Below are 56,563 nucleotides of genomic sequence, written 5' to 3' on the forward strand. Positions count from 1 at the left end.
CGGTCACGCTTCCCATCGGAGAGGGGTCGGCTTCGTTCACCGTCGGCTCTGTCGTCCAAGCATCCCTGCGGACCAAGGACCTACGCGAAGCAAAGCTCCGTCATGCGATTGCCGACGGTGTGCTCAAGCGGTTCTGGCACGCGCATCAAGGCGGGAGGGTCACACAAAGCTCGGATGACCCGTTTGGCGCGGTTGGGAGAACAGACCAAGTTCCAGTCGTTGAGACCGCTAAATCCGAACCTAGGCACCTGCTCCCTCTCGGCCATTCGCCAACGGGGACAGGGTGGCGTCTCTTGACGGTAGGCGACCTGTTTGACCGTTGGGCGACTTACAACGCGGACAAACGATCTCGGAATACGATCAAGCGTTACCGTGGCAGTTTCCGCTCTCTCATACGATTCTTCGATGGGCGCGACGTTCGGACCCTGACAACCGACGATCTATTTTCGTGGGCGGAGTTCCGGCGCGACCGCGAAGGCATCTCGGTCCGAGCGATCAACCGGAATGATTTAGCGACCGTCTGTTCGGTGTTTCGGTGGGCCACAGGGCGCTCGGGTGGCTCAATGATGTCGGGCAACCCTGCCTCGGGCATTTCGCTCGATAGGCCCAAGATCGCCGCGGGACGTGAACGAACGTTCCGAGACAACGAAGCTCGGGCCATCCTTGCAGCAGCTTCCGCGGTTTGTCTCGATCCAACAAACCTATCCCGTAGCGTTTCCCGAAGATGGTGTCCGTGGCTTGCTGCCTACTCGGGAGCGCGGATCGGGGAACTGACAAGTTTGGAGCGTCGGGACATACGCGATGAGGGTGGCATACCAGTGATGGACCTTCGGATCACCAAGACAGGTCAACCACGAACTGTTCCCCTCCATTCGCATCTCATCGAGCAGGGCTTCTTGGCCTTTGTCGCTTCACGTCCAGAGGGTCCGCTGTTCTATGATCCCGACCGACACAGCGTGGGGACCGCGACTACCCCAAGCGAGCTTCAAAGTCATAAGCTAGGAAGATGGATCCGAGAGAAGGTCAGGCTTGATAAGGGCGTCCATCCCAATCACGGTTGGCGCCACACTTGGAAGACGCGGGCTCTTGAGGCCGGGATTGAGGAACGGTTGAGGGACGCCGTCACGGGCCATAGCGTGGCATCAGTCGGTCGGCGATACGAGACCCCGACCCTTAGGATGCTTGCGGACGCTATGGGCCGGTTCCCCCGCTACCGTATCGAGCCCATGACAGCGAACGAATCATTGAGGGAGCCTGATCCACCGCTCCCGAGACGATAGGACGGGAAGCGAACGAACCAAAGCCGCCAGCATCATCCAGCAATCAACGGCCGGGCCGAAGCTGTGGCGGATCGTACCTGAATGCCTCGAAGGATTGTCACAGGCTAATCAGGTCGCGCGCTTCCCTGTCCTGACGCTTCCGCCTTCTCCCCGTCAGTCCCGTGCTTCCTTGACCACCGCGCGTCAATGATCCGGTCAATGCGGCCACCGACCCCGATTAGGAGCAGCAGTAGGATCAGCCCGATTGCGACAGGAAGATAGGCGCCAAGCCCACACGATATCCCAAGCGCGGCCGTGACCCAGATGGCAGCGGCCGTGGTCATACCGTGCACGTGCGATTTGCCCGCGCCCTTAACGATTACACCCGCGCCCAAGAAGCCGATGCCAGTGATGACGCCCTGAATGGCCCGGCTGGCGTTCGCGTCGGTATCGGCAGCCGAGAATCCAGAACCTGCCATCGTCACAAGGGCAGCGCCGAGACAGACCAACCCCAAAGTGCGAACTCCAACAAGCTTGCCGTGCATCTCCCGATTGAGGCCGACAACCATGCCGGCGACCACAGACGCCCCGAGGCGGAGGCACAGATCAGTCGCGGTCATCATCATCGTCGGCGAACCGCAGTTTCAGCCCTCAAGCTCCGAGAACGGCGCATCGCTGTCACCGCTCATCAGACGTGGGGATAGTTGGCGGAACGACCAGGGAGCGTCAGGGACCGCCCTATCGAACCGGAGAACCACGTCGAAGCGGTCCCCGTCCCATTTGGTCGGAACGCCGGGGATGGTCTGGGAGCCCTTGAGAGCCGGGATCAGGTCCGTGACGATGGCCTTATGCTCCCAGAAGACGATCACCACCCCGGTTAGGCTCCGTATCTCATCCGCGAGTTCGTGCTCTTGCGAGACCCCATAGTCCGCCCTGAGGGGTAGTTGCAGGCGTTCGGCTAGGGGCGTCGCGGTCTCAAACGGTCGGTGGCTGAACTTGGCTTTCTTGAACACAGGCTCGGGCTTGGCCGCGTAGATGACGTTTGGCTTAGTGTAGTCGGAACTGCACAGGTCGGATCCGAACAATGCCGCCCATGCTCCGGCCCTTTGCCATCCCCGTATCACGAGGGACTTATCGTCAATGGTGCCGTCTGCCGTGGTGCCATCCCCTGGGAAGCTACCACCCGGCTTCTCGGCATGACGGATGAACATGACAGTCAGTGCGGACATAAGGGCTCAGTGGCTCGGGTGCGGCTTGTTGGTGTGTCGGCTCCCGGTAGCAACTAGTGCCCATTGCCAAGCCTAACAGGGTGACCGCCGAGGCCGAACTGAGAGGGCACAAGGTCGGCAAGTGGGTTCGTGAGACCGTCAAGCTCGACCCAGGAGTCGATCCCAATCACGGCTGGCGACACACTTGGAAGACACGCGCACTCGGAGCCGGGATCGAGGAACGCCTACGCGACGCAATCACCGGCCATCGTGTCGCGTCGGCGGGGAGACGATACGAGACCCCGACCCTGGCGATGTTGGCTGATGCGATGGAGCGGTTTCTACGCTACCCCATGGCATAGCAACTTCGACCGAACCGCTCGCGCATACGTATCAGCAGAGAGGGATACGAGATGCCTACTGTCAGAATATTGGCCGCAGCTACTCGCCTTTATCCTCGGTACGGATGGCGCTACTATCTTCCAGCTCGATCTTATCGGCGGTATATTGAAACGGCCGAGCAGACGCATACGCTTTGAACAAACTATCGCTAAATCTATAATGTCGCTCCCGAGTCTTCTGCAACACTGCACCAAACTTTTCTGATACTAAATGTCCAACGTAAACTGAGATTGCTCCCGTGTCCATGCCGCGAGCCATAGCAATACGCGGATATACGACGCTAGTATTTATTTCATCTCCATCTGAATCGGCAAACGATTTAAGGACAAACTCTCTTACGTATGAATGACCGATCGCTTTAAGGTACGAGCCTTCTTGTACCTTAGCTGTGCCCTTGTTGGCAATCTCAGCTAGCACTTCCCGCGCCATACTCTCGGTGATTACTTTAAGACCGTTCGAGACTGCATTTATTAAAGAGTGCTTACCAAGTAGATGAACATAGTATGGATGCCCCTTAGCAATCTGTATTATCCAGTCCCGTGCCTCTGATGAGAATGAAATGCCTACTTTCTCTAGCACTACGTGAGCGTTCTCGAATATAACACCCAATTCTTCATTGCTCATCGGCGGCATTTCTACACAGCCGTCGGATATCTGTCTTACGATGGATTCATGTCCCGCAATAAGTTCTTGGGGCGTCGTCCCAACACCGACCAGAGCGAACTTAACTCGAGGATCAGCGCCTCTGGCACGAATGATTGACGGCAAATCGTCCCGATTCTTTATACGGTCAACCTCGTCAATAATGAACAGTATTCCAGATACCACGCCGCTACTAAGTATGTGGTTGATAGCATTGCCGAATGTGGCATACAGGTCCTGCTCCACAGACTCTCTTGACAGAGTATCACTGTTGTTTAGCTTCCCACTCAGGCTAAATATTTTGACGTTGAGGCCGCCCCCTACTTCGCTTCCCGCAGTCGTCTTCTCGACCTTGTAAGGTATCCAGGGCGCAAGGGCCGTATCGTCTGTCAAAAGTCGAAGGATCAAGGCGCGAACATCGGTGACACTATCATCACATTCGATGCTTACCACCAAGAAATCAGGCGCAACATCGGGCTTCAATGTAAGTTTATCTATGACGCCTGTATCGCCCTGCGCTAAACTGGCAAGCTGTGCCGCAAGTGACGATTTCCCTACCCCACGGTTGCCGTAGATTACTATTTGAGTTCCTTGCGACAGAAGGGCGATAGATACGGCATCCAGTTGTGATTGCCTACCAGCGAACCGCGATGGATCGCCGATTGCCAAGGCTGGCGTGAAGACATTGAGTATATCCACTCTGTTCTTACCTCGATGACGGCTTGAAATGCTTCGTAAACTGCGGCTGACCTCAAACGCAAATCAGAGCTTTCGTCGCACCTCTGTAATGACGTCACACTATGTGCCTCGGCAGCCGCTTACAGCCCCCGCCAGAAGCGCTTCTCGGCTGATGCTGTCCAAACTGAGTAAACCCGAGCGAGACAACGGCGCGAGACAGCCCGCACCATCGAATGATGTCTCGTATGGGTTTCCGTCGAGATTGCGAGACGCTAAGGTGGGCGGGTCTAGAACCATCCGAGACAGATGCTCCACCTATGGCTATCTACGGTTACGCTCGCGTGAGTTCATCATCTCAGAGTTTGGCGATTCAGCAAGAGGCGTTGGAAGCCTCAGGTTGCGACGTGATCCGATCCGAGAAGGTGACCGGCACGAAGCTGGAAGGTCGAAGCGAACTGGAAACAATCATACAGTTCGCGCGCGCAGGAGATTCTATAACTGTTACACGGATTGACCGACTGGCGAGATCGGTGGCGGACCTTGCTGCTATCCTTGCCCGGCTTGAGGCAAAGGGCGTGTCCCTAAGGGTCCTTGAGCAGCCGGTCGACACGTCCACGGCAGCCGGGCGGTGCTTCCTACAAATGCTCAGTGTCTTCGCCGAGTTTGAGACAGCGATCCGCCGAGAACGCCAGCTTGAGGGCATCGCGAAGGCCAAGGTCGAGGGCGTCTACAAAGGCAGGAAGGCCACCATCGACGCCGAACGGATCAAGGCACTGGCCGCACAGGGAATGGGTGCCACGGCCATCGCTAAGGAGCTGAAAGTCGGTAGGGCATCGGTCTACCGGCTGCTGCAAGGGTCGGATCAGTCCCCTCGCGCAGAAGGTTCGGGGATCGGAAGGGCTGTTTGAAGGGCCGTTTATCCGTAGAACGCCGATCCGAGCACAAGGCCCTTCTGAATGTCCGAAACGATCCGCAACCGTGCCCTTGGGGCATTCATCGGCCTTGCTGTCGGTGATGCCCTAGGGACGACGCTTGAGTTTGAGGCCAGGGACGCGAAGGCACCGGTCTATGACATGGTCGGAGGCGGCCCGTTCGATCTGCTCCCGGGACAGTGGACTGACGACACGTCCATGGCTCTCTGTCTCGCCGACTCACTGATAGCCTGCGATGGCCTCAACGAACGCGATCTGATGGAACGGTTCTGCCGGTGGTATCGGGTCGGCGAGAACTCCTGCACAGGCGGTTGCTTCGATATCGGCGTGACGACCCGCGAAGCCTTGGAACTGTTTCGACGCACCGATGATCCCCTGGCCGGTCCTACGGATGCCAGGACAGCCGGAAATGGATCCATCATGCGCCTCGCTCCCGTGGTCCTACGCCACTGGAACGATACCGAACGCCTGAGGGATGTGAGCCGGCGTCAGAGCTACACGACACACGGTGCTGATGAGGCCGTGGACGCCTGTGATGCCCTGGCGACGGTCCTGGCCTCGCTGATTGCCGGAAAGCCTCTCAGGGTCGTGCTCGCCGGATCGCATGGCGCCTACTGTTCTGGGGTTCAGACGGTCATGAATGGTTCGTATCGAGGCAAGGCACGATCCGCGATCCGATCCTCGGGCTATGTGGTTCATACCCTTGAAGCGGCCCTTTGGTGCGTATCCGAGACGACGACGTTCAGGGATGCCGTGCTTCTGGCCGTGAACCTGGGCGACGATGCCGATACGGTAGGAGCAGTCACCGGACAGATTGCGGGAGCGACTTACGGTGTCTCATCCATCCCCGAGGAATGGTTTAACCGCCTCGCCTGGAATGATCGTATGGTTGAGACCGCACAACAGTTATACGAAGCAAGCATCAGGGCGTGACGATTTCGAAATCTATGCCCGCGTGATCGTACGTCGCATCCCACTCACCACCATCCTGTAAGCGGAAGCCGAAGCATAGGGCATGATCCAGCCAATCGGTCGCTTCCATCCAGTCATAGAACGAAACCGAGTCGGCAAAGGCCCGGTCGAAGCTCATCTGAAACTCAGCACAGGCCGATATGACGGGAAGCGGGCCATTCTCGAAGCTGCACGATAACAGTTGTACGGAACGCGCCTGGATAGCGCTCTCAGGATGCAGCAGGCCCTTATCGCGATGCTCAGACTCAGGTTCAATCCGCGCGTAGAGTAACGGTTCAACGGTGCGCCTGACGACCGCCCATTGATCCCTGGGCCACGATCTATGCCACCCTCGATCATTCCATAGCTGTTCGCACTGAAAGATAGCGGGCGGTAGGATCGGCTTGGGATCCTCCGTAAGGTCGGGCGTACCGTTCTTAAGGCAGGCTAGGACGGCATGACTGTGCATCAGCGATTATAGCACATTGCCCCCAATGGGATAATGTAAAATCTCATCGGGTGGGCTGTATCTATTAGGTGGCATCGCAACCTCTTGATGTCGCCTTAGGTCGTTCGACTAATCTGTTAATCCTTCTGGAAGTCCGGCCATTCGCAAGCCCTCTATGATGAGTTGATACTCTTTCAAAAAGGTCGGATTCCGGGACCAATCCGCTTTGGCCCATTTCTGCACGGTGTAACCCGGCATAAGAGTCAACACTTTCTGGACCGATTCTCTCGCTCTTTCTTTCTCACCAAGCCAAGCATTAGCTGCGGCGAGGTCGATATAAGCTTGCCAATACGGAACGTCGGATACTGAACGCTCACACCAAGATATAGCTTTGTCCCATTCCCCTTGATGGACATATGAATGGCACATCCAATATTTCCATATGTTTGCAAGCGGGTCTCTTGGGCTAAGCCGCAACGCTGTAGTGATGAGTGGTCGCGATTCAACTGATTTACCCATCAATATTTTAGTTAGCCCCGCCGTAGCGTAGGCAACGGCCAGATTTCGATCACTTTCTATTGCCGATCTATATTCGATTTCCGCGCCTTCCAGTTCGCGCTTAGCTCTAAGAACATCGCCTTTTACCATCCTCCCGACAGCATTTAAGGGATCTGCATTCAACACGATCGATATACTATGTTCCGCCAGCTCAATGTCTTTTGTCAGATCGTCACTCCATCGAGTAACAGCTATTGCAGCAAGTGTACGTGCGAGGCCAAGATGCGCCTGAAACAATGTGGGATCAATGTCCAGAGCTTTTTCAAATATCTTTCGCGCCTCAATCATGCTCTGTTTAGTTCTAGGTTTATTATAAATGGAAAACCCGATCATCGCCAGATCGGCCGCGGAAGGGCTACCTGATCTGTCTCGAATAACTCGAAGGCTTTCCGCTTGAGTAAGCTGAACATCAAGTGATCTAGCAAGTCTAGCCACGAAATCAGCTTGTATTTCCCCAAGTCGGCTACGCTCGCCTTCGAATCGATCGGCCCACACATGACTCCCTGTTTCTGTTGAAATGAGCTGTGCGTTTAGAACAACATGGTCTCCGGTCCTTCTGACGCTTCCTTCTAGAGCGTAACGGACACCAAGATCCCGTCCTATTTGCTTGATGTCTACAGCCTTTCCTTTGTAACTGAAGGCCGTGTTGCGGGCTATCACGAAGCTGCCGGCAAGGTGCGAAAGATCAGTGGTCAGGTCTTCTGTGAGGCCATCGGCGAAGAACTCCTGCTCTGGGTCGTTGCTCAGATTGGCAAAGGGCAGCACAACGATTGAGAGGGGCGGCAGAGGCTTCGGCGGGAGACCGTTCTGGACGGCAAGCGTGCTCTGAGCTTTGGGTGGTTGGGTCGGCCACAAGGACCATGACAAGCCGCCTACGACCGCGACTGCGACAACCCCAACCATGGAGGCGAGCCCGACAAGGCCGAATCGCCGAGGGCTTTCAGTAGCAATCTGAGGGCCGGGCTGTCTCACTGCTCCGTTCAGCTCAGGTGCATTCTCGGTGTCGTCGTCCTCGTCGTCGATAGGTACAGCGAGGGCCTGAACAGCGTGAGCGGATAGGGCAAACACGCCGACAGGCCGAGCGATGTTTTTGAGTTCGAGCTTACCCATGTCCTCGAACTGGTAGGGCAACCTATCCCGGACTTGTTCATGGACCGAACGTGAGACGCACAGGCCGCCCGGTTCGGCCAGGGGCTCAAGGCGCGCGGCAACGTTGACCCCGTCCCCAAACAGATCCCCGTCCGGTTGAGCGATCACGTCGCCCACGTTGATCCCAAAGCGCAGCCGGAAGCGTTTGTCCTCTGGCAGGGTTGGTTCCAGATCCGTCGTCGCACGTTGGATGCGGACGGCGCAGGCTACGGCTTTGAGCGGGCTTGGGAACTCAACCAACAGACCATCGCCCATGGTTTTGACGATCCGGCCTTGGGCCGATTTGATGGCTGGATCCGTGATGTCGCGACGTAGGGCTTTAAGGCGCCGGATCGTGCCCGCTTCGTCCAGGCCCATCAGTCGGCTGTAACCGACGATATCGGCCACCATGATGGCAGCGAGACGCCTACTCATCGCCCTCCCATCCTCCGGCTGTCGACCGAAACCGAGCCGCTTCCTTGGAACTATCGTAACATGGAATCGCACTTTGAATGCAAGAGCGGCATGGCTGTTATCTCTTTCCGACATAGGAGTGCGGAGTGGCACCGAACCGGAATCAGCATTGCGGCATCCTTACCTCATAGCCAAACCGGGAGGCGACCGATGTTAAGGCATGTAGCCGGTCTCGTAACCGCTATGTTGAGTAAATCGAAGGACATTCGCGACCTTAGTCGCTTCGATTGTAGATGTCTCGAGGATATAGGTCTGGATCCCAAGGATATGGAGCGCGCTAGCGATTGGCATTGTTGCCGACATGCGCATCATCCGTCTTGGGATGATGATGTAAGATACTGCGGACGGCATGATTTTCGGCAGCATACCTAACCGGGCAACTACTAGAAATCATTTCAGTGAGCGGGCAAAACTTGCCGTGGCCCCATCAGATCACCGAGGCCATCCTGATGCCTTCATCCGCTATGAGCCATGAAGCGTAGCGGAACTTCGACCGGGATCACTAGGTCTGACCAGTACCTCTGGCGCAAAGATGCATCCGGGCGTATCGAAGCTACAAGGGAGCGTCCTGAGCGATATCAAGCGCATGGCAGACGATGGCGCCGCTTACGATCTGACGGTCATCCCCGACGAATGGCTCGGGAGGCGTAACAGGACGGCACGGCTTCTCGCCTCGTTACGATATCATAGGGGCGAAAACACAATCACGCGCGCATCCGGATTGCTCCTATGTTAGCTTCTCCGCGAGTGTCCCATGCGATGCGGCAGGCCAGCGATGAAGCGCCGACAGTTTCTCGTTTCAGGTCTCATCTGTCTTGCTTATCAAGACCGAGCCAAAGCCGTCCAAGGTGAAACGGTTCATAGGCTGGCCGTCCTACACCCATCAGAACCAACTGGAAATCTTACAGTAAACAGTAGCAACCTTGTCGGCAACGCTTTGAAACATCTTGAGAAACTCGGCTATGTCGAGGGGAAGAACCTCGAAGTTGGGCGCTATTCGGCGTTAGGTTCAACAGAGAAGTTGCGGGAACTAGCCGCCGAGGTTGTCCTAACCAAACCGACTGTGATACTTGCAATAAGCGGTAAGACGGTCTCGCATCTGAGCAAGCTGACGCGCACTATCCCGATAGTCGGAGTGATGAGTGATCCAGTTGCTTATGGTCTAGTTACTTCTGTTTCACACCCAGGAGGCAACATCACCGGCGCATCCGTGGACCCGGGAATCGATATTTGGGCGAAACGAATCACGCTGCTCAAAGAAGCTGTACCGGGCATGTCCAAGGTCTTCTTTGTTGCTCCGGATTCAACATGGACAACAGCAGTAGGATTAGGGGTGAAGGCCGCGGCTGAGAAAACAGGCGTTGAACTGATTGGACCACCTGTTGAAAATCCTCACGGCGGAACTGAGTATACCAAGGCGTTCTCGGAAGTATCAAAGCGGTCGGATGCCATATTAGTGAGTAGCGCCGCCGAGAACCGGACTCAGGGAAAACTCATAATCAAGTTGGCACAGGATAATCGATTGCCCGCTCTGTACCCATACCGGACCTATGTTACCGACGGTGGTCTGATGGCACACGATCTTGACATTGCGGATATCTGGACCAAGGCAGCAGATCAGATTGCGATGATATTCAAAGGCGAAAATCCCGGCGACATTCCTATCTATCAACCCAGGCAATATCACTTGGTCATCAACATGGAGGCTGCGAAGAACATAGGTTTTCAGTTCCAGCAGAATATAATAGCCATGGCTGATGAAGTGATCGACTGAGATGGCGCCTCATCATACTACTGGTATCGAAGAAAACCCATTGCTCTACAGGACCTCACAGGCACCAAGGACTATCCGGAAAGCATATTGGATAGTCCTTGGTGCTAAAGATGTCGTTAAATCATGCAGCTAGGTCGACTGGCCAACCATTCTTCCGAGGGTAAACTAGGTTCATCATTAGATTTTCGTAGAGGATGTCCGTCTCCCATTGATCTAACAGGATCAGATAGCGCGCAAGAATGAGGGCTTCGAACATCAACGTCAGGTGCTGAGGTTTGATCTGCCCTGTCTCATCCAGATAGTGTTCGATGTCGTGAGCTAACTCATCCAGCTCATATGACAGGCGCCTGTATTCCTTTGCTTTCTCCCCAGCGTTCAAGTAGTAGCGACGATCCGCTTCACTAGCTGCCCTGAACACCATCATGCGTAGAATGTACGTAGAATCGCTAGTCCTGTCGCACGGTCGGATGTGGAAGTTTTTTGAAATGAGGTCGTAATCAGGGTTTATCACTGATTTAATGTCCTTAATGATCGATATTTTTGTGTAATGATGAAGGGCGCCAACTAAAGCGTCGATACTTTTTCCAGCGCCCTCCGAATGGTTGGTCAATATGAGTTGGAAAACTAAGCCGCGTCGCCTGTGAAGTACTTGAGCCTGTAGTTTTTCAGATTATCCATTAGGCGATCAACCTGTTTAAGTCTTTCAGCAGGCGATCTGGCCGTCCTTGCAGCATACCTCAAGTGCTCCCACATATGTTCCAGAGGAAGATTTAGGTCTCTCAGTCGCCCATACAGTACGAATATGCCATCATGGCCTTCACCGGGCAACGTTCCAGTTCTGAGCCATTCATTCAATGCTTCTTCGATGCCGATTCTTTGGTGTTCTGTGAGGCCGTGAAGATCTTCGATATAACTGTTATTGAATGCGACGCTCTGTGGTTCCGGTTCCTCGATAGGTGGAAGTGACAGGAGCCATTGATTCACGTCGAGCGGTGTTCTCCCGGGCCCTGAGTGATGATTGAAGAAACTTTGCCCGGACGGTGAGCGGCATGGGAGATGAAAGAGGGAATAGGGCCCCCTTTTACTCATATCGATGCCGTGTCTCTTGCGGTTGCCTCCTATGCTGAAACGGTCGTTCTCGCTGGCGCTTCCACTCCCGTTCGGCTTCGCCGTTCCCTTGATTTTCCCTTGATAACCCGCATCCTCAATGGTCTGGATAAGAGCCTGGATGATCGCGGTGTATTCGGGTATGAACATCGGCCGAGTCGTTGGAATGTAAAGCCGATAACGAAGATCGGTTGGAGAGTTGCTGTATGTCGAGTATGTTACCATTTGTAAGTCACTGAATATGTCTGCTAGCTGTGTCGGTTCTAGTTCACTGTTATCGAAGTCTAACATGAAACCGGAGGCGAACACGACATTGAGCTTGCTTCGCTTTCCCTTGCTTCCGACCCATAGTGGATTGTAAAACGCCGGGGACACAAGAAGCACGTCGTCTTTTCTTGGATATGACTTGTTGCTCTGTCTCTTGAGCCAACTGATGTAGGAGTTTTCCTTCTTAGCTATGACCTTACCATCGCTTCTTTTAAGTGTCTCAAACCAAGTGGATCTATAATGTGCGACGAAATGATCTATATTATTTAAGGTATTATCGTCGCCATCTGATTCATGAAAGAAAGCGACGTTCTCCATCATGTCCACGCCGATTCGGTCAATAAACTCATTGATCTGCCTCACCTTGTTCTTCTTGACAATGCGGGATTGGTTCTTTCGGTCATTATCATTATTGAACAAACTGGGCCTTCCACGATTACCGGCCAAAGGCTGATTGAGCGACAGCGAAATACATGTTGATCCCTCAAAGATGCGTGACAACCATTCCGCATGACTCTGAGACGGAACCACCCATATCCGTTCACGACTCATATCACCGTCACGCATCGAAGTTCGGCTGATTGCTTGATAGATATTGTGACAAGCGAATGAGATTGCCTGTTTATCACGCGAGAACTTATACTCTTTAGCAAGAAATCTGCCAGCCACCGGTGAGTAGTTCGTTGCTGGAACGATGATGGCGTGGTCAATATGGCGGTACTTGTTCAGTCCGTGCGAGCGACCCGATATCATACAACTTTTATTCGCTTTAGATAGAACGCTTGTGTGTTTGATGTCATTGTTTTCCAGGCTGATGTGCTCTCGTTGGCCCATGACCTCTTTCGCTGCCGATATGAATCCGCCGTACCACTCTGTGTTCTTATTGCGGGTTGCTTTAGAGTAGTTTCTCTCAAGCCCCCAATAGATCTTGGTCTGCCCATAGCCATCATGCTTGTTGAACCTAAGGCGTGCAGTTAGAGTGGTATCTTCCTCCCATTTCACGCCTTCTTGTTCCCATAGATGATAATGTAGACTCTCTTGGAACCGTGCAGAGAAGACAGTAGTACCACCGAAAGCGGAGATCAGCCGAGGGTGCAAGACTGAGATGCAATACAGCTTTCCATTCTTGCCTTTGCGCTGAATGAGTTTGTCGTAATCCGACTTAAGCGTGAAGCAATCGAAATGGGGATTGATAATCTTCTCTGCCGTGCCCCTAACAAGCTCCCGGTAGGCGTCTTTATTTCGGTTCTCTACAATCGCTGTCAGTGCTGTATTGTTGGTCGACACCAGACGTGCGTAAGGGGATCCGTCCGATATTGACCTGAGATTGTTGGTGAACAACTGATGACTATCGTGAAGATTAAGTTCGGCGGGATGAAAAACATCAAGTGTTTCGTCAATGTAGCAATGCCAATCACTCAAGTCCAAAGCAGGCGACAGGTTACAAAGGGTGGCATGGCAGATTGCTACCACCCGGCCAGAGCCTAGAGATACATCCAACAGAGCCCTTTCAACGTCGACGCGGATAGAGCCCTTGCTTTCAGGCCGCTCTCGTTTCGAATGGTAGACTTCCAGAGGTATTGCGGGGAACAGGGCATTGAAGCGGCTCTGATATTCGTCACAGGTATCCGTTGACGGACCAACTATCAGTGACTTAAGCCCATTCAGGTATCGTCTTCCAGATTCCTCTAGTATCACACCAGTCTTGTTGCTGGATGTTGGGCCGGACACAAATCGTAATAACATACTTCACTCGGTAAATAGGCGCGCAAAATGATGGCCCCGCCTTAATCGGAGCATGATGATTGAGCGTCAGTTCGGGAATGGGCCCCAATGGAGTTTGAGGCCGTGATTGCAACCGCCGGACATCGCTGCGGTATGCCCATCTTATAACTCAATATTATAAGTGTGTAAACCCCACTCGAGGTAATATCTTCGCAACGCTAGATTTTTGTTTTGAATAACTGTTATTTCTAAGTCAGTCAGAATCCGGGGCAAGCGGTCGATATAACTATTATACGATCCTGCCTCACTGATCCTTGCTATTGTGGTCATGATACGATCGTGGCCTGTTCAGCCGCCCTTGGATCCGAGAAGCCCAGATCGGACGATAGCCCTGGATTGCCCTTGACGATCACACCAAACTCTCACACATACGGTCTGTAGGATTGTCTCTCTCAAGTCGTCTGCCCTGAGACTACTGGTAATATGACGGTGAAATAGCCGTTCATCGGGGGTTCGATCCCCTCCGCCGGCACCACGACATTCGATCGCCGAGGCCGGGCCTCGCGCCCGTGGGGCGTGACCGTCGTCCGGCACAGCGCGTCGGCTGAGGCCGCGCCACCGCGCCGATCCCGATGTCGCGACGGGCCGGTCTCGGGTGGGAGTTCCGGCCCGATTCCGTCGGCACCGCCGCCGCGACACATCTGGCGCCGGCCTGTCTCACCGCTCCCGGATCCGGTCGCGGACCGCTGCTTGACGCTGGGATGCCAGCGTGCCCTCCTGGCCGAAAGACAGAAACTGCCGCGGAGGACGGTCTGCCATGGCGTCGATCCGGAGTTGCGTGCTCTCGGTCGCGATCGGCTTCGCCGCGCTCGCCGGGCCGGCCGTTGCCGAGCCGATCCGCGTCAAGGTCGGCGTCCTCAACGACATGTCCGGCGTCTACGCCGATACCGGCGGCAAGGGCTCCGTCGTCGCCGCGCAGATGGCGGTCGAGGATTTCGCCAAGACCGAGCCGGGCGTGCAGGTCGAGATCGTCTCGGCCGACCACCAGAACAAACCCGATATCGGCGCCGCCGTCGCCCGCCAGTGGTACGACCGCGACGGCGTGGACGCGATCCTCGACGTGCCGACCTCCTCGGTTGCGCTGGCGGTGAGTCAGGTCACCCGCGAGAAGAACAAGGTCTTCATCGACTCGGGGGCCGGCACCACGGAGCTGACCGGCAAGCAGTGCTCGCCGAACACGATCCAGTGGACCTACGACACCTACGCCCTGGCGCACGGCACGGCCGGCGCCATGCTCAAGCGCGGCGGCGACACGTGGTATTTCCTCACCGCCGACTACGCCTTCGGGCTCTCCCTTCAGAACGAGGCGAAGGCCGTGATCGATACGGGCGGCGGGCGCGTATTGGGCGCCGCGCGGGTCCCGTTCCCCGCCACGGACTTCTCCTCGTTCCTGCTGCAGGCGCAGGCCTCGGGCGCGAAGGTGGTGGGTCTGGCCAACGCGGGCGGCGACACGGTCAACGCGGTCAAGCAGGCGCACGAGTTCGGGCTGACCGACGGCGGCCAGAAACTCGCCGCCCTGCTGATCTACGCCGTCGACGTCCACGCGATCGGCCTGCAGACCGCGCAGGGCCTCGTGCTGACGGAGTCGTTCTACTGGGATCTCAACCCGGAGACCCGGGCCTTCTCGGAGCGCTTCTACCCGCGCAACGGCAACAGCATGCCGACGATGAACCACGCGGGCGTCTATGCCGGGCTCCTGCACTACCTGAAGGCCGTAGCGGCGACGAAGTCGACGGACCCGCAGAAGACCATGGCCTGGATGAAGGCCAACCCGACCGACGACCCGCTGTTCGGCAAGGGTGTGGTCCGGGCGGACGGGCGCAAGATCCACCCGATGTACCTGTTCGAGGTGAAGGCGCCGTCCGAGTCGAAGGGCCCGTGGGACCTCTACAAGGTGCTGGAGACGATCCCCGCCGAGCAGGCCTTCCGCCCCCTCGCCGAGGGCGGCTGCCCGCTCGTCGCCAAGCCGTAGGGAGGGAGCCGAACGCCATGATGCGCGCGCTCGAAGGGCAGGTCGCCTGGGTGACGGGGGCTGGATCCGGGATCGGGCAGGCGGCCTCCGTCGCTCTGGCGCGGGCCGGCATGCGGCTCGCGCTCACCGGACGGGGACAGGAGGCCCTCGCGCGCACCGCGGAGATGGTCCGCGCTGCGGGCGGCGAGGCGCTGGTCGCCCCGGCCGACATGGGCGTGGCCGACGACGTGCAGCGCGCCTGGGAGGCGGTTCACGCCGCGTGGCGGCGCTGCGACCTGCTGGTGAACTCGGCGGGCCTCAACGTGCCGCAGCGCGGCTGGAGCGAGATCACGCCGGCCGGCATCGACGCCGTGGTCGGCGTCAATCTCAACGGCCCCTTCTACGCGGCGCGGGCGGTGCTGCCGACCATGCGGGCGCAGCGGAGCGGCCTGATCATCCACGTCTCCTCCTGGGCCGGCCGCTACGTCTCCAAGCTGACGGGACCGGCCTATTCCGCTGCCAAGCACGGGCTCGTGGCGCTCTCGGAGAGCCTGAACCAAGAGGAGTGCGGGCACGGCATCCGGTCCTGCTGCATCTGCCCCGGCGAGGTCGCGACGCCCCTCCTCGACAAGCGGCCAGTCCCGGTCACCGCGGAGGATCGCGGGCGCATGCTCCAGCCGGAGGATCTCGCCGAGACGATCCTGTTCGTCGCCCGCCTGCCGGCCTCCGTCTGCGTCAACGAGATCCTGATCAGCCCGACCTGGAACCGCGGCTATCTCGAGGGCGTGAAGCTCTGAGCGGGGCCGTCGCGGCGCGCTTGGCCGGGGGCGCGGTGCGCTCATCCCGCGTTCAGGCACGGAGGACGAGTGTCGCCACGGCCAAGCTGAACACAAGTATTTCTGAATTGTATCTGAGACTTTATGGATTAAATTCGGCGCAAGCTGGGCTATTTCAAGATTAAAATTGGATGAATGCAGGGTTCAGAACCGATTAAATCCGTCGCGCCTACCAGCGCTGCCGGAAGGCGATGAGACGCGTCTTCGCCGAACCGATGGGGACAACGGTCCGGCGGACCGCCGGGCCCCTCGGGGCCCCATCGCGCACGACCGGGGGGCGCGACCATGTCAGGGACCGAGGACGATCCAGGGATTCCGGGCTCCGCCGGCGCGGCGGACCCGGCCGGACCGGGCGCCGCGGCCGCATCACGCCCGGTGCCGGTCGGCGGACCCGGCCGGCCGATCGACGACGGCGCGCGGGACCGGATCGGGCGCGGCCTGCGCCTGCACTACGCGGGCGTCCTGGCCCTGCCGATCCCGGACCGGCTCCGGACGCTGCTCGACGAGCTCGCCGCACACTCCGACACGGAGGCCTCGCGATGACCCTGATGCTGCAAGCCGCCCCCGCGGGGAGCGGATCCGGTCCGGCCCCCCGGGGCGCCGACGCGGAGATGCGCGACCTCCTGCTGGGGGCGATCCCGGCGCTGCGGGCCTTCGCGTTCTCGCTGACCTACGACCTCGACCGCTCGGACGACCTCGTGCAGGACACGCTCGTGCGCGCCTGGGTCAACGCCGCCAGCTTCCGCCGCGGGACCAACCTGACTGCGTGGCTGTTCACGATCCTGCGGAACCTGTTCTACTCGGAGCAGCGCAAGCGCAAGCGCGAGGTGGAGGACGCCGACGGCCTCCATGCCGGGCGCCTGACCGCCCTCCCCGAGCAGGAGATCCGGATGGAGATGGCGCAGTTCCAGAGCGCGCTGAACCGGCTGCCGCCGGCCCAGCGTGAGGCGCTGGTCCTGGTCGGCGCCCAGAGCTTCACCTACGAGGAGGCCGCGGCCATCTGCGGCGTCGCGGTGGGCACGATCAAGAGCCGGGTCAGCCGCGCCCGGACCCGCCTGATCGAGGTGCTGGGCATGACCGGCACCGACGACATCGGACCCGATCCGCAGACCCGCGCGGCCCTCGACGGCTCCTGAGGCGCGCGCCGCGGCGAGGACCGCCGCGGCGCCTACTTGATGAGCCTGACGACGTCGCGGAACCGCCTGTGCCGCGCCGTGCCGAGCCACTCGAACGCCACCATCTCGGTCGTTACGATCTCGGCGCCGTGGGCCGCCATCCGGGCGAGCGCGGCCTCCCGGTTCTCGATCCGCCGCGAGCCCACGGCGTCGGCCACCACGGCGACGCGGCGGCCGGACTCGCGCAGCCCGAGAACCGTCTGCAGCACGCAGACATGCGCCTCGCAGCCGCTGACCACGAGGTCGCGATCCGTGGGCAGGCGCTCGAGGAAGCCGGGCGTCCGGGTCGCGCCGAAGCTCATCTTCGCGAAGGCCGTCCCGGGCTCGGGCGCCAGGGCCGGCACGGTCGGCCCGAGGCCGCCGGCATTCTGCTCGGTGACCAGGACCGGGACGTCGAGCAGCTGCGCGGCGGCGAGGAGGCGGCCCGCATTGGCGACGACCCCGTCCCCTTCCGCGATCGTCGGCATCAGCCGGGCCTGAACGTCGATGACGAGGAGGAGCGAGCGGGCGGGGTCGATCAGCGGCATCGATGTCTGGTCCCTGCGGATGGGTCGCGTCGGAGACGGAGGGGGCCCATCCTGGCCCCATCCGAGCCGTATCCTCGCCCCATCCGGTCCGGTGGGGACCGCGCCCGCCGGCATGACACGTGCGCGCCCCGACCGCGACCCCGCCCTAGAGCCGCTCTCGATCGTTTTGCAACGGTTGGGAAGGGCGGCAACTCCGGTCCCGGCAGCCGCGCCAGGCCCCCTCTCCCTCGCGGAAGAGGGCACCGGTGCCTCGTTCGGCACGGGCCCGGCGATCACCTCCGTCCCGAACCGACAGGGAACGGCTCTAGCGGAGCGCGATGTCGCCGGGGACGTTCGCGGCCGCGGCGCCGCCGGCGGCCTTCTCGAACCACCGCCGGGCGGCCTCGAAATCCTGCTTCACGCCGCGACCGTTGACGTAGAGGAAACCGAGATTGTTCATCGCCTCCGCGTGGCCGGCGGCGGCCGCCTTCTCGAACCAGCGGCGGGCCGCGGCGGCGTCCGTCTTCACGCCCTGGCCGTTCAGGTAGAGGCTGCCGAGGTTGTTCATCGCGTCCACGTTGCCGCCGGCGACCGCCCGCTCGAACCAGTGGCGGGCCGCGGCGGCGTCCCGCTTCACGCCCTGACCGTTGAGGTGCAGGCTGCCGAGGGCGTTCATCGCGTCAACGTTGCCGGCGGCGGCGGCCTTCCCGAACCAGGACGCGGCCGCGCCGTAATCCTGCCCGACGCCCTGACCGTTGGCGTAGAGTAGGCCGAGATTGTACAGGGCCGACGCGGCGCCGGCGGCCGCCGCCTTCTCGTACCAACTGCGCGCGGTGGCGTAGTCCTGCGTCACGCCCTGGCCGGCATCGTAGAGGCTGCCGAGGTTGTTCATGGCCTCGGCGTTGCCCGCCAGGGCGGCCTTCTCGAACCACGCGGCCGCGGCGGCGTAGTCCTGCTTCACGCCCTGGCCGTTGTAGTACAGGCTGCCGAGGTTGAGCATGGCGTCGACGTCACCGCCGGCGGCCGACTTCTCGAACCAGCGTCCGGCCGTACCGAAATCCTGCTTCACGCCCTGGCCGTTGATGTAGAGGATTCCGAGATTGTACATCGCGGCGGCGCTGCCGCTGACGGCCGTCGTGGAGAGGCTCCCGGCGGTCTCCGCCTGTGCGCCCAGCCCGGACAGGACCGAGAGCGCCAGAGACATGGAGACGATGGATGTCGCGCGCATGGCCGTGAATCCCTGTGCGGGCACGCGAACCGTCATGCCCTGCGCGGAAGCCGATCCCGAGCATCTTCCGCAATGCTGAAGGCGTGTTCCCGAACCTTCTTCGTCCGCTGACAGTCTTCCGGGCGAAAAACCCTTCGGCTGGACTGCACCGGACTGATCTTTGACCTAACCGAGCTCGGCAGGACTTTCTGGACCAAATCGCACATGCGGCCCGCATGGCCGGCTGACATCGCGGGCGCGCGCCACGGGCCGCGACAGGGTTCGCGCGCGGAGGGGACCGTCCGGGACCGGCCGGAAGGGGGCGTTGAGGGCTCGGCGGGGCGGGCGACCGGCCCCGGGACGCGTCGCTAGTAGGTCGCGAACAGCCGCGCCACCGCCTCGGGCTCCGCCGTGACGGTCAGCGCCAGGGCGAGCAGGATCCGGGCTTTCTGCGGGGTGAGGTTGTCGGCGCTGAGGATGCCGCGGCTGCGCAGCCGGGTGGTGAGCGGGACCACGCCGCTGCCGGCCCGGGTCGACATCACCACCACGATCCCTGCGGCCGCCGCCGCCTCCAGGGCCTCGGCCTCGGCGGGCGGGGTCATGCCCGGCGCGAGACCGGCCGCGACGAGGCCGCGCGCGCCCGCGGCCAGGAAGGCCCGGACCGCGGTGCCGTCGGCGTCGGCGTACCCGTAGGCGACGTCGACCCGCGGCAGCGCCGGCAGGGTCCGGATGTCGAAGGGCGTGCCCGGCGCGTGCGCCCGCTCGGAGCGGCGGTAGTAGCGGACGGACTCGCCGTCGACGTGGCCGAGCACGCCGAAATCCGGGGTCCGGAAGGTCTGGAGCCGGGCCACCGAGGTCTTGGTCACCTCGCGGGCCGCCTGGATCTCGTCGTTGAGCACCACCAGCACGCCGCGCCCGCGGGAGGCGGGCGCCGCGGCCGTGCGCACGGCCGCCACGAGGTTCAGCTTGGCGTCGGTGGAGAGGGCGCTCATCGGCCGCTGCGAGCCGACCAGCACCACCGGCAGATCCACCGTCAGGGTGAGGCTGAGCGCGTAGGCGGTCTCCTCCAGGGTGGCGGTGCCGTGCCCGATGACGATGCCGGCGAGGTCCGGGTGCTCGGCCGCGAGGCGCTCGCACAGCTGGACGAGGTCGCGCCACTCGGCGAACCCGATCGCCGGGCTCGGGACCGCCCGGAACGGCACCGGCACCACCGCGGCGACCGTCGCGAGTTCCGGAACCGCGTCCAGGATCGCGCCGGCCTCGAGGCGCCGGTCGGTGGCGGTGTAGTCGAGGATGTCGAGGGCATCGCGGCCGAGGGACGAGATCGTCCCGCCCGTGCCGATGAACGCGACCTTGGGCAATCCGGTTCCCGTTCCTGCCGCCATGCCGTCTCTCCCGAGCTTGTCCGGCGCTGTGATGCCGCGTCGCGCGGCCGGGGTCGACCCCGGCCGCGCGCAGGCGGGCGATGCACCGGGCGGGAGGCCCGCCGGGCGCGTCCCCGGCCTCAGCTGCGGAAGTCGAGGAGGAGCGCCGAGACGGCGCCGCTGTTGGCGGTGCCGCTCGCCCCGTAGCCGACGCGGCCCGACTGGCCGCTCTGGAGCTGCTGGATGAAGGTGGATAGCAGGTCGTTCGTCGTGCGCGCCGCGTCGGTGGTCGAGGTCGAAGTCGAGGTCGAGGCCGACGCGGAGACCGACGCCCCGCTCCCGGCGCTGCCCGCAGCGTCCGTCGGCGCCGGGCCGGGCGGGGGCCCCGGCGGCGGGCCGTCCGGGCCGGCGACGTCGCCAGTCCCGTCGCCAGTGGCGTCCGCGCTCTGGGTGCTCCGGCCGTGGCTGGCGAACAGGTTCTTCAGCTCCGTGGCCTGGTCGGCGGTGAGGCTGCCGCTGCTGACCTGATCGGCGATCAGGCCGTCGATCCGGTCCTTCATCGAGGACGGGTCGAGCCCGGACCGGCTCGTCGCGCTGGTCGAGGCAGCGCTGGTCGACGACAGGCTCCTATCGATGCTGCTCAAGGCGCCCGCGAGGGCCGTCGCGTCGGTGCTGCTGATCGTGCCGGCCGACAGCGCGCTGCTGATCGTGTTGGACATCCGGGTCTGGGGCGACGCAGGCGGCGACCATCGCTGCGCGGCGAGCTGTGCTGTCGCGGTGGACGAGACGGTACTCATGGGGGGCTCGGGTCACGGATGAGCCGGATTCGCCCGGCGGCGGGTCCGTGTGCAAATTACCCACGCGGTTCTTAAGGCCGCGTTTCCGGGATCGCCCGGATTCCCGTCGCGCTGGCGGACTCGGGGACGGCCCGGAGCCGGGGCACGACCAGGGATCCCGGTCGCGCCGCTCAGAGGCTCGCGGCCATGCGCAGCGGCGGCGCCTCGGCCGGACGCGCCGCGGCCTCGGCGTGGCCGTAGAGGCCGCGGTGCTTCGGGTTCGGCGAGAGCCGGTCGGTCAGGCCGATCACCGTCTCGGCGGCGCCGAGCAGGAGCGCGCCCTCCGGGGCGAGCTGCGCCGCGAGCCGCGCCAGGACGTCGGACTTGGTCGGCGCGTCGAAGTAGATCAGCACGTTGCGGCAGTAGATCACGTCGAACTGGCCCAGCGAGGCGAAGCTGTGCAGCAGGTTGAGCTGGCGGTAATCCACCATGCTGCGCAGGCTCTGAGCGATCTGCCACTGCTCGCCGACCTGGGTGAAGTACTTGATCAGCCACTGCACCGGCAGGCCGCGCTGGACCTCGAAATGGCTGTACAGCCCGAGCTTGGCCTTCTCGATCACCTCGGTGGACAGGTCGGTGGCGACGATCTCCACCTGCCAGCCGGCGAGCCGCGGCGCCGCCTCCTGAAGGAGCATGGCCAGCGAGTACGGCTCCTGCCCGGTCGAGGCCGCCGCGCACCAGATCCGCAGCCGGCGGCGGCCGGCATTGCGCGCCAGCACGTCCGGCAGGAGCGTGTCGCGGAACAGGTCGAAGGGGATCCGGTCGCGGAAGAAGAAGGTCTCGTTCGTGGTCATGGCCTCGACCACGGCCCGCTCGATCGTGCTGTTCTGGGCGAGCTTGAGGGCGCCGATCAGGTCGCCGAGGCTGGCGAGGCCGAAGCGGCGGCAGACCGGGGTCAGCCGGCTCTCCACGAGGTAGCGTTTCTCCGGCGTCAGCGCGAGGCCGGAGCGCTGCTTCAGGAAGGTGCGCAGGAATTCGAACTCGAGCTCGGTCATGCCGGCTGCCCCGTGATCAGGGCGCGCAGCGCCGTCGCGAGTTCGGGCAACGGCAGCACGGCCTCGGCGAGCCCGGCCCGCGCGACGCTGCCCGGCATGCCCCAGACCGTGCTGGTGGCCTCGTCCTGAGCGAGGACCGGGCCGCCGGCCTCGGTGAGCGCCCGGGCGCCGTTGGTCCCGTCCGAGCCCATGCCGGTGAGGATCACGGTCGCGGTGGCGGCGCCGAACACCACCGCCGCGTCCTTGAACAGGACGTCGACCGCGGGGCGGCAGAAATTCACCGGGGGGCCGTCGGTGAGCTTGATGATCGGGCCGCCGGCCCCGCCGGCCAGCCCCATGTGGCGGCCGCCCGGGGCGACGTAGATGCGGCCCGGCTCGACCCGCTCCTCGGCCTTGCCCTCCGCCGCCGGGAGCCCGGTGCGGGTGGCCAGATGCTCGGCGAAGACCGCCGTGAAGATCGGCGGCATGTGCTGGACGATCAGGACCGGCAGGCGCCGCAGGGCGGCGGCGCCGATGCCCTCCAGCATCTCGCCCACGGCCCGCGGGCCGCCCGTGGAGGAGCCGATCAGCAGGGCGCGGGGCTGGGTCCGGTTGCGGACCTTGGGCCGGAGCGTGAAGGGAGTCGCGGGGCGCGCCGCGGCGGCCGGCGCCGGATGCGCCGCGGCCGGCACGGCCGCCGGCGCGGGCGCGGCGTGGTAGCCCGGCGCGTGGCCGGCGGGCGCGGCGGACGGGCGCCGGTTCCGCGCGCGGGCGGAGCCGAACACGCGGACGCGCTCGATCAGCTCGACCCGGAACGTGTCCGAGGTGGTGACGCCGCGGCTGCTCTCCGGCTTGGCGATGTAGTCCACCGCGCCGAGGGCGAGGCATTTCAGCGAGATATCGGCGTTGCGCGTCGTCAGGGTCGACATCATCACGACCTGCACGCTCGGGCTCATGGCGAGCATGCGCGGCAGCGCGGTCGTGCCGTCGAGTTCCGGCATCTCGATGTCGAGCAGGACCACGTCCGGGTCGTGCTTGGCCATCAGCTCCAGGGCGATCCGGCCGTTGGAAGCCGTGCCGACGAGCTCGAATCCGGCCTCGCCGATCCAGCGGGCCACGAGGCCGCGCACCACGGCCGAGTCGTCGGCCACGAGCACACGGATCGCCGTGGCCGATGAGGTCGTGCTCTGGGTTGGCGGCGTGCGCAGCGGGGCGACCGCGGGACTCAGGGCCATGATGATTGCCTCGGGTGCAGGGTCGCGGGGCTCGGGCCGCGGGTCAGGGAGCGGGCGATCAGGCCGCGTCGGCGACGAGACCGACCTGTTCGAGCTTGGCCGTCAGGATGTCGCGGTCGAAGGGCTTCATGATGTACTCGTCGGCCCCCGCCCGGAGGGCGCGGGCGATCGCCCCGACGTCGTTCTCGGTGGTGCAGAACAGGACCTTCGGCGCGCCCCCGCCCTCGCTCTGGCGCAGTGCCTGGAGGAACGCGTAGCCGTCCATGTTCGGCATGTTCCAGTCGAGCAGGATGGCGTCGGGCATGCTGGCCGCGCAGGCCTCGAGGGCGGCGCTGCCGTCCTCGGCCTCGCTGACATTCATGCCGAGATCCTCGATGATCCGCCGGGCGACCTTCCGGATCACCGCGGAATCGTCCACCACCAGGCAGGTGGTCTCGTGGGGCGCCTTCATCGACCTCTCCCTCAAGCCGCCTTGGCGCCGGCGGGCGTGAAGCCGAGGAGCGCGTCCACGTCGAGGATCACCAGGAGCCGGCCGTCGAGGCGGTGGACGCAGGTGGCGAGGTCGCGGAAGCGCGGATCCAGGTTGATCGGCACCGCCTCGCGGCTGTCGGCGCCGAGCTTGAGCACCTCGCCGACGCCGTCGACCACCAGCGCGAAGGTCTCGCCGGCCTGCTCCAGGCCGATCGCCATCTTCGGGCTGGCCTTGCTGCCGTCCGCCTCGGCCTCCGCGTCCGGCAGGCCCAGGCGCCGGCGCAGGCTCATGGCCGTCACGACCCGGCCGCGCAGGTTCAGCAGGCCGACGATCTCGGCCGGCGCCAGGGGAACCGGCGTCACGCCCGACGGGACGAAGACGTCGTGGACCCGCTCGATCGCCAGGCCGAACAGCGTCTCGCCGACGAAGACCGTGACGAAGTCGTCGGTGGCGCCGGTCTCGGCGCCGTTGGTGGTGGCGCCGCTGGTGTTGGCGTTGGCAGCCTGCATCGGAACTCTCCGGATTCGTTCGTCGCGATCGTCGCGATCGGCCTGGGTCGATCGGCTTGGGTCGATCGGCCTGGGTCGATCGGCTTGGAGCGATCGGCCGGGGTCGATCGCCCGGGGCGGGCGGCGCGGCGGCTCAGGCGGCTTTCGACACCGTGGCGGCGCCGATCTCGGCCAGCGCCGAGATCAGGCCGCTGCGGTCGAACTTCGCCACGAGGTCGCTGATCGCCAGCGCCCGCGCCTTCTCCACCGCGTCGGCGCCGATCGCGCCGGTGAGGCCGATCACCGGGAGCCCGGCGAGGCGCGGCTCGGCCCGCCGCATCGCGGCGACGAGGTCGAAGCCGCTGCGACCCGGCATCTCCAGGTCGGTGACCACCACCTCGATCTGCGGATCGGACTGGAGGGTCGACAGGGCCGTCTCGGCGCTCGACGCCGTGACCACCTGGTAGCCCGCGGCCTTCAGCACCGGGCTCAGCATGTCGCGGAAGAAGGCCGAGTCGTCGACCAGGAGGACCGTGGAGATCTGCTCGGGCCGCTTGAGACCGCGCGCCCAGTCGTCGTAGGCCAGCGGCAGGAAGTGGGCGATGTTGATGATGTCGGTCGCCCGGCCCCGCAGCACCGCCGAGCCGATCAGGTCCGACCGGTCCGCCGCGATCTCGATGTCGAGGCGCTCCTCGACGATGTCGACGATCTCGTCGACCACGAGACCCATGGCGCGCTCGCCGTCGGAGAACACCACCAGGGCCTGCGTCCCCTCCGACTTGATGGTGATCGCCGCGTCGGCCGGGACCAGGGGCATCAGGCGCCCGCGGTACTGGATCAGCGCGCGGCCGCCAAGCCACTCGACCTTGGCGCACTCGATCTCCTCGAGACGGGTGACCAGCGACAGCGGCACCGCCTTGAAGCTGCCCTGGCCGCCCTTGAACACCAGGAGCGTGGTCTTAGTGTCGGTCATCTCGACCGCCTCGTCGGCGTCGGCGTCGATGTGGCCGCCGCTGCCCTGGACGCCCTGCGCCACCTGACGGGCCACGCCGTTCGGATCGACGATCAGCACCACGGCGCCGTCGCCGAGGATCGTGTTGCCGGCAAACATCGGGATGTGCCGCAGCTTCACCGACATCGGCTTCACGACGATCTCCTCCGTGTGGAAGACCTCGTCGACGAGGATGCCGAAGCGCTCGCGCCCGACCTGGGCGACCACCACGAAGCCGGCCTGGTCCGTCTCCGCGCCCGGGCTCGTCTGGCCGAGCAGGCCGGTGAGCGAGACGATCGGCAGCAGCCGCTCGCGCAGGCGCAGCACCGGCGCGCCGTTGATGTGCTCGACCCGCTGCGCCCCGGCATCGACCCGGACCAGCTCCAGCACCGCCACCTGCGGCAGGGCGAAGCGGTGCTCGCCGGCCCGGACGATCAGGGCGGCCACGATCGCCAGCGTCAGCGGGATCTTGATGGTGAAGGTGGTGCCGCGACCCGCGGTGGTGGCGATGTCTATCAGGCCGCCGATGGTCTCGATGTTGGTCTTGACCACGTCCATGCCGACGCCGCGGCCCGAGACCGAGGTCACCGCCGCCGCCGTCGAGAAGCCGGCGTGGAAGATGAACTTGGCGACCTGGGCGTCGGTCATCCGCTCGATATCGGCCTGGGAGGCGAGGCCGCGCTCCGCCGCCTTCTTGCGGATGGCCGCGAGGTTCAGGCCCTTGCCATCGTCGGCGATCTCGATCGTGATCGTGCCGCCCTCGTGGTAGGCGGCGAGGCGGATCGTTCCGCGGGCGGGCTTGCCCGCCGCCACGCGCTCGGCGGTCGATTCGAGGCCGTGATCCGCCGAGTTGCGGACCATGTGGGTCAGCGGGTCCTTGATGACCTCGAGGACCTGGCGGTCGAGCTCGGTCTCGTTGCCGACCATCACGAGGTCGATCTGCTTGCCGAGTTCGGCCGAGAGGTCGCGCACCACGCGCGGCAGCTTCTGCCACGCGTTGCCGATCGGCTGCATGCGCGTCTTCATGACGCCTTCCTGCAGCTCGGCGGTGACGTGCGACAGGCGCTGCAGCGGAACCTTGTAGCTCGAATCCTCGTGCCGGCGGGCGATCTCGAGGAGCTGGTTGCGGGTCAGCACCAGCTCGGAGACCATCGTCATCAGGTGTTCGAGCGTGTCGACGTTCACCCGGATGGTCTGGTTCTTGGCGGCGGCGGTCGTCTCGCCCTCGGCGCCCTCGACCTTCTCGGCGCGCGCCGGCTCGGCCTTCTCGGTCTTCTCGGCCTCGACGGGCTCGGGCTTCTTCTCGGCCTTGGGCGCCGCGCTGACGGCGGGCGCGGGCGCCGGGGCGACGGCGGCCGCGGGGGCGGGCATCGCGGCCACGGGGGCCGGCGGCGGGAGGAAGTCCGATTCGTCCGGACCAGGAGCGGCCAGGAAGGCGGCCTCTAGGTCGTCCAGGGAGACCTCGCCGGGCTTCAGCTCGCGGACCACCGGATCGGGCAGGACCGGCTCGGGCGGCGGCGGCGGGGCGGCGGCCTCCGGCTCCGGCGAGCCCTCGGCCATGCGCTCCAGGGCGGAGATGAGGTCGTCGTCCGAGCCCGCGGGCTCCGTGCCGGTGGCCTCCAGATCGGCCAGGATCGCCTTCAGCCGGTCCAGCGTCAGCAGGATCAGGGTGACGGAATCCGACGTGGCGGGCAGCCCGTCACGGAAGCGACCCATCAAGGTCTCGGCGGCGTGCGCCAGAGCTTCCAGCCGCGGGAGTCCGAGGAACCCGCAGGTTCCCTTGATCGTGTGCACGAGTCGGAAAATGTTCCGCAGAATAGTCTCGTTGTTCGGATCCTGTTCGAATCGAACCAATTCTGCATCGACCGTGTCGAGATGCTCCCCGCTCTCGGTCAGAAACTCGCGAAGCAGGTCGTCCATAGGCGCTACTCGTTACGCGGAGAAGGTCTCGCGCAACCTACTTACTCGCGCGGGGTTAGGGAAGCGTTTCCATCCCGGCCCCGCGCGGCACCTTTTTCAGAGTTTCACGCCAGCGCCGTGTCCGAAGCTTCTCCATCGGAGTCTTCGGACGCGTCGATCACTGCGGGCGTGGCGGTGATAGTCACTTCATCGCCCTCGATGGCGAAGCGGACATCCATGGCGGCGGCCCGGGCCACGAGGCCCGCGTAGAACGGCAGGATGCCGTGGGCGTCGACGGTGCCGCTCTCGGGGCTGCCGGCCATCAGCTCCTCGACGTGGGGCGGGATGCGGGCATGCGAGCCCTTGGCCTTCAGCACCAGCGTGGGCGCCTCGCCGTCGCCGGAGACGACGACGTCGATCAGGCCGCCCCGGGGAATCGCCGAGGTGGCGACCATCACGAGATTGAGCAGGAGCTTGACCTTGTTCTTCGGGAACAGCGCCTGCGGGGCGCTCCAGGTCAGCTTGGTCTTCTCGTCGGAGAACATGCCCTTGGCCACGCTCTCGGCGTCGGCGAGGTCGATCGAGGCGCCGGCCGAGCCGGCGGCCCCGAAGGCGATGCGGGCGAATTTCAGCCGCGCCGAGGCCTGACGGGCGCTCTTCCCGATCAGCTCCAGGGCGAAGGTCCGCATCGATTCGTCCTGGTCGTCCTCCAGGACCTCGAGCCCGTTCACGATCGCGCCGACGGGGCTGATCACGTCGTGGCAGACGCGGGAGCAGAGCAAGGCGGCGAGGTCGAGGCCGTCGAGAGTCAGGGTGGGCGAGGTCGGGGAGGACATGGTGCGCTCCGGGCGGGCGGATCGGAAATGCGGACGTCTGCGGGCCGGGGCCCCGGTCGGGGCTGCCGGTTCCCGGCCGCCCGGTTCTCGGCCGCCCAGTCCTCGGCCGCCCCTGCGGCGATCGAGTCGCCCGAAGGGATCCCGCGCGGCCCGCGGGCCGGACCGGGGGCGACGACCGGTCCGCACGGATAGACGCCACGGTCGGCTTTGAAAAGCGTTACCGGATCGGACGGAAGGCCGGGACGGCCCCCGATTCCGGGCCCGCGCGGCCGCGAACGCGTCGCCGCTGCCCGGTCCTGGCCGCATCGTGAACGCGCGGCGGGCGCCGCAAGCCGTGCGCGCCGGACCGGACACGGGCGGCCCGGTCGGCTACGATGCCGGCCCCGTCGCGCCAGGGAGGATGCGGCATGAGAGATGAGACCGGTCTCCCGAACGGATCGGCAAAGAGAGCGGCCGCCGAGCCAGCCGAGACGCTGCGCGCGCGCCTGCGCCCCCGGCTCGGGCTCGCCGACCCGGACGCCGCGGGGGCCCGGCTCGCCGAGCTCGCGCCGGCGCTGCCGGCCGGCTTCCTGACACCGCCCTGCCGGGAGCTGCTCCTGGGCCTGGCGGATCATTCCCCCTTCCTGTGGCGGGCGGCCACCCGGTCGCCCGAGCGGCTCGTCGCCCTGCTGGATCAGCCGCCGGACGCGGCGAGCCGGGACATCATCGCGCGGCAGCGCGCCGTCAGCGCCGCCTGTGGGGCGAATCCCGACCTTGCCGAGGTCGGCCGGCAATTGCGCGCCAACCGGGAGGCCCACGCCCTCCTGGTCGCCCTGGCGGATCTCGGCGGCCGCTGGGACCTCGACGCGGTGACCGGCGCCCTGTCGGCCTTCGCCGACGCATCGGTGAGCGGGGCGGTCGAGGCGCTCCTCCGGCAGGGGATGGCGGCCGGGCGGTACCGGCCCAAAGATCCGGAGGCGCCGCAGGACGGGTCGGGCCTGATCGTCCTGGGCCTGGGCAAGCTCGGCGGCTGCGAGCTGAACTACTCCAGCGACATCGACCTCGTCGTCTTCTACGAGGCCGAGCCCGCCGCCGCGGCGACCGGCGGCGATCCGAAGCCCTTCCTCGTCAAGCTGGCGCAGGGGCTGGTGAAGCTCCTAGCCGACCGGACCGCCGACGGCTACGTCCACCGCATCGACTACCGGTTGCGGCCGGACCCGGGCTCGACCGCGGTGGCGCTCTCCACCGGCTTCGCCTTCGACTACTACCAGACGCTCGGCCAGAACTGGGAGCGCGCGGCCTTCATCAAGGCCCGGCCGATCGCCGGCGACATCCCGGCCGGCGAGGCCTTCCTGGCGGAACTCGCGCCGTTCATCTGGCGCCGGCACTTCGACTTCCCGGCCATCGCCGAGATCCACGCCCTGAAGCGGCAGATCCACATGGTCCGCGGCCACGAGACCATCGCGGTCGGCGGCCACGACATCAAGATCGGCCGCGGCGGCATCCGGGAGATCGAGTTCTTCGTCCAGACTCAGCAGCTCGTCTTCGGCGGCCGCAAGCCGGCCCTGCGGGGCCGCCGGACCGTGGCGATGCTCGGCGAGCTCGTCGCGGAGGGCTGGATCGACGGGCGGGCCCGGGACGAGCTCTCCGCGGCCTACGCGTTCCTGCGCACCCTCGAGCACCGGATCCAGATGATCCGGGACGAGCAGACCCAGCGCCTGCCCACCGGGACCGAGGCGCTGACCGCGCTCGCCCTGTTCGCGGGCTTCCCCGACCTGCCGGCCTTCGAGGCGGCCCTGCTCCACCATGCCGGCCGGGTCCAGGCGCACTACGCCCTGCTGTTCGAGGCGGAGCCGGAGGCCGGCGCCGACGGCACCGCCTTGGTCTTCGGCGAGAGCGAGCCGGATCCCGAGACCCTGGCGCGGCTCGGCGCCTTCGGGTTCCGGGATCCGCCCCTGGCCTGGGAGACCGTGCAGGGCTGGCATCTTGGGCGCCGCCCGGCCCTGCGGACCGGCCGGGCCCGGGAGATCCTCGCCGAGATGCTCCCGGCGCTGCTGCGCGCGCTCGGCGGCACCGCCGACCCCGACGCGGCGCTCCTCGCCCTCGACCGGGCCTTCGCGCGGATGCCCGCGGTGGCCGAACTCCTCGCCATCCTGCGCTCGCACGAGCGCCTGCGCCTGCTGTTCGCCGACATCCTGGGGACGGCGCCGCGCCTCGCCGACACGGTCGGCCTGAGCCCGCACGTCCTCGACACCGTGCTCGACGCCGATTTCGTGACGCCGACCACGGATCCCGACGAGGTCCGCGCGCAGTACCGGTCGCTCCTGGGCCAGCCGGCGAGCCACGAGGAGAGCCTCGACCGCTGCCGGGACGCCACCCGGCAGATGGCCTTCGTTACGGGCGCCCGCCTGCTGTCGGGCATCCTCACCCCGCGCCAGGCCGGGGAGGCCTACGCGGCGATCGCCGAGGCCACGGTGGCGCTGAGCCTGGAGGCGGAGGAGCGCCGGTTCGCCCTGGACCACGGCGCGGTGCCGGCGGGCCGCTGCTGCATCCTGGCGCTCGGCCGCCTCGGATCCCGCCAGCTCAGCGCGGAGTCCGACCTCGACCTCCTGTTCCTGTACGATTTCGACCCGGAGAACCGCACCAGCGACGGCAGGCGCCCCCTCGACGCCGTGGTGGCCTACAACCGGCTGGCGCAGCGCGTGTTCGCGGCGCTCACCACGGCCACGCGGCGCGGCCGGCTGTACGCGGTCGACCTGCGGCTGCGGCCCTACGGCAGCCACAGCCCGCCCGCCGTGCAGCTCAGCGGCTTCGCGGCCTATCACGGCGGCGAGGCGGAGCTCTGGGAGCACATGGCCCTCGCCCGTGCCCGGGTCGTCGCCGGCGACGCCACCCTGGCGGCCGACGTCACGGCCGCGATCGCCGGGATCCTCCGGCAGCCGCGCGAGACCGCCGCCGTCTGCGCCGAGGCGGGCGCGATGCGGGCCCTGGTCGCGCGGGAGCGGGGCCATGCCGGCCCCTACGACCTGAAGCTCGCCCCCGGCGCGCTGTTCGACCTCGACTTCCTCGCCCAGGCCATCGTGCTGAGCCAGGCACGCGACTGGCCCGGCTGCATCGGCCTCGGCGCGGAGTCGCTCTTCCGCGAGGCGGCGGCGCGCGGCCTCCTGCCCGCGGCGGCGGGCGAGGCCCTCGCCGAGACCTACGGCTTCCTCGACGCCGTCTACCAGTGGCAGCGGCTCGTGATGACCGATCCCGCCGCGGAACCGTCCGAGACCGCGTCCCAGCAGATCGCCAAGGCGGTGGGCCTCCCGGACGCGCGCGGCCTCGCGGCGGAGCTGCGCCGCCACCGCCGCCGGAGCCAGGCCCTGCTGGCGCGGATCCGGCGGACGGTTCGGATGCCGGCCGCCGCGCGGGAGCTGCCGGAGCGCCGATGAGGCGGCGCTCCGGCCAGTGGCCGTCGACATTCCCCCCCCGCTCGGGCATTCAGGGCGGTGTCGGGAGGCATCATGACGGGCGCGGTGACGATCTCGGGACCGGAGCGTGAGCGGATCGCCGCGGCGCTCGCCGAGATCGCCTGCGCGGCGGGGGAGATCCTGCGCCGCTACCACCGGGGCCCCTGCCCGCACGCCCTGAAGCCGGACGGCTCACCCTCCAGCGCTGCCGACGTCGAGGCCGAGGACCTGATCGTCGAGGCCCTCGCCGGGCGCTTCCCCGGGATCGCGGTCGTGGCCGAGGAGCGCGCCCAGAGCGACGCGACCCGCCCCGCCGATCTCTTCTTCCTCGTCGATCCCCTGGACGGCACGCGCGACTTCCTCGCCGGGACGCCGGACTACTCGGTCAACATCGCGCTGGTGTCTGGCGCCCGCCCGGTGGCGGCCGCGCTGGCCGCCCCCGGCCTCGGCCGCGTCTGGTGGGCCGGCCCTACGACCTTGGAGGGCCCCGTGATCGCGGGCCGGCCGGGGTCCGGGCGGCCGGTCCGCGCGCGGGCGGCGCCGGGGACGGGCCTCGTCGCCCTGGGCAGCCGGCGGCACGGCGATCCCGAGACCGCCACCTGCCTGGCGGCGCTGCCGGTGGTGGAGACGCGCCAGGTCGGGTCCGCCCTGAAGTTTGGGCTGATCGCCGCAGGCGAGGCCGACATCTACGTCCGCTGCGGCCCGACCATGGAATGGGACACGGCCGCGGGCGACCACATCGTCGCGGCGGCGGGCGGCTGCGTGGTGGTGCCGGGCGGCGGCCCGATCCGCTACGGCCAGCACGGACCCGATCACCGCAACGGTCCCTTCGCGGCCCTCGGGGACCCCGCCCTGGCCCCGCGGCTCGCCCTGCCGGCCCGCGCGAGCGACCGGCCGGCGGCGGCGCTCAGCGCGGCGCATCCGTAGGCGGCACCTTGGGCGAGGCGTCGGGCGAGGCGTCGGGCGGGACATCCTGCAGGCGGCGCACGGCCGGCCAGGCCGCCTCCGCCTGCCGGGCCAGGCCGGGCTCCGCCAGGAACCGGGCGCGGCGCCCGGCATCCCGGAACAGGTAGAGGCGCTCGTCGATCACCGCGAAGACCAGGGGATCGGCGTCCACCAGCCGGCCATCCAGGATCCCGGCGGCGTCGTAGCCCCCGAGACGCGGCGCGTAGGCGGGCGGGTCGTCCCGGAAGGCGGCGCGGTTGGCGCCGCTGGAGAAGCGCCAGACCTGGCCGCCCCAGGACAGCTCGAACCGGGCCAGACCGGCCTGCGGCCCGCCCTCCAGGAAGTAGCTGACCGGGTCGAAGCCGTTGAGCGTCAGCAGCTCGATCCGCGTCCGGGCCGTCAGGCCCTCCTCCGCGGCGGCGCGGCCGGGGGCCACCGCCGGCAGGGCCGCCAGCGCGGCTGACAGCGCGGCTGACAGCCCCACCGCCCGCGCGAGCGTGAGCGCCGCACGCGGGACGCCCGCGCCCGACCGCCCGGCCATGCGGACTGCGGGGTCAGGACGCGTTAACCACATCTTGCGGATTCCCTCAGAAGCTGGTCCGACTCATCCGCCCGGCGCGGCCTCTGCCGGCCCGGCGGGACAGAGCGGCACAGGTCCATCGCACGAACCGTTAATCGAACCGGGCGAGGAGGCAACGATGACGGCACGAGACGATCGCGGCACCGATCGCGGCACCGACCGCCGCACCCTCCTGCGCGCGGGCCTCGGCCTGGCGCTGGGTGCGCCCCTCAGCGGCTCCCTCCTCGGCGCGGCCCGCGCGGCCGGCGAGGATCTCGACACGCCCGAGACCTTCCGTCCCGGCGAGATCGTGGAATCCGGCCATCGGTTCTTCGGTACGGTGTCGCGCGGCCTCGCGCTCACCGTCGAGGAGGCGGGCCGGCGCTGGGGCGAGCCCAACGGCTACATCCTCGGCCAGGAGGGCGGCGGCGCCGTGGTGGCGGGCGTCCGCTACGGCGAGGGCACGCTCTACACCCGCAACGCCGGCAAGCGGCGCATCTACTGGCAGGGCCCGTCCCTCGGCTTCGATGTCGGCGGCGACGGCGCCCGCACCATGATGCTGGTCTACAACCTGCCCAACGTGCGCGACCTGTACCGCCGCTTCGCCGGCGTCGACGGCTCCGCCTACTTGGTGGGCGGCTTCGGGATGACCGCGGTGGTCAACGACCGGGTCATCGTCGTGCCGATCCGCAGTGGCGTCGGCGCGCGGCTCGGGATCAATGTCGGCTATCTGAAGTTCACCCGTGAGCCGACTTGGAACCCGTTCTGATCCGATCGGATCCGCGAGGGCGTCGGAACGCGTTCTGATTGACCGGCCCCGCGGGATTTCACCCTCGCGGCCAACCTGGGCTAGAGTGGAGTTGGGTCGGGTTTTCCGGCCGGATGCGCGGGCTGCACCCTCGTGATCGAAACGGTGATGATCTTCGCGCTGGGCTTCCTGGCGGCGAGCCTGTGCGGCTTGCTGCTGCTGCCGGCCCTCAATGCCCGCGCCGCGCGCCTGGAGCGTCGGCGGGCCGAGGCGCGCCTGCCCCTGTCGCCGGCCGAGATCGCCGCCGAGCGGGACTTCCTGCGCGCCCAGTTCGCCGTGCAGCAGCGCCGCCTGGAGCGCCGGGTCGAGACCGTCGAGGCGCGGCGGCAGTCCGACATGGCGGCGATCGGGGCCGGGACGATGCGGGTCGCCGCCCTGGCGCGCGACGTCGCTGCCCGCGACGCCGAGATCGCCCAGGCCCAGGCCAAGACCCGGGAGTTGGAGACCGAGCTGACGCTGGCGCGGGAGGACGGGAGCGCGAGCCTCGCCACGCTCCAGGCTCTCGAGGACGCCCATGCCGACCTGCTCGACAGTCTCCTGGCGCTCCGGCAGGGCGCGGCGCCGGCACCGGACGCCGCCGCGCTGGCGGCCGAGCGCGACGACCTGCGCGCGAGCCTGAAGGCGGCCGAGGAAGCTCTGGCCCTGACCGTGGCCGACCGCCAGAACGAACGCCACGACCGGGCCGGAAACCTGTCGCCGGACCGGCAGGCCGGCATCGAGCGCGAGAACGCCGATCTCCGCCGGCGAATCGTCGAGGTCGCCGAAGCCCTCACGGCCCCGGGCCGGATGCCGCGGACCGCGGCGGCGATGCCGGAACCCGAGCGGGTCTGAGCCGATCCACCTCCGAAACGGGGTTTGGCGACCGGAACGCAACCGAAAACCTGCGATGACTGCCTTGTTTCGACCACGCAAAGGCATCATCGCATCGCCGACGCGTCCTGCATTCACAAGTTCGACAGATGGTACGGATACCCATGCGCCTGAAGCCGATCGTCCTCGCCGTCGCGGCGGCCGTTGCCCTGACGCTGCCGGCAGCCGCGCAGCAGACGAAGCGCGGCAACGAGACCCTGAAGAAGTACTGCACCGGGGACTACCTGACCTATTGCGGCAACCTGGCCCCCGACGATCCGGCCACCGATGCCTGCTTCCAGAAGAACTGGAAGAAGCTCAGCGAGAACTGCCGCCGGGCGATCGACGCCTACGAGGCCGAGCAGCAGCAGAACGCCCCCGCCAAGAACCGGCAGGGCTCGCAGGGCGGCAAGGAGCGGCGGGGCTGACGCCTCCCGGCTGTCGAGGCCGGGCCGGGAACCGCGGGAACGGGCCCCAACCGTGCGCCGCGGCCGGCCTGTGGCGGACGGGCGCTCGCGCCGGGACGCGGCAACGGCTAAGGTAGCGCTCCCGCCGGCCCTCGCGTGCCGGTGCCGAGCCCGCCGGACCCTCGCGCGATGTTGTCGAAACCCGCCCTGAAACTCCTCGCCGTGTCCGGCCTCGTGGCCCTGGCGGCTTCCGCCTGCGGGCGGCGGGGTGCGCTGGAGCCGCCCCAGACGGCGGCCCCGCGGGCGGGTGCGCAGGCCGGTGCGGACGCGCCGACCGGGCGGCGGACGCTGCCGGTCTCGGTCGGCCTCGGCGGCGGCGCCCCGGAGCCGGACCCGGCCTCGGTGCGCGCCGGCGACGAGCTCTCCGCGGCGGCGGTCCCGCCGGGCGGCACCGAGGCGCCGGTCGAGACCAGCCGCGGCGCGCGGCGCGGCTACCGGGTGCCGAAGCAGCCTTTCATTCTGGATCCGCTGCTGTAGAGGGCGGAGGCCGGCACGCCGTCGCGGTGCCGCGCCCGGTGGCCCCGCTCGGACTCGGTCGGACCCCGCCACCGGCGCGCGCCCGCCGCGGCCGGCGGCGGAGTGTTTCACGGGAAACAGCCCGCGCTCCGGCGGGACGAGATACGGCGACGAGACACGGCCGAGATGCACCATTTTCACTATCGCGACGGCCGCCTGCACGCCGAGGATGTCGACCTGACCGGCCTCGCCGCGGAGGTCGGCACACCGTTCTACTGTTACAGCACCGCCACGCTGGAGCGGCACTTCCGCGTCTTCGCGGAGGCGTTCGCGGCCGACGACGCGCTGGTCTGCTTCGCCATGAAGGCGAACTCGAACCAGGCCGTCCTGCGGACCCTCGCGGCCCGGGGCGCCGGGATGGACATCGTCTCCGGCGGCGAGCTGCAGCGGGCCCTGGCGGCCGGCGTGGACCCCGGCAAGATCGTGTTCTCGGGAGTCGGCAAGACCCGCGCCGAGATGGAGGCCGCGCTGAGGGCCGGCATCTTCTGCTTCAACGTGGAGAGTGAGCCGGAACTCGCGGTCCTGTCCGAGGTGGCGGTGGGCCTCGGCCTCCGCGCGCCGGTCTCGGTCCGGGTGAACCCCGACGTGGACGCCGGCACGCACGCCAAGATCTCCACCGGCAAGTACGAGAACAAGTTCGGCATCCCGATCACCCGGGCGCCGGCTGTCTACGCCGCTGCGGCCGCCCTGCCGGGGATCGCGGTGCACGGCGTCGACATGCATATCGGCAGCCAGATCACCGATCTGGCGCCCTTCGCCGACGCGGCCCGGCTGCTCGCCGGCCTCGCCCGGGAGTTGCTGGCGGCCGGCCATCCCCTGCGCCACATCGATTTCGGCGGCGGCCTCGGCATCCCCTACCGCGACGACAACGCGCCGCCGCCGGACCCGGCCGCGCTGGCGGCGACCCTGCGGCCGCATTTCGCCCCGCTCGGCCTGCGGCCGGTCTTCGAGATCGGCCGGATGATCGTCGGCAATGCCGGGATCCTGCTGACGCGGGTGCTCTACGTGAAGCACAGCGAGGGGCGGACCTTCGTGATCGTCGACGCGGCGATGAACGACCTGATCCGCCCGACCCTGTACGAGGCCTATCACGGCCTGCGGCCGGTCATCGAGCCGGGTCCCGAGACGCCGCGCCTCGTCGCCGACGTGGTCGGCCCGGTCTGCGAGAGCGGCGACTACCTCGCCCTCAACCGCGAGATGCCGGAGGTGAGGCCCGGCGACCTGATCGCCGTGATGAGCGCCGGCGCCTATGGGGCGGTGCAGTCCTGCACCTACAACACCCGGCCGCTGGTGCCGGAGGTTCTGGTGCGGGGCGACCGCGCGGCGGTGGTCCGCCCGCGCCTCGACGTCGACGCCCTGATCGCCCTCGACCGGGTGCCGGACTGGCTGGCGTGAGCCGCGCTCCGGAGGGCGCCGCCGCCCCCAGGCCGCTCCCGGGACCCGACGGGCCCCTGCCGCTGTCGGTCTTCATCATCGCCCACAACGAGGTGGACCGGATCGGCGCGACGCTTCGGGCGGTCCGCGGCCTGACCGACGACCTCGTCGTGGTCGATTCCGGGTCCACCGACGGCACGCAGGCCCTGGCGGAGTCGCTGGGCGCGCGGGTGCTGCACCATCCCTGGCCGGGCTACGGCCCGCAGAAGCGCTTCGCAGAGGAGCAGTGCCGGCACGTCTGGCTCCTGAACCTCGACGCCGACGAGGTGGTGCCGCCGGAGCTGGCCCGGGAGATCCGGGGCCTCTGGGCCGCGGGCGAGCCGCGCCGGCCGGCGTGGCGGATCGGCATCGCCGAGATCTTCCCCGGCGAGGGCCGGCCGCACCCGCTCGCCTACACGCTGACGCCGGTCCGGCTCTACCGGAAGGATCGGGGCCGCTACGCCGCCTCGCCGGTCCACGACCGGGTGGCGCTGGAACCGGGGGTGAAGCCGGGCCGGCTCCGGGGCGTGATCCATCATTTCTCGGTGCGCTCGCTCGGCGACCAGCTCGACAAGCTGAACCGCTACTCCGACCAGCAGGCGGACGACTTGGAGTCGCGGGGCGTGGTGATCCCGACCTGGCGGGTGTTCGTCGAGCTGCCGGGCAATTTCCTGAAGGCCTATCTCGGCCGCCGCCACTTCGTGCGGGGCACCTACGGCTTCCTGACGGCGATGAACTACGCGATCTCGCGGCATCTGCGCGTCGCCAAGCACGTCGAGCGCCGCCGCGTGGCCGCCGCCCGCCAGGATCGGGTTGACCCGCCGGATCCGACCTTCTAGAGCCAGAGCGCCGGAGACGTGGCCGAGCGGCTGAAGGCACTCGTTTGCTAAATGAGCATACCCAGAAATGGGTATCGAGGGTTCGAATCCCTCCGTCTCCGCCAGCACCGCTCAACTCGATCTAAGTCTCTGGAGTGACAGGGATTTTCCGCACGTCGAGTTTTGATTTCTCCCCGCGGAAACTGGCTCGGCCAACGGCCGAAGGAATGCCCACTCGGCGCGCCCGATCGTCACGACGGCGTGTGATTCGAGCTTGAGCGGAGGAACGACTGCTTCCTGGCTCGCTTGCGAAGAGCTCCGTCCGAAGAAATGTGATCGACCGAACCGTCGCATCCTGCTTCGGCAGCATTCTCTGCGAGACCTGACTGCCCGGGTCGCCAGATCGTCAGCGTAGGTACCGACTCCGAGAACCACGCCGCGCCGGTGCCGTCGTGCTGCCTGCGATCCGGAGGCGGGATGATGTCACCCGGCATGCGCGTCGGATTGCTCCGTCCGGGTGGCGTCCAGGCGGGTACGCCGGCTTCGGCACCGGCTGACATGGGCGTGGTCGCGTCCGAAGGAGCCGCACTGAACAGGAGCGCGCGCACGAGGGCGAAGGCACATCCCTAGCGGATCCCGCTCGCGCGGAGCGCCCTTCCCCACCGGGCAGTCGAGACTTGGCCGTCGCGTCGATCCGTGCACCCGCTGGGCACGCGTCAGGACCCTCCCGTGACCGTGACCGGCCGCGCGGAACGGCGCCCGGGCGAGAGCCGTTCCCGATCCCCGTGGCCGCCCTGGTCGCGAAGGCCTGGTCGCGAAGGCCTGGTCGCGAAGGCCTGGTCGCGAAGGAGAACCGCCAGGAGCAGCACCACCGACACGATCAAGGGCCTGGCCAATGAGGCCGTCGGCAACGTGAAGCAGGGCATCGGCAGCGCGACTGGCAACGACAAGCTGAAGGCCGAGGGTAAGGCGCAGGAACTGAAGGGCGAAGCCCAGAAGACGACCGGGAACGTCAAGGACGGCGCCAAGCACGTGGCCGACAAGCTCACCGGCAAAGTTTGATCCGGCCGCCCGGAGCGGTTCCACGCTCCGGGCATCCCGAGGTCGCGGCAACGCGTCGAAGGAAAGGATCGTGGGTGCTGGCAGAGGCCGGTCCTGCAACGCCCGCGCGCCGTGCCGCGTTGATCTGCGAAGACAATATCCGAACCGCAGCCGGACCCTTGCCTGCGCGCAGCATCGTGGGCCCATGGACCAGTTGAACGCGTCGCAACCGACGCCGGAGATCGACCTCTCGTCCTGCGACCGCGAGCCCATCCACATCCTCGGCGCGGTGCAGGGGTTCGGCTTCCTCATCGGGGTCTCCCCGGACTGGATCGTCACCCGCGCCTCGGACAACATCGCGACCTGGCTCGGCCAGGGTGCGGCGGCACTTCTCGGCCTGCCCCTCGATGCCGTCCTCGACCGCGAGGCCATCCACACCCTGCGCGGGCACCTGCAGACCCTGCGCGGGCCGGACGCCGTCGACCGGGTCTTCGGCCTCCGGCTCGTGCCGGGCGGCGAGCCGTTCGACGTGGCCCTCCACCGGTCCGGGGACACCATCGTCATCGAGGCCGAGCCGAGCGCCACCGAACACCTCAGCGCCGGCAACCTCGTGCGCAGCATGGTCACCCGTCTCCAGCAGACCGTGGGGTTCGACCCCCTCTGCCGCGAGGCCGCCCGCCAGATGCGGGCGCTGACCGGGTTCGACCGGGTTATGGTCTACCGCTTCGCCGCGGACCATTCGGGCGAGGTCATCGCCGAGGCGGCCCGGTCCGGCCTCGCTCCCTACCTGGGGCTGCACTACCCGGCCTCCGACATCCCCAAACAGGCCCGCGCCCTCTACGCGCGCAACTGGCTGCGCATCATCGCCGACGTCGACGACACCGGCGCCGCCGTGCTGCCCCCGCGCGATCCGGCCGGCCAGCCCCTCGACCTGTCGCTGTCGACCCTGCGGACGGTCTCGCCGATCCACCTCGAATACCTGCGCAACATGGGCGTGGCGGCCTCGCTGTCCGTGTCCATCCTGCGCGACGGTCGCCTGTGGGGCCTGTTCGCCTGCCACCACACCGAGCCGCGCCACATCTCCCTCGAGCGCCGGACCGGCGCCGAGCTGTTCGGCCAGATGTTCTCCTGGCTGCTGGAGGCCCGCGAGCGGCAGGCCGACGCCGAGCGCGAGGTCCGTTCGCGCGAGTTGCACAACCGCCTGCTGGGCGCGCTGGCCACCGGCGGCACCAACCTGGAAAGCCTCTCCGACTTCCTCGACGACCTGGCGGCGATCCTGCCCTGCGACGGCATCGGCCTGTGGGTGAACGGCGAGATCACGCTCCAGGGCTCGACCCCGACCGCGGAGGAGTTCGCCGGCCTGGTGCGCTTCCTCAACCGCACGGCCGCGAGCAAGGCCTACGCGACCGACGAGATCGGGCGCGTCCACGAACCGGGCCGCGACTTCACCGAGCGGGCGGCCGGCATGCTCGCCATCCCGGTGTCGCGCACGCCCCGGGATTTTCTGGTCTACTTCCGGCGCGAGGTCTCGCGGACCGTGACCTGGGCGGGCAACCCGGTGAAGCCCGCGACTCCGGGGCCGAACGGCGTCCGTCTGACCCCGCGCAAGAGCTTCGAGGCGTGGCGCGAGACCGTGCACGGGCGCTCGCTCCCCTGGGCCGAGGTCGAGATGCGGACCGCCGAGGCCCTGCGCATCACCCTGCTCGAGGTGATCCTGCGCCTCACCGACTCCGCCGAGAAGGAGCGCAAGGTCGCGCAGGAGCGTCAGGAACTCCTCATCGCCGAGCTCAACCACCGGGTCCGCAACATCCTGAACCTGATCCGCGGGGTGGTGACCCAGAGCCGGCCGGCGGACGGGGCGGACAGCGCCTTCGCGAACACGGTCGGCGACCGCATCCAAGCGCTCGCCCGGGCGCACGACCAGATCACCTCGAGCAACTGGGGACCGGGATCCCTGCGCGACCTCGTCATGCTGGAGGCCGGCGCCTACCTCGGACCCAAGGCCGGCCGGGTCGTGCTCGACGGCGCCGACGTCCTGCTGGAACCGCAGGCGTTCTCGACCGTCGCCCTGGTCGTCCACGAGATGATGACGAACTCGGCCAAGTACGGCGCGCTCTGCGACAGCCTCGGGCGGGTCGACCTGCGCTGGGAGCGGGACGCCCTCGACCACTTGGTGATCCGATGGCGCGAGACCGGCGGCCCGGCCGTGCGGGCGCCCACCCGGCGCGGCTTCGGCACGACCATCATCGAGCGGTCGATCCCGTACGAGCTCAAGGGCGAGGCGGAGGTGCGCTACGAACTGGCGGGCGTCGAGGCGCGCTTCACCATCCCCCCGGCCTTCGTCCAGAACGCCTCACGCGCCGCGCCGAAGGCTGTCAGGGCGGTTCACGCCGAGGCGCTGCGCGGTCTCGCGGGGTCCGTGCTGGTCGTCGAGGACAACATGATCATCGCCCTGGAGGCCGAGGAGTTGCTCACGTCGCTCGGCGCCACGAACGTGGACATGGCGTCGTCGACGCGCGAGGCGCTCCGCCTGATCGACGCGGCGCCGCCGGCCCGGGCCCTGCTCGACGTCAACCTGGGCTCCGAGACCAGCATCGCCGTCGCGCGCAGGCTGTTCGAACTGGGCATCCCCTACGCGTTCGCCACCGGCTACGGCGACGGCTTCCGCATTCCGGAAGACCTCGCCGCCGTGCCGGTGGTGAAGAAGCCCTACGGGGCGGAGGACCTCCTGCGCGCCTTCCCGGCTTGAGCCCGCGAGCCGGTGCTTGACGGGTCGGTGGTCAGGGTTACCGGTGGTTGGGGCGATGTCGGGCGCGGCGCCTGGCCCGGTGGGATGTTCCGCCACGAAACGCGCGGAGGTCGCGCGGTCCTCAGCGCGCCTCAGCTTGCCGAGGAAGCCCTCGGACTCACGGAGACGGGTTTCACGATCGCGACGCGGTGCCTCGATGCGGCGGATCTCGCCGTCGCGCCACGCGTCGAAGGCGGTGGTGCCGCTGGCCCGAAGGCGGGGTGAACGACGGCGGTGCGCGGGTCACGGCGCCGGGCCCGACAGGTCGCGGGCGGCATTCGAGACCCGGCAGGCCGGAACGGTCGCGCGCGTCGCGGGCTTCGGGCGGGTCGGCGCCGCGGTCGCCGGGCCGGAGCGCCTCTACCGGCGGTCACGCTCATTCGGGGTGGGGTCACCTCGGTTCGGTGCCGCGCCGCTCTAGGTTGGCTGAAAGGGGAGCGGACCGCATGGAGCAGGACATCGGCGAGGGGGAGCGGCCGCCCGCTTCGCGACGGCCATCCGTCTCCAGGTCCCTGGACCTCCTCAACCTCCTGCTCATCGACGTGAACGGGGCGATCAAGCCCTACCTCAACGTCTACCTCTACGTGCACCGCGGTTGGAATGATGCCTCGGTCGGGCTGGTCAGCACGGTGTCGGGCATCGTCGGCATCGTGGTGCAGACGCCCATCGGGACCGCCATCGACGCGGTGCGCGACAAGCGCGTGATCCTGCTCGGCGCCCTGGTCGCGCTCTCGCTGGCCACGCTCCTCGTCGCGCTCTTCCCGTACTTCTGGCCCGTGCTCGCGGCCTCCTGCGTGCTGGCCGCCGTCGGGGGCATGCTGAGCCCGGCCATCGCGACGCTCACGCTCGGCCTGTTCCCATCCGACCGGATCGCCGGGCGCTTCGGCCGCAACGCCGCCCTGGAGCGGACCGGGAACGTCGCCATCGCCGTGCTGATCGGGCTCGTCGGCTGGCTGTTCCCGGACCGCGCGGTGTTCCTCTTGGTCCCGGCCTGCGCCATCGTCTCGGCCGCGGCACTCTACTCCATCCCGCGCGATGCCATCGACGCGCGCCGGGCTCGCGGCGGCGGCGAGGGGGAGCAAGCCCCGGCCCGGTGGCGGACCCTGCTGACCTGCCGGCCGCTCATGGTCTTCGCGGCCTGCGTAGGGCTTTTCCATTTCGCCAACGCGCCGCTGCTGACCCTCGTCGCCCAGGAGATCGGGCAGGCGCGCCCGGACTGGTCGTCCGTCATCGTCTCCGTCTGCATCGTCGGCGCGCAGGGGGTGATGGTGCCGATGGGGCTCATCGTCGGCCGCCGGGCCGAGCGCTGGGGCCGCAAGCCCTTGCTCGTGATCGGCTTCGCCGCGCTGCCCGTGCGCGCCTTGCTCTATCTCGTCTGGCGCGACCCGTACTGGCTGATCGCGGTCCAGTGCCTCGACGGCGTCGGTGCCGGCCTGCTCAGCGCGGTGAAGCCGCTGGTCATAGCCGACATCACCCGAGGAACCGGCCGCTACAACGCCGCCCACGGCCTGATCGGGACCGTGCAGGGCGCCGGCGCTTCGCTGTCGTTCGTGATCGCCGGAACCTTGGTCCAGCAGGCGGGGTTCGATGCCGCCTATCTCGCGTGCGCCGCCGTCGCGGCGGTCGCGCTCGGGGTGCTCGTGACGCTGCTGCCCGAGACAATCCCGGAGTAGCCCCGGAGAAGCCTCGGGGCGGCCCGGCGGCGTGGCTGCGAGCGGTGAGACCTGGCACGGCTTGAGGAGGGGTGGTGAAAGATCGGATTTCCGGCCGGGGTGGCCGGCGGCTCACCGCGACGCTGGCCGTGCTCCTCTCCCTTGCCCTGCCCGTCACCGCCGCGACGCTCCACAGCACCTACGTCGACCCGGCGGCGATGGCGCTGCAGCGCGTCCTGCCGCCCCCGCCCGAAGCCGGCTCGGAATCGGCCAAGGCGGACATGCAGGCCGTGGAGGCCGCGGTCCGCGCCCGCACGCCCGACGACGAGCGGCGCATCACCGCGAACCTGCCGTGCACCCTCGACCGCTTCACCGGTGTGCTCGGCCCGGCCTTCACGGCGGAGACGATGCCGGACACCGCGGCGCTGATCGAGAGTGTGTTCCAGGACGGGGAACTCGCCGTGCTGGCGGCGAAGGCCGCCATCGCGCGGCCGCGGCCCTACACGGTGAAGCCGGACCTCGCCACGTTCGGACATCGCTCCGACAGCACGTCCTACCCGAGCGGCCACGCCACGTTCGGGTATCTCGCGGCCACGGTGCTGTCGCGCCTCGTGCCCGAGAAGCGCCAGGCGCTGTTCGCTTTCGCCGGGACCTACGGGGAGAACCGGGTGATCGCCGGCACCCATTTCCCGTCCGACCTCGAAGCCGGCAAAATCGCCGCGGCCGTCATCGCCGAGGCGCTGTTCCACGACCCGCGCTTCGAACGCGATCTCGCCCGGGCGGCTTCTGAAGTCGCGGCCCAGGGCGGCGCCTCCGGTCGGTGAGGCGAAGGCTCCTGACGCAGGATCACGAAGGCGGGAGGCGGGTTGCGGGGCGAACCCGCCTGTCTGACCGCGATCCCAGGCAATCCTGGGCACCCGCGCACGGGCCCTTGCCGCACCCGACCCAGCCCCGGAGATGGGCCGCCCGACATCCGAGCCCCGAACGACAGGAGACCGCCGGCATGTCTCACGTCACCGAGGAGATGGCCGCTGATGGGCACTTCATGGTCAAGGTCGCCGGTCGTGCCGTCACGGAGACCTGCGAGAAGCGACAGGCCAGGAAGCTCGTCCGCGCGATGCGCATCTGTCGGGCGGCCTCGTCACGCTGTTCGGCGGAAGACGAGGCTCGCCGCTGCGATGGCTAAGCCCAGCCGAGCTCTCTCACGGCCCGGGCGTCGTTCCAGATCTTCGTCAATCCGATGATGCGGTCCCCCTCGAACTGCATGACATACACGTAGTCGGTCGACGTGGATTTGCCCGTGGGCGGGCAGGGTCCGCCCTCGCCAGTGTGGGTCCCGTGGAAGACCCCGTAGGCCATCACGTTCCGGCGCTCCTCGTCGGTCGCGAAGGATCGCACCTCGTACCGACCGTCGGGGATGAAGGTCAGGAGCCCCTTCATCCACTCCGTGTAGTCCCGCAGGGAGGTCACGCCGGCCAGGGCATCGGCCTGGGCGGAGAAGGTCGCATGCGGGGCACAGTAGCGCGCGCACGCCTCCCAGCCTCCGCCGGTCTCGCAGGCATCGAAGAAGGCCTTTGCTACCGTCGTGATGTCGCCCATGCCTGGATCGCCCTTTTCCATTGCCGGAAGCGCCGATTGTAGCGGACGCCGTCCGCGCAAGCACCCTCTGCGAGGGTCTGCGCGGACGGTCATGCGGCTGGCGCCGCTTCCGACCGTATCGCGACGATCAGGAAGGCGCCTCGTTCGAGGCAGCCGCGCCATGCCCCCCGCTCCCGTGCGGGAGCGGGTTGGGGCAAGACGCTTCGAGGTCGAACGCGCCATGTCTGTGACCGTTCTCGTGTGAAGCCGGGGGAGGCGGTGGGCCGGACGCGCCGAGGCGCGCGGCCCGGCTTCTCGAAAACGGCGTCCCGACTTCGGCCGTCCCCCGGCCGAGCGCTCGAGCGCTCTCCGCCGAAGTGGATACCGGTTCGGCGTAAGAGAGCGCGTCAAGACAAAGGTTTAGAGCCGTGCCCGATTGCAACGCGATCGGGCACGGCTCTAGCCGAGCCTCCGGCCGATCGCCTCGGCGAGCATGATCGTGGTCACATTCGTCGGCGCCGAGACGATGTCGGGCATGATCGAGGCATCGACGACGTTCAGGCCGTCCACCCCGCGCACCGCCCCGCTCCCATCGACCACTGCCCACGGGTCGTCGCGGCCGCCCATCGGGACGGAGGAGGTCGGGTGGGCGTAGCCGTCGACTGCCGAGAGCACGGCTCGCCGCAGCGCGTCGTCGTCACGGACATCGGGACCGGGATACAGCTCCGCCGCGACCACGTCGCTGAACGGGGCCGTCCGGCCGATGCGCCGCGACAGGCGCACCGCTTCCAACATGCGCCTCAGGTCGGCCGGGTCCTCGAAGAAGTTGTAGCGGATGAGCGGCATGGCGCGGGGGTCGCGGCTCGTCAGCCGAACCGAGCCGACGGACCTCGGCAGCGTGACCGAGCAGGCCAGTACGATGGCCCCGCCGGTCGGGCTCTGCGCCGGATCGAAGATGTGCGTCCCCGAGATGTGAAGGTCCAACTCGTCCGGGGCGGCCTCACGCGACCGCGTCCAGATGATCGCGCCCGCGACCGGGTCCATCGCCCGCACCTCCCGCTTGAGCGCGTAGACGTTGTAGTAGAACGGATGCTCCTTGAGCCGCTCGCCGACCGGCGCGTCCTGCAGCACGGGAATGTCGAGGTCGCGCAGGTGCGCCGCCGGCCCGATGCCCGACCGCATCAGGATGGCGGGGCTGCCGAATGCCCCGGCCGAGAGGATCACCCGTCCGGCCTCCACCGTCGCGCCGCCCAGAAGCCGGAGGCCGCGCGCCCGCCGGCCGTCGAACAGCACGGCGTCGACCTCGGCGCCCCCGACGATGGCGAGGTTCGGTCGGCGCCGAACGTCCTCAGTCAGGTAGGCCATGCCCGTGTTGACGCGTCGGCCCTCGACCACGTTCAGCGGGTAGGGCGAGACGCCGTGCTGCTCCGCGCCGTTGAAGTCGGCGATGCGGGACAGGCCGGCCGCCTCCGCGGCCAGCACGAAGGCGCGCATGGAGGGGGTGATCTCCTCCATCGTGCGCTGGCGGATCGGGAAGGGCCCGGAGCGCCCGCGCCGAGCGTCGTCGCCGGCCGGCGTGTTCTCCAGTGCCCTGAAGACCGGGAGCACCTCGTCCCACGACCAGCCGTCGAGACCGCGCGCGGTCCAGCGGGCGAAATCGGACGGCCGCGCCCGCATGGCGACCGCGGCGTTCACGCCGGAGCTGCCGCCGAGCACCTTGCCGCGGATCGCGCGCACGTCGTGGCCGAGGCCGGAGCGGTCCTGGGTGTGGTAGCCCCAGTCGTGCGCCGCGTCGCCGCCGACCCAGTTCGCGTTCGCGATGACGTCCGGATACGCCCCCGGCGCGTAGGCCGGTCCGGCCTCCAGCAGAAGAACCGTCCGGTTCGGATTCTCGCTGAGCCGGCGCGCGAGCACGGCGCCCGCGGAGCCTCCGCCGGCGATGACGACGTCGAAGGCCTGATCCGGGATGGGGGCGCGGGTGGGCATGGCGGACATGTCCTCTTCGAGAGCGGCGATGGTCAGGATGCGGAGGCGCGGCGCAGGAAGGCGGCGGCTCGGTCGAGGGCCCGGCGGCTGCTGTCGAGGTGGGCGATGTCGAGCTGGAAGACGTGATGCAGGCCCTCCCAGACCTCCAGCCACACCGCGACGCCAGCCTGTTCGGCGCGCCGGGCGTAGCGCGTCGCGTCGTCGATGAGGCGCTCGTCGGTGCCGACTTGGATCAGGAGCGGGGGCAATCCGCGCAGGTCGCCGAGGAGCGGTGAAGCCAGCGGGTGGCGGACATCGCGCGCGCCGGCATACTTGCGCGCGCAGTCCTGCAGGTACGCACGGCCGATGAGCGGGTCCTGCACCGAAGGATCGTTCATGGAGGGGCCGGACAGCGTCAGGTCGGTCCAGGGCGAGAAGACGACGCCGGCCACCGGCGCAGGGCCGCGCGCGCGCAGGGCGAGGCTCGCCAGGGTGACGAGGCTCAGCCCGCCCCCGGCCGAGTCCCCGACGACGGCGATCCGGTCGTAGCCTTGGCCGATCAACCAATCCCAGGCAGCCAGCGCCGCCTCCGGGGCAGCGGGCAGCGTCGCCTCCGGCGCCAGAGGATAGTCGATGGCGAGCGCGGCGACGCCGGCCCGGCTCGCGATCTGGCTGACGAAGCCGCGATAGGCCGCGGCCGTGCCCTGGACGTAGCCGCCGCCGTGCAGGAAGAGGATCGCCTGGCCGGGCGCGGCATCCGCGGGGCGCACCCACCAGCCGCGGATGCCGGCCTCGTCCACGGGGTCGAACGCGACGCCGTCCGCGCGCGGGCTGCCGGCTATGAAGGTGTCGTAGACGGCCCGCGGCTCTCCCGTCGCGTTGCCCCAGAAGCGCGCGAACAGGTCCCGCAGGGCGTCCTCGCGCCGCCGTTCATCGTCGGCGAGCGGAATGGTGATCGTCCCTGGCGCCGGATCGGGGCCGAAGGTGTCGTCGCGCATCGCAGTTCCCGCTGGTGCATCGGCCCGACCGCCGCCGGGCAAGGCTCCGCCGTCCGCGCGTCGCTCGGCGCCGCGCGGGGTTCGTGTGTCGGACGATCGGATCTCAGGCCGGGATGCGGCCGAACGCGCCCCGGGCGTAGCCGGCGAGCGCGCGCTCGACGTCGGCGACCGTGGACATCACCAGCGGACCGCGCTTGACGAAGGGCTCGCGGATCGGCCGCCCGGCCATCAGCACGACATGCGCAGCCTCGGCGGCTTCGAGGATGATCTCCGCGGCGGAACCGGCGCCCACCGCTAGGGCGCCGCCCTCCGGCAGGAGGCGCTCCTCCTCACGGCAGCGGACGGACACGCGCCCCGACACGGCGTAGATCCAGGCTTGCCGCCCCTCGGGCAGGGCGTGGGCGAAGGCGCCGCCCGGCTGTAGGAAGCCGTCGAGCAGTGTCATCTCCTCCGGGGTGCCACCCGCGCCAACAACGTCGCCGCTCTGCCCCAGGACGACGCGGACGCGATGGCCGCGGCCTTCGAGGACCGGGATGTCGGCCGCGCGAACGTGCAGCGCGCGCGCCGGCTGCGCCTTGAGGCGCGCGGGCAGATTGACGAAGACCTGCAGGGCGTGGACCCGTGCCCCTTCGGCCGGCCTCTCCTCGTGCGCGGCGCCCGACGCCGCCGCGAGCCAGTAGAGGTCGCCCGGCTCGAGGGCGACGTCTCGGCCCAGCGTGTCCCGGTTGAGGAAGTGGCCGGTCGCGTCCTCGAACATGACGGTCACGGCCGAGATGCCGGCATGGAGGTGCGGCTCGAAGGTCGGCCCGGTCATGACGAAGTGGTCGACCATCAGGAGCGGGTCCATGCGCCCGTCGAAGGCTTCCTCGGAGAAGTGCGCCGCGGAGAAGTTCGAGCCGATGCGGTGGGGCGCTCCGAGAACGGTCTCGCCGAGCCTCGGGTGGAGCGCGTCGGCCCCGTGGATGGTCTCGAGAGCTGTCATGTCCTGCCTCGCTGCGTGGATGTGCCGATGGTGTTGCGACAAACGCTGGCCGAGAAGGCAGCCATTTTCGGACCTATCGTCCGATCGTTTGGACGCCGGGATCCGGCATCCGGTGGCGCTCGCGGCGGATGGGGACCGGCCCCGGCTCCGCACCCCCTCGACCGACCCCGCCGAGATCGCCCGCGCCTAGAGCAGCACGGCCTTCGGAAACTCCGCCGCGAGGTGGTCGAGGAAGGCCCGCACGGACGGAAGCAGGCCTTGGCGGTAGGGAATGAGGGCCGTCAGGGTGGAGTCGCCCGCGACCCAGTCGGGCAGAACGCGCCGCAGGGCACCCGAGCGGACGGCCTGACGACAGATGTAGCTCGGCAGAGCGACCACGCCGATGCCGCGGATGGCGGCCTGCTGCAGCCCGACCATGTCATCGCCCATCAGCCGCGGGCTCAACGGCAGTACCGCCTCGTCCCCGGCGCGGCTCGCGTGCCGCAGCCGCCAGACCGGCGCGACCCCGGTCCGCATCATGAACAGGGACGGATGGTCCCGAAGGGCGTCCGGATTGTCCGGAGCGCCGTTCTCGTCGAGGTATGCCGATCCCGCGAACAGGAACCAGGGCGCCGGCGCCAGGGTACGCTGGACGAGGTTCGAGTCCGGCAGCGGGTCCGTATGGGCCCGCACGGCGATGTCGAAGTTCTCGCCGACGATGTCGACGGTGCGGTCCGCGCCGTGGGCCACGACATTCACCTTCGGGTGGCGGACGAGGAAGTCCGCGATGATGTCCGCCAGGGCGAACTGCATGGTCGCGATGCCGGCCGTGCACCGCACCGTGCCGGTCGGCTCCGTCAGGCGCTGGCGGATCGTCGTCTCCGCCAGCTCCGCCTCTCTGAGCATCGCGACCGCGTGGCGGTAGAAGTCCTCCCCCGCATCCGTCATGCCGAACCGGCGCGAGGTCCGGTTCAACAGCCGGACGCCGAGGGCGGCCTCCAGCTGCTGGAGGCGGTGGCTCAAAGTGGATTTCGGCACGCGCAGCGTCCGCCCGGCGGCCGTGAAGCCGCCGCGATCGACGACCTGCACGAAGTAGAAGAAGTCGTTCAGGTCGAGCACGCCGCCCCCTTATCGTCCAAACCTATGGACGCTGGGTTCGGATTGTTGCGGCTTCTGGGCCGCCGGTCCAGCCGATAGCACTTGCTCGTCGCCGGCCCCGACGGGGCTTGAGCAGGAGGATACGATGACCGCTCGCGCCTACGAACCGCTCACCGCCGAGAACGCAGCCCTCGTCCTCGTCGACCATCAGGTCGGCCTGATGACGGGCGTGCGGGACTATTCGACGGGCGAGCTCAAGCACAACGTGATCGCCCTGGCGAAGGCCGCCACGGCGCTCGGCCTGCCCATCGTGGTCACCACGACGGCGCGCGACAGCCTATGGGGTCCGACCTTCCCCGAGTTGGTCGCGGCGTTGCCCGGAAACGAGATCATCGACCGCTCGTCGGTGAACGCCTACGACGACGCGCGCGTCGCCCGGGCCATCGAGGCCACGGGCCGCGAGAAGCTGATCTTCGCCGGCATCTCGCTGGAGGTCTGCGCGGCTTTCCCGGCCATGACAGCCGTCGCCCGCGGCCTCGACGCCTACGTGGCTGTCGACGCCTCCGGGACGTTCAGCGAGACCAAGCGCCAGGCCGGCCTTCTCCGTATGGCGCAGGCGGGCGTGGTCCTGTCCGACTACGCGACGCTGATGGTCGAGATCCTGAAGGACAACGCCCGCCCGGAGGCGGGCCCGGTCTACGCGGCCTTGGACATGCCCTGGGCGACCTTGGTCGGCCAGGTCGCCGCCTCCTTCGGCAGAGTGCACGGCGGAGCGAATGCTTGACCGTTCACGACACGTGTCAGTTTGCGGCCTGTCCCACAGCGGTCGCGCCAGCGGTGTCTGCCGGCCCCTGCTCGACGCAACAATCGAAGCAACACGCGCGTAAGGCCGAGCTCTTAAATCCTTCATTAACCAAAGGCCCGAACGGCCACGAGGGGGAACCGACATGACCACCATCATCGCACGACTGCTGATCGTCATCAGCGTGATCGGCGCCATCGCCTGCGCGCCGATGCTGACGCCCGCATCCGCAGCCGGTCTCCTCGCGCAGACGAGGTGAGCCGTCATGGGCATGCAGTCCGTCATCCTGCTGGTCATCGCCGGCAACTTCGCCTGCGCCTTCCTCATCCCGTATCTGGCGATGACCGGAGCCTGAAGGCGTCTCCTCGGTAGATCTCTCACCCTACGGAGCCGATCATGAGTATCTCGAAGACCGCTTGCCTCACCGCTGTCCTCGGCCTCGTCTCCAACATGGCCTTTGCCCAGCCACAGGCGAGCCAGGAGAACCTGAAGCGCCACTGCATAGGAGATTACCTGGAACATTGCGGCCAGTTCTCGCCCGACGGCGGGGAAGTCCAGGCCTGCTTCCGCGAGAGAGCCGGCCTCCTGACACCGAATTGCTCGATGGCCATCGCCGCTTACCAAGAGGAGCAGAAGGCCGCGAATCCGATCCGGAAGGTCCGCGCCGCACGGTGAAGTCATCCCTTCGCGTCTTCGATAAGGTCAGCCGAGCCGGCATCTGCGAAATCCGGCGCGGCACGGAATTCGCCCGTGTCTACCGTCGCCTGCCCTGACCGGGATGCGACCCGCCGCAGGGTATCAACCTTACCGCGCCCGACAGCCCTCGGCGAATGGGGGTTGGATGACTGGTACCGCAAGCCAGCGCACGCGGTGCGCGTTCGCCGCGCACAGTCGAAGCGCGATGCGAAATCTCCTGCGCCGGATCGTGGCGGAGTCCGCCGCTTCTCGAGATTGGGCGCGAATGGAAGCCGAGGTCGGCTTTCCCGCACTTGATGCCCAGAAGCGGATAGGCGGGAGATCACCCCGAACTGCCGTTCCGGGAGCGACCCGAACCGGTCACTCAGGTCACGAGAATGACGGCCGGGACGCGGACGCGCCCGGTTGCTTGTCTCGGCTGTGCGCCTGCCGGTAGTCACGCGGGCTCATGCCGTAGCGATCCTTGAAGCGGCGCGCGAAATGCGCCTGGCTGCTGAAACCGCAGCCGTAAGCCAGCATGCCGATCGACAGGTGGGCGCAGGCCGGATCATTCAGGCGCTTGGCTGCCGCCTCCAGGCGGCGTCCCCAGATGTAGTCGGAGATGTGCCGGCCGCGCTCGTGGAACAGTTCCTGGAGCCGGCGCAGCGACACGCCCATCGCGGCGGCGAGTTGCGGCGGATCCAGGTTCGGGTCGCTCAGGTTCGCCTCGACATAGGCCTTGGCGCGCTGGACCGTGACGTTGCCGTGAACGGAACGGGGTACCTCCTGCGCCATCCGTTCGGCGAGGCTCGCTATGATCAGGTCCGTTCCGATCGCCGCCATGCGCACGGCCGCGTCGGGCGTGAGCTGATCGCCCATGCGCACCAGCTCCTGGAGGAAGGTGTTTGCCAGGGTCGTGGAGGCGAGGTCCGCGCCGACCGTGAGTGCACAGTACAGCCGGGACGGACCCAGCATGGCCTCGAAGCGCTCGCGCGGCAGATCGATGACGAGGGAGATGCCCGTGTCGGCCTCGCAGACGGCCGGGCGTGCGTCGATAACGACGAAGTCGCCCGTCCGGAATACAGCCTCCCGATCGCCTTGCTGGATGGCGTCCTGGCCGGAGAGCTTCATGGACGCGTAGAGGCGGTCGGGCTGCCCATAGCGCCGGATCGCGTCGGGGGTCGCTTCAGTCCGCATGGCGGTGTGTGCCATCTTGGAGATCGGCACAGGCCCGATGCTGGTGACATCCAGCCTGCCCTGAAACGGAACCCCGTGAAGGGGTTGCTGGTCGATCGGGATCAATCGCTCGCAGATCGTCTCGCGCCAGCGCCGGAACGCGTCCTTGGGGTGAATTCCCTCTGTCGAGAAGAACGGTTGCATGCGTAGCCTCGGCACGCTGCGCGCCGTCCCGAAGCGCAGACTGCGGATCCGCAGGGTTATTGTATATAATCTATCATCTCAAGACCGCGGTGCCGGGTGCTTCGCGGCGGTTCTGTCCGCGTCTCAACCCATGCCGTCGGTAAGCGCACCGGCAGGAAACCGCCCCGAGCCGCCACTCCGATCGCACCCAAGCCTGACACGGGACCACCCCGCGGGGGCCGGTCACCGTCTCGGAATCCCTCCGTCCCCGCCAGCGTTGTCGGAGCCGCCGCAACGGCCGCGCTCTTCCCGACGCCTCGATCGTCCAGACGACACGAGGTCACCGCCGGGCGACGAGGTCCGCGGCGCGCCGCCACCCGAGCGTCCGGCCGATTCGCGCTCGAACCCTGGGTCCGAGCGTGCCGGATCGCGAGCAGCTGGTCGTCGCGCGCCGGCCTACGATCCGCGCAGGTAGCTCAGTGGCCGACCGGTATCCGGATGCGGCATGACGCCCATCGGGATGTCGTACACGGCGCGCAGCGTGTCGGGGTTCATCAGCGTGCCGGGCGGCCCGTCCGCGATGAGGCGTCCCGAGTGCAGCGCCAGGATGCGGTCGCAGACGCGCGCCGCCATGTTCACGTCGTGCAGGACCACCACGACGCCGAGCCCGTCACGATGGGCCAGATCGCGCACGAGGGCGAGGATCTCGACGGCGTGGGCGACGTCGAGGGCCGAGATCGGCTCGTCGAGCAGCAGGCAGGCGGGCTCCTGCGCGATCATCATCGCGAGCCAGACGCGCTGCCGCTCACCGCCCGAGAGCGTGTCGACGAAGCGGTCCGCGAAGGCGGCGACGCCGGTGGCGGTGAGCGCCCGCCGGACCGCCTCGCGATCCCGGTCGGCGACGCGGCCGAGGGCGCCGTGCCAGGGATAGCGCCCCAGCGCCACGAGCTCGCGCACGGTCATGCCCGGGACCGGCGGGAGCGCCTGCGGCAGGTAGGCGACCTCGCGCGCGAAGGCGCGGTCCTCCCAGGCACTGAGGGCGCGATCCGCGAACGCGATCCGGCCGGCGGTCGGCGCCTGCTGGCGGCCCAGCAGCTTGATCAGGGTCGACTTGCCGGACCCGTTATGGCCGATCAGGCCCACCACCTGCCGCGGCTGGATCACGAGGTCGAGGGGATGCAGCAGGGTGCGTTCGGGGAGACCGAAGCTCGCGCCCTGCAGGGTGAAGAGCGGGGGGGCGCCCGCGGCTTCCGCCGTCGGCGCGCCCCGCGGCCGCGCGACGACCGGCGCATCGGGACCGTTCATGCGGGCCTCCTCGGGCCGTCCGTTCCCGCCGGACCCGCTTCGGGGCGTGCCGGCAGGGGGCAGGCGCCGCAGAGGCTCTGGTCGGGGATGAGGTAGCGCAGGCAGCAGACCTTCCGCACCCGACGCGGCGGCGCGCCCGCCGGCGCGTCCCCCGCCTCCGGGACGTAGCGGATCGGCGCGAACAGCGGGTTGGGCGCGCCGGACCGGCGGCGGCTCGTCAGGACGCTCGCGGCGGCCGCGTGCCCGGTCCGGCCCGCCTGCGGGAGCCCCTCGGTGCGGCGCACCACGAACTCGAAGATGTTGCCGGCATTGCTCCACAGCACGCGCGGCGCCACGCCCGAGACCGCCGCCAGGGCACCGACCAGGGGCGCCAGGTGCGCGTCGATCAGCGCGCCGAAGCGATCCGCCGGCGCCCGCGCCCCGGTATGCCCGCCGGGCCCGTCGCTCCCCGCGGCGGGGTCGCGCAGCTTGAGCGCCCGCGTCAGCCCGCCGTCGTCCGGGACGATCTCGACGGCGTCGAGGGCCACGGGCAGGACGAGGTCGAGCACGATGTTGGCGGCGAGCGCGGGCACCACCAGCATCGAGAAGTGCTGCTTCGCCCAGATCGACGCGACGGCGCGGGGCTCCGGCGCCGCGAAGGTGCGGGCGAACCGGTCGAGCTGGTCGGTCAGGACGCGCGGATCGAGCAGGTCGGCGCCCCTCACGGAGGGGCGCGGATCCTCCGCGGACACGATCCGATCCCGGTAGCCCTCGAGGGGGCCGACGAACAGGGCGTTCAGCGGGGAGAGAATCATCGGCGCAGCATCAGCCAGACGAAATAGGCGCCCCCGAGAACCGTCGCGACGAGGCCGGCGGGCAACTGCCACGGGAAGGCCGCGACGCGCCCGAGCCAGTCGGCCAGCACCATGATCAGGCCGCCGGCGAGCGTCGCCGCCACCAGCTGCTCGGCGGCCCGGCTGAAGCCCAGGCTGCGGGCGAGGTGCGGCCCCATCAGCCCGACGAAGCTCAGCGGGCCGACGAGCAGGGTCGCGGCGCCGGTCAGGATCGCGGCGACCGACAGGACCGTCAGGCGCGCCCGCGCGACCTGGAGCCCGACGGCCCGGCTCGTCTCCGCCCCGAGCGGCAGGATCGTGAGCCAGCGCGCGAGCAGCGGCGTGCCCGCGAGCACCAGGGCCGCGCCGAGGCAGGCGAGCCCGGCCTCGGTCCCGGTGGCGTTGTAGGTCGAGCCCGAGAGCCACGTCAGCAGGGCGGCGGTCCGCGGGTCGGCCGTGGCGAGCAGGAGCGCGATCACCGAGCCGATCAGGCTGGTGAGGGCCGCGCCGACGAGCAGGATCCGGGCGGAGGCGTAGCGCGCCCGGCGGCCCAGGGCCAGGATCGCCAGCAGCGTCGCGAGCGCGCCCGCCGCGGAGGCGGCCAGCATCGCGGCCGGGCCGAGGCCGGGGGCGAGGAACAGGACGAGCACCACCACCAGGGCCGCGCCCGCGGAGACGCCGAACAGCTCGGGGCTCGCGAGGGGGTTCCCGGTCAGCCGCTGCAGCAGCCCGCCCGCGTAGGCGAGCATGGCCCCGGCCCCCAGGGCGGCCAGCGCGCGCGGCGCCCGCCAGGCCAGGAGGGCGCCCGGATCGGGGCTCCACAGCCAGCCCTGGGCATCCCGCCCCAGGGTGAGCGACAGGCCGACGGCCGCGAGGGCCAGGATCGCGAGCGTCCCGATGGCGGGCCACGGCCGGGCGAGACGGACCGGGATAGGCCCCGGCGCCGGCGGCGCCTCGCGCGCCGTGCGCAGGCCCAGGATGAGGCCGACCAGCAGGGGTGCGCCGACGAGGGCGGTGACGGCGCCGGTCGGGACACCGCTGCGGCCGATGAGCCGCTGCACGAGCTGATCGGTCAGGACGAGCAGCACCGCCCCGGCCACCGGCCCCCAGAGCAGGCGGTCGCGGAGCCGGCGGGCGCCGCCGTAGCGGGCGAGGGCCGGCCCCGCCAGGCCGACGAAGCCGATCACCCCGAGATACCCGGTCACGCTGGCGCCGACCGCGACGCCGAGGGCGAGGGCGGCGAGCCGCGTGCCGGCGGTGGAGACGCCGAGGCCCCGCGCCCCGGCATCGCCGAGCTCGATCAGGGTCAGCGGGCGCGCCAGCAGGCCGGCCGCGAGGGC

The 56,563-nt window shown here is 67.8% G+C and carries 50 protein-coding genes, 1 tRNA gene and 1 pseudogene (2 of these 52 cut by a window edge); 24 read left to right on the top strand and 28 right to left on the bottom strand.

Translation table 11 applies throughout. The features are described 5' to 3' along the window. Positions 1-1,280 carry the 3' portion of a DUF6538 domain-containing protein gene (locus LXM90_RS32120; RefSeq protein WP_419149840.1) on the top strand. It extends 103 nt beyond the left edge of the window, so the window shows 1,280 of its 1,383 coding nt (coding positions 104-1,383); its start codon lies off the left edge, out of view; it ends in the stop codon at positions 1,278-1,280. A gap of 104 nt (positions 1,281-1,384) precedes the next feature. Here LXM90_RS32120 and LXM90_RS28120 read toward each other — a convergent pair whose 3' ends face one another. The 3 genes from LXM90_RS28120 to LXM90_RS28130 all read right to left on the bottom strand — a co-directional run bounded on the left by LXM90_RS28120 (position 1,385) and on the right by LXM90_RS28130 (position 4,210). Next, a complete protein-coding gene (locus tag LXM90_RS28120) occupies positions 1,385-1,885 on the bottom strand; it encodes an MgtC/SapB family protein (protein ID WP_234081351.1) in 501 nt (166 codons plus the stop codon). 18 nt (positions 1,886-1,903) lie between these two features. After that, entirely contained in the window at positions 1,904-2,488 is a 585-nt protein-coding gene (locus LXM90_RS28125; protein WP_234081353.1) for a histidine phosphatase family protein, read from the bottom strand. Positions 2,489-2,908: 420 nt separating this feature from the next. Then, the gene (locus tag LXM90_RS28130) at positions 2,909-4,210 is read right to left on the bottom strand and encodes an ATP-binding protein (RefSeq protein ID WP_234081355.1); all 1,302 of its coding nucleotides are present in this window, start codon (positions 4,208-4,210) and stop codon (positions 2,909-2,911) included. Between the two features lie 296 nt (positions 4,211-4,506). Here LXM90_RS28130 and LXM90_RS28135 point away from each other — a divergent pair, with 296 nt between their 5' ends. Further along, positions 4,507-5,097, top strand: a complete 591-nt coding sequence (locus LXM90_RS28135; RefSeq protein WP_234081356.1) for a recombinase family protein — start codon at positions 4,507-4,509, stop codon at positions 5,095-5,097. A gap of 48 nt (positions 5,098-5,145) precedes the next feature. After that, the gene (locus LXM90_RS28140) at positions 5,146-6,054 is read left to right on the top strand and encodes an ADP-ribosylglycohydrolase family protein (RefSeq protein WP_234081358.1); all 909 of its coding nucleotides are present in this window, start codon (positions 5,146-5,148) and stop codon (positions 6,052-6,054) included. Here LXM90_RS28140 and LXM90_RS28145 read toward each other — a convergent pair. Both LXM90_RS28145 and LXM90_RS28150 read right to left on the bottom strand, forming a co-directional pair. Next, the gene (locus LXM90_RS28145; protein WP_234081360.1) at positions 6,044-6,211 is read right to left on the bottom strand and encodes a hypothetical protein; all 168 of its coding nucleotides are present in this window, start codon (positions 6,209-6,211) and stop codon (positions 6,044-6,046) included. The two genes, LXM90_RS28140 and LXM90_RS28145, sit on opposite strands and share 11 nt — an antisense overlap. Before the next feature lie 438 nt (positions 6,212-6,649). Further along, positions 6,650-8,641: an adenylate/guanylate cyclase domain-containing protein gene (locus LXM90_RS28150; protein WP_234081362.1), complete on the bottom strand. Its 1,992-nt coding sequence runs from the start codon at positions 8,639-8,641 to the stop codon at positions 6,650-6,652. An 814-nt stretch (positions 8,642-9,455) separates the two neighbouring features. Between LXM90_RS28150 and LXM90_RS28155 the strand changes: the two genes are divergently transcribed. Next, positions 9,456-10,454, top strand: a complete 999-nt coding sequence (locus LXM90_RS28155) for an ABC transporter substrate-binding protein (RefSeq protein WP_234081364.1) — start codon at positions 9,456-9,458, stop codon at positions 10,452-10,454. A gap of 121 nt (positions 10,455-10,575) precedes the next feature. Here the strand turns inward: LXM90_RS28155 and LXM90_RS28160 are convergent, their stop codons facing one another. After that, positions 10,576-10,878: a hypothetical protein gene (locus LXM90_RS28160; protein WP_234081366.1), complete on the bottom strand. Its 303-nt coding sequence runs from the start codon at positions 10,876-10,878 to the stop codon at positions 10,576-10,578. A gap of 200 nt (positions 10,879-11,078) precedes the next feature. After that, on the bottom strand, positions 11,079-13,574 hold the full coding sequence (locus tag LXM90_RS28165; protein WP_234081368.1) for a hypothetical protein: 2,496 nt from the start codon (positions 13,572-13,574) through the stop codon (positions 11,079-11,081). A gap of 796 nt (positions 13,575-14,370) precedes the next feature. Between LXM90_RS28165 and LXM90_RS28170 the strand changes: the two genes are divergently transcribed. From LXM90_RS28170 to LXM90_RS28185, 4 genes are all read left to right on the top strand, one after another. Further along, entirely contained in the window at positions 14,371-15,585 is a 1,215-nt protein-coding gene (locus LXM90_RS28170; RefSeq protein ID WP_042671735.1) for an ABC transporter substrate-binding protein, read from the top strand. A gap of 17 nt (positions 15,586-15,602) precedes the next feature. Further along, positions 15,603-16,361 carry an SDR family oxidoreductase gene (locus tag LXM90_RS28175; protein ID WP_234081370.1) on the top strand — a complete coding sequence of 253 codons (759 nt, stop codon included), beginning with the start codon at positions 15,603-15,605 and terminating at the stop codon, positions 16,359-16,361. Positions 16,362-16,685: 324 nt separating this feature from the next. Further along, positions 16,686-16,943: a NepR family anti-sigma factor gene (locus LXM90_RS28180; protein ID WP_042671734.1), complete on the top strand. Its 258-nt coding sequence runs from the start codon at positions 16,686-16,688 to the stop codon at positions 16,941-16,943. Next, positions 16,940-17,536 carry a sigma-70 family RNA polymerase sigma factor gene (locus LXM90_RS28185; RefSeq protein ID WP_020094385.1) on the top strand — a complete coding sequence of 199 codons (597 nt, stop codon included), beginning with the start codon at positions 16,940-16,942 and terminating at the stop codon, positions 17,534-17,536. The genes LXM90_RS28180 and LXM90_RS28185 overlap by 4 nt, the downstream gene beginning before the upstream one ends. Before the next feature lie 32 nt (positions 17,537-17,568). Here LXM90_RS28185 and LXM90_RS28190 read toward each other — a convergent pair whose 3' ends face one another. From LXM90_RS28190 to chpT, 10 genes are all read right to left on the bottom strand, one after another. Then, the gene (locus LXM90_RS28190; protein ID WP_020094384.1) at positions 17,569-18,102 is read right to left on the bottom strand and encodes an isochorismatase family protein; all 534 of its coding nucleotides are present in this window, start codon (positions 18,100-18,102) and stop codon (positions 17,569-17,571) included. A gap of 304 nt (positions 18,103-18,406) precedes the next feature. Beyond that, the gene (locus LXM90_RS28195) at positions 18,407-19,309 is read right to left on the bottom strand and encodes a tetratricopeptide repeat protein (RefSeq protein ID WP_234081372.1); all 903 of its coding nucleotides are present in this window, start codon (positions 19,307-19,309) and stop codon (positions 18,407-18,409) included. 347 nt (positions 19,310-19,656) lie between these two features. Beyond that, positions 19,657-20,673: an asparaginase gene (locus LXM90_RS28200; RefSeq protein WP_042671733.1), complete on the bottom strand. Its 1,017-nt coding sequence runs from the start codon at positions 20,671-20,673 to the stop codon at positions 19,657-19,659. Between the two features lie 119 nt (positions 20,674-20,792). After that, a complete protein-coding gene (locus LXM90_RS28205) occupies positions 20,793-21,371 on the bottom strand; it encodes a hypothetical protein (RefSeq protein WP_234081375.1) in 579 nt (192 codons plus the stop codon). Between the two features lie 248 nt (positions 21,372-21,619). Next, the gene (locus tag LXM90_RS28210) at positions 21,620-22,483 is read right to left on the bottom strand and encodes a CheR family methyltransferase (protein ID WP_020094379.1); all 864 of its coding nucleotides are present in this window, start codon (positions 22,481-22,483) and stop codon (positions 21,620-21,622) included. Next, positions 22,480-23,697, bottom strand: a complete 1,218-nt coding sequence (gene cheB, locus LXM90_RS28215) for a chemotaxis-specific protein-glutamate methyltransferase CheB (protein WP_103986160.1) — start codon at positions 23,695-23,697, stop codon at positions 22,480-22,482. Before cheB ends, LXM90_RS28210 begins: the two co-directional genes overlap by 4 nt. Positions 23,698-23,755: 58 nt before the next feature. Beyond that, positions 23,756-24,148, bottom strand: coding sequence for a response regulator (locus tag LXM90_RS28220; protein ID WP_012320961.1), 393 nt, complete (start codon positions 24,146-24,148; stop codon positions 23,756-23,758). 11 nt (positions 24,149-24,159) lie between these two features. After that, positions 24,160-24,678 (bottom strand): chemotaxis protein CheW, encoded by a 519-nt coding sequence (locus LXM90_RS28225; RefSeq protein WP_020094377.1) that lies wholly within the window; start codon positions 24,676-24,678, stop codon positions 24,160-24,162. A gap of 133 nt (positions 24,679-24,811) precedes the next feature. Next, entirely contained in the window at positions 24,812-27,568 is a 2,757-nt protein-coding gene (locus tag LXM90_RS28230; protein ID WP_234081377.1) for a hybrid sensor histidine kinase/response regulator, read from the bottom strand. Positions 27,569-27,672: 104 nt separating this feature from the next. Beyond that, entirely contained in the window at positions 27,673-28,383 is a 711-nt protein-coding gene (gene chpT, locus LXM90_RS28235) for a histidine phosphotransferase ChpT (RefSeq protein WP_020094375.1), read from the bottom strand. Between the two features lie 407 nt (positions 28,384-28,790). On the opposite strand from chpT, the gene LXM90_RS28240 reads away from it, so the two are divergent. Next, positions 28,791-31,796: a bifunctional [glutamine synthetase] adenylyltransferase/[glutamine synthetase]-adenylyl-L-tyrosine phosphorylase gene (locus LXM90_RS28240; protein ID WP_020094374.1), complete on the top strand. Its 3,006-nt coding sequence runs from the start codon at positions 28,791-28,793 to the stop codon at positions 31,794-31,796. 72 nt (positions 31,797-31,868) lie between these two features. Next, a complete protein-coding gene (locus LXM90_RS28245) occupies positions 31,869-32,741 on the top strand; it encodes a 3'(2'),5'-bisphosphate nucleotidase CysQ family protein (RefSeq protein WP_020094373.1) in 873 nt (290 codons plus the stop codon). On the opposite strand, the gene LXM90_RS28250 is transcribed toward LXM90_RS28245, so the two are convergent. Next, positions 32,722-33,300: a YHS domain-containing (seleno)protein gene (locus LXM90_RS28250; protein WP_234081378.1), complete on the bottom strand. Its 579-nt coding sequence runs from the start codon at positions 33,298-33,300 to the stop codon at positions 32,722-32,724. The two genes, LXM90_RS28245 and LXM90_RS28250, sit on opposite strands and share 20 nt — an antisense overlap. A 157-nt stretch (positions 33,301-33,457) precedes the next feature. Here LXM90_RS28250 and LXM90_RS28255 point away from each other — a divergent pair, with 157 nt between their 5' ends. The 9 genes from LXM90_RS28255 to LXM90_RS28295 all read left to right on the top strand — a co-directional run bounded on the left by LXM90_RS28255 (position 33,458) and on the right by LXM90_RS28295 (position 41,979). Beyond that, complete coding sequence (locus tag LXM90_RS28255) at positions 33,458-34,087, top strand: DUF1134 domain-containing protein (protein ID WP_234081380.1); 630 nt, start codon at positions 33,458-33,460, stop codon at positions 34,085-34,087. Positions 34,088-34,234: 147 nt separating this feature from the next. Continuing rightward, entirely contained in the window at positions 34,235-34,957 is a 723-nt protein-coding gene (locus LXM90_RS28260; protein WP_234081382.1) for a hypothetical protein, read from the top strand. Between the two features lie 143 nt (positions 34,958-35,100). Next, the gene (locus LXM90_RS28265; RefSeq protein ID WP_020094369.1) at positions 35,101-35,403 is read left to right on the top strand and encodes a hypothetical protein; all 303 of its coding nucleotides are present in this window, start codon (positions 35,101-35,103) and stop codon (positions 35,401-35,403) included. 168 nt (positions 35,404-35,571) lie between these two features. After that, positions 35,572-35,919: a hypothetical protein gene (locus LXM90_RS28270; RefSeq protein WP_020094368.1), complete on the top strand. Its 348-nt coding sequence runs from the start codon at positions 35,572-35,574 to the stop codon at positions 35,917-35,919. A gap of 165 nt (positions 35,920-36,084) precedes the next feature. After that, entirely contained in the window at positions 36,085-37,353 is a 1,269-nt protein-coding gene (gene lysA, locus LXM90_RS28275; RefSeq protein WP_020094367.1) for a diaminopimelate decarboxylase, read from the top strand. Beyond that, positions 37,350-38,210: a glycosyltransferase family 2 protein gene (locus tag LXM90_RS28280; RefSeq protein WP_020094366.1), complete on the top strand. Its 861-nt coding sequence runs from the start codon at positions 37,350-37,352 to the stop codon at positions 38,208-38,210. Before lysA ends, LXM90_RS28280 begins: the two co-directional genes overlap by 4 nt. A 12-nt stretch (positions 38,211-38,222) precedes the next feature. Continuing rightward, positions 38,223-38,314 (top strand) — tRNA-Ser (locus tag LXM90_RS28285). A gap of 697 nt (positions 38,315-39,011) precedes the next feature. Then, positions 39,012-39,251, top strand: a complete 240-nt coding sequence (locus tag LXM90_RS28290; RefSeq protein WP_042671726.1) for a CsbD family protein — start codon at positions 39,012-39,014, stop codon at positions 39,249-39,251. Between the two features lie 184 nt (positions 39,252-39,435). Continuing rightward, complete coding sequence (locus LXM90_RS28295) at positions 39,436-41,979, top strand: HWE histidine kinase domain-containing protein (protein WP_020094364.1); 2,544 nt, start codon at positions 39,436-39,438, stop codon at positions 41,977-41,979. Between the two features lie 144 nt (positions 41,980-42,123). Here LXM90_RS28295 and LXM90_RS28300 read toward each other — a convergent pair. Next, positions 42,124-42,186 (bottom strand): annotated as a pseudogene (locus LXM90_RS28300) (hypothetical protein); the annotation flags it as partial. A 278-nt stretch (positions 42,187-42,464) separates the two neighbouring features. Here LXM90_RS28300 and LXM90_RS28305 point away from each other — a divergent pair. The 3 genes from LXM90_RS28305 (at position 42,465) to LXM90_RS28315 (ending at position 44,856) form a co-directional block, all read left to right on the top strand. Further along, positions 42,465-43,691 carry an MFS transporter gene (locus LXM90_RS28305; RefSeq protein ID WP_042671725.1) on the top strand — a complete coding sequence of 409 codons (1,227 nt, stop codon included), beginning with the start codon at positions 42,465-42,467 and terminating at the stop codon, positions 43,689-43,691. Between the two features lie 74 nt (positions 43,692-43,765). Further along, positions 43,766-44,494, top strand: a complete 729-nt coding sequence (locus LXM90_RS28310) for a phosphatase PAP2 family protein (RefSeq protein WP_020094362.1) — start codon at positions 43,766-43,768, stop codon at positions 44,492-44,494. Between the two features lie 179 nt (positions 44,495-44,673). Next, entirely contained in the window at positions 44,674-44,856 is a 183-nt protein-coding gene (locus LXM90_RS28315) for a hypothetical protein (protein WP_020094361.1), read from the top strand. On the opposite strand, the gene LXM90_RS28320 is transcribed toward LXM90_RS28315, so the two are convergent. The 5 genes from LXM90_RS28320 to LXM90_RS28340 form a co-directional block, all read right to left on the bottom strand. After that, on the bottom strand, positions 44,853-45,269 hold the full coding sequence (locus LXM90_RS28320) for an ester cyclase (protein WP_020094360.1): 417 nt from the start codon (positions 45,267-45,269) through the stop codon (positions 44,853-44,855). The two genes, LXM90_RS28315 and LXM90_RS28320, sit on opposite strands and share 4 nt — an antisense overlap. Before the next feature lie 438 nt (positions 45,270-45,707). After that, positions 45,708-47,234, bottom strand: coding sequence for a GMC family oxidoreductase (locus LXM90_RS28325; protein WP_020094359.1), 1,527 nt, complete (start codon positions 47,232-47,234; stop codon positions 45,708-45,710). A gap of 32 nt (positions 47,235-47,266) precedes the next feature. Continuing rightward, a complete protein-coding gene (locus tag LXM90_RS28330) occupies positions 47,267-48,211 on the bottom strand; it encodes an alpha/beta hydrolase (RefSeq protein WP_020094358.1) in 945 nt (314 codons plus the stop codon). Positions 48,212-48,314: 103 nt separating this feature from the next. After that, entirely contained in the window at positions 48,315-49,193 is an 879-nt protein-coding gene (locus LXM90_RS28335; RefSeq protein WP_020094357.1) for a pirin family protein, read from the bottom strand. A gap of 186 nt (positions 49,194-49,379) precedes the next feature. After that, positions 49,380-50,291, bottom strand: a complete 912-nt coding sequence (locus LXM90_RS28340; RefSeq protein WP_020094355.1) for a LysR substrate-binding domain-containing protein — start codon at positions 50,289-50,291, stop codon at positions 49,380-49,382. A gap of 124 nt (positions 50,292-50,415) precedes the next feature. Between LXM90_RS28340 and LXM90_RS28345 the strand changes: the two genes are divergently transcribed. Then, a complete protein-coding gene (locus LXM90_RS28345; protein ID WP_020094354.1) occupies positions 50,416-51,054 on the top strand; it encodes an isochorismatase family protein in 639 nt (212 codons plus the stop codon). Between the two features lie 414 nt (positions 51,055-51,468). Continuing rightward, positions 51,469-51,747, top strand: coding sequence for a hypothetical protein (locus LXM90_RS28350; protein ID WP_020094351.1), 279 nt, complete (start codon positions 51,469-51,471; stop codon positions 51,745-51,747). A 390-nt stretch (positions 51,748-52,137) separates the two neighbouring features. Here LXM90_RS28350 and LXM90_RS28355 read toward each other — a convergent pair whose 3' ends face one another. The 4 genes from LXM90_RS28355 to fhuB form a co-directional block, all read right to left on the bottom strand. Continuing rightward, positions 52,138-53,127, bottom strand: coding sequence for a helix-turn-helix domain-containing protein (locus LXM90_RS28355; RefSeq protein WP_026605115.1), 990 nt, complete (start codon positions 53,125-53,127; stop codon positions 52,138-52,140). 435 nt (positions 53,128-53,562) lie between these two features. Next, positions 53,563-54,411 carry an ATP-binding cassette domain-containing protein gene (locus tag LXM90_RS28360; protein ID WP_234081384.1) on the bottom strand — a complete coding sequence of 283 codons (849 nt, stop codon included), beginning with the start codon at positions 54,409-54,411 and terminating at the stop codon, positions 53,563-53,565. After that, the gene (fhuF, locus tag LXM90_RS28365) at positions 54,408-55,205 is read right to left on the bottom strand and encodes a siderophore-iron reductase FhuF (RefSeq protein WP_020094348.1); all 798 of its coding nucleotides are present in this window, start codon (positions 55,203-55,205) and stop codon (positions 54,408-54,410) included. Before fhuF ends, LXM90_RS28360 begins: the two co-directional genes overlap by 4 nt. After that, a protein-coding gene (fhuB, locus tag LXM90_RS28370; RefSeq protein ID WP_020094347.1) for a Fe(3+)-hydroxamate ABC transporter permease FhuB crosses the window boundary here: on the bottom strand, positions 55,202-56,563 show its 3' portion. 651 nt of this gene lie beyond the right edge of the window; 1,362 of the gene's 2,013 nt are visible here — the last part of the coding sequence; its start codon lies off the right edge, out of view; its stop codon occupies positions 55,202-55,204. The genes fhuF and fhuB overlap by 4 nt, the downstream gene beginning before the upstream one ends.

It is taken from the genome of Methylobacterium oryzae (assembly GCF_021398735.1).
Taxonomy (GTDB): domain Bacteria; phylum Pseudomonadota; class Alphaproteobacteria; order Rhizobiales; family Beijerinckiaceae; genus Methylobacterium.

What these genes read in the sequence shown, in the direction of transcription:
- LXM90_RS28170 (WP_042671735.1), top strand. Translation starts at nt 14,371, where the DNA reads ATGGCGTCGATCCGGAGTTGCGTGCTCTCGGTCGCGATCGGCTTCGCC.
- LXM90_RS28260 (WP_234081382.1), top strand. Translation starts at nt 34,235, where the DNA reads ATGATCTTCGCGCTGGGCTTCCTGGCGGCGAGCCTGTGCGGCTTGCTG.
- LXM90_RS28190 (WP_020094384.1), bottom strand. Translation starts at nt 18,102, where the DNA reads ATGCCGCTGATCGACCCCGCCCGCTCGCTCCTCCTCGTCATCGACGTT.
- LXM90_RS28180 (WP_042671734.1), top strand. Translation starts at nt 16,686, where the DNA reads ATGTCAGGGACCGAGGACGATCCAGGGATTCCGGGCTCCGCCGGCGCG.
- LXM90_RS28245 (WP_020094373.1), top strand. Translation starts at nt 31,869, where the DNA reads ATGACGGGCGCGGTGACGATCTCGGGACCGGAGCGTGAGCGGATCGCC.
- LXM90_RS28195 (WP_234081372.1), bottom strand. Translation starts at nt 19,309, where the DNA reads ATGCGCGCGACATCCATCGTCTCCATGTCTCTGGCGCTCTCGGTCCTG.
- LXM90_RS28230 (WP_234081377.1), bottom strand. Translation starts at nt 27,568, where the DNA reads ATGGACGACCTGCTTCGCGAGTTTCTGACCGAGAGCGGGGAGCATCTC.
- LXM90_RS28145 (WP_234081360.1), bottom strand. Translation starts at nt 6,211, where the DNA reads ATGAGCTTCGACCGGGCCTTTGCCGACTCGGTTTCGTTCTATGACTGG.
- LXM90_RS28150 (WP_234081362.1), bottom strand. Translation starts at nt 8,641, where the DNA reads ATGAGTAGGCGTCTCGCTGCCATCATGGTGGCCGATATCGTCGGTTAC.
- LXM90_RS28175 (WP_234081370.1), top strand. Translation starts at nt 15,603, where the DNA reads ATGATGCGCGCGCTCGAAGGGCAGGTCGCCTGGGTGACGGGGGCTGGA.
- lysA (WP_020094367.1), top strand. Translation starts at nt 36,085, where the DNA reads ATGCACCATTTTCACTATCGCGACGGCCGCCTGCACGCCGAGGATGTC.
- LXM90_RS28295 (WP_020094364.1), top strand. Translation starts at nt 39,436, where the DNA reads ATGGACCAGTTGAACGCGTCGCAACCGACGCCGGAGATCGACCTCTCG.
- LXM90_RS28240 (WP_020094374.1), top strand. Translation starts at nt 28,791, where the DNA reads ATGAGAGATGAGACCGGTCTCCCGAACGGATCGGCAAAGAGAGCGGCC.
- LXM90_RS28305 (WP_042671725.1), top strand. Translation starts at nt 42,465, where the DNA reads ATGGAGCAGGACATCGGCGAGGGGGAGCGGCCGCCCGCTTCGCGACGG.
- LXM90_RS28345 (WP_020094354.1), top strand. Translation starts at nt 50,416, where the DNA reads ATGACCGCTCGCGCCTACGAACCGCTCACCGCCGAGAACGCAGCCCTC.
- LXM90_RS28315 (WP_020094361.1), top strand. Translation starts at nt 44,674, where the DNA reads ATGTCTCACGTCACCGAGGAGATGGCCGCTGATGGGCACTTCATGGTC.
- LXM90_RS28200 (WP_042671733.1), bottom strand. Translation starts at nt 20,673, where the DNA reads ATGGCGGCAGGAACGGGAACCGGATTGCCCAAGGTCGCGTTCATCGGC.
- LXM90_RS28160 (WP_234081366.1), bottom strand. Translation starts at nt 10,878, where the DNA reads ATGATGGTGTTCAGGGCAGCTAGTGAAGCGGATCGTCGCTACTACTTG.
- chpT (WP_020094375.1), bottom strand. Translation starts at nt 28,383, where the DNA reads ATGTCCTCCCCGACCTCGCCCACCCTGACTCTCGACGGCCTCGACCTC.
- LXM90_RS28205 (WP_234081375.1), bottom strand. Translation starts at nt 21,371, where the DNA reads ATGTCCAACACGATCAGCAGCGCGCTGTCGGCCGGCACGATCAGCAGC.
- LXM90_RS28125 (WP_234081353.1), bottom strand. Translation starts at nt 2,488, where the DNA reads ATGTCCGCACTGACTGTCATGTTCATCCGTCATGCCGAGAAGCCGGGT.
- LXM90_RS28140 (WP_234081358.1), top strand. Translation starts at nt 5,146, where the DNA reads ATGTCCGAAACGATCCGCAACCGTGCCCTTGGGGCATTCATCGGCCTT.
- LXM90_RS28350 (WP_020094351.1), top strand. Translation starts at nt 51,469, where the DNA reads ATGAGTATCTCGAAGACCGCTTGCCTCACCGCTGTCCTCGGCCTCGTC.
- LXM90_RS28220 (WP_012320961.1), bottom strand. Translation starts at nt 24,148, where the DNA reads ATGAAGGCGCCCCACGAGACCACCTGCCTGGTGGTGGACGATTCCGCG.
- LXM90_RS28155 (WP_234081364.1), top strand. Translation starts at nt 9,456, where the DNA reads ATGAAGCGCCGACAGTTTCTCGTTTCAGGTCTCATCTGTCTTGCTTAT.
- LXM90_RS28355 (WP_026605115.1), bottom strand. Translation starts at nt 53,127, where the DNA reads ATGCAACCGTTCTTCTCGACAGAGGGAATTCACCCCAAGGACGCGTTC.
- LXM90_RS28325 (WP_020094359.1), bottom strand. Translation starts at nt 47,234, where the DNA reads ATGCCCACCCGCGCCCCCATCCCGGATCAGGCCTTCGACGTCGTCATC.
- LXM90_RS28320 (WP_020094360.1), bottom strand. Translation starts at nt 45,269, where the DNA reads ATGGGCGACATCACGACGGTAGCAAAGGCCTTCTTCGATGCCTGCGAG.
- LXM90_RS28330 (WP_020094358.1), bottom strand. Translation starts at nt 48,211, where the DNA reads ATGCGCGACGACACCTTCGGCCCCGATCCGGCGCCAGGGACGATCACC.
- LXM90_RS28270 (WP_020094368.1), top strand. Translation starts at nt 35,572, where the DNA reads ATGTTGTCGAAACCCGCCCTGAAACTCCTCGCCGTGTCCGGCCTCGTG.
- LXM90_RS28210 (WP_020094379.1), bottom strand. Translation starts at nt 22,483, where the DNA reads ATGACCGAGCTCGAGTTCGAATTCCTGCGCACCTTCCTGAAGCAGCGC.
- LXM90_RS28335 (WP_020094357.1), bottom strand. Translation starts at nt 49,193, where the DNA reads ATGACAGCTCTCGAGACCATCCACGGGGCCGACGCGCTCCACCCGAGG.
- LXM90_RS28185 (WP_020094385.1), top strand. Translation starts at nt 16,940, where the DNA reads ATGACCCTGATGCTGCAAGCCGCCCCCGCGGGGAGCGGATCCGGTCCG.
- LXM90_RS28225 (WP_020094377.1), bottom strand. Translation starts at nt 24,678, where the DNA reads ATGCAGGCTGCCAACGCCAACACCAGCGGCGCCACCACCAACGGCGCC.
- LXM90_RS28255 (WP_234081380.1), top strand. Translation starts at nt 33,458, where the DNA reads ATGACGGCACGAGACGATCGCGGCACCGATCGCGGCACCGACCGCCGC.
- LXM90_RS28360 (WP_234081384.1), bottom strand. Translation starts at nt 54,411, where the DNA reads ATGAACGGTCCCGATGCGCCGGTCGTCGCGCGGCCGCGGGGCGCGCCG.
- LXM90_RS28165 (WP_234081368.1), bottom strand. Translation starts at nt 13,574, where the DNA reads ATGTTATTACGATTTGTGTCCGGCCCAACATCCAGCAACAAGACTGGT.
- LXM90_RS28120 (WP_234081351.1), bottom strand. Translation starts at nt 1,885, where the DNA reads ATGATGATGACCGCGACTGATCTGTGCCTCCGCCTCGGGGCGTCTGTG.
- LXM90_RS28250 (WP_234081378.1), bottom strand. Translation starts at nt 33,300, where the DNA reads ATGGCCGGGCGGTCGGGCGCGGGCGTCCCGCGTGCGGCGCTCACGCTC.
- LXM90_RS28135 (WP_234081356.1), top strand. Translation starts at nt 4,507, where the DNA reads ATGGCTATCTACGGTTACGCTCGCGTGAGTTCATCATCTCAGAGTTTG.
- LXM90_RS28265 (WP_020094369.1), top strand. Translation starts at nt 35,101, where the DNA reads ATGCGCCTGAAGCCGATCGTCCTCGCCGTCGCGGCGGCCGTTGCCCTG.
- cheB (WP_103986160.1), bottom strand. Translation starts at nt 23,697, where the DNA reads ATGGCCCTGAGTCCCGCGGTCGCCCCGCTGCGCACGCCGCCAACCCAG.
- fhuF (WP_020094348.1), bottom strand. Translation starts at nt 55,205, where the DNA reads ATGATTCTCTCCCCGCTGAACGCCCTGTTCGTCGGCCCCCTCGAGGGC.